The sequence below is a fragment of the Ewingella sp. AOP8-B2-18 genome, assembly GCF_052376015.1.
Classification (GTDB): Bacteria; Pseudomonadota; Gammaproteobacteria; order Enterobacterales; family Enterobacteriaceae; genus Ewingella; species Ewingella allii.
In genome coordinates, this window is record NZ_JBQSVB010000001.1 from 574,310 (window position 1) to 631,980 (window position 57,671).

The window sequence follows — 57,671 nt, forward strand, 5'->3', positions numbered from 1 at the left end:
CTGAGATTGAAGTGGATGAGCTGAAGAGCCAGCTGGCGGATTACCAGCAAGCGCTCGACGTGCAGCAAACCCGCGCCATTCAGTACCAGCAGGCGCTGCACGCCCTTGAGCGCGCGCGCGAGCTGTGCCAAATCCCTGACCTGTCGAGCCAGAACAGCGAAGAGTGGCTGGAAACCTTCCAAAGCAAAGAGCAGGAAGCCACAGATATCCTGCTGATGCTCGAGCAGAAGATGAGCGTGGCCGACGCGGCGCACAGCCAGTTCGAAAACGCCTATCAGCTGGTGGTGAAAATCGCCGGTGAAGTGAGCCGCAGCGAAGCCTGGCAAACCGCGCGTGAACTGTTGCGCGACTGGTCTTCTCAACAGCACCAGGCCGAGCGCGTAGAGCCACTGCGCATGCGCCTGTCCGAGTTGGAAGGCCGCCTGCGCGAGCAGCAAGACGCCGAGCGCCAATTGCAGGAGTTCTGCAAACGTTCGGGTCAGGATGTTCATCCTGAAGATTTAGACGAGCTTCAGCGCGAGCTGGAAGTACAGATTGAAGAGCTGTCTGGCGTGGTTTCCCAAGCCGGCGAGCGCCGCATGGAGATGCGCCAAGAGCTTGAGCGCGTTCAGGCCCGTATTCGTGAGCTGACCGCCCGTGCACCGGTGTGGTTGGCGGCGCAAGAGGCGCTGAGCCAGCTGAGCGAGCAGAGCAAAGAGCCGCTGGAAAGTAGCCAGCAGGTTACTGAGTACATGCAGCAGATGCTGGAAAGCGAGCGCGAAACCACGGTTGAGCGCGACGAAGTGGCTTCGCGCAAAAAACGCATTGAAGGGCAAATAACGCGCCTTAGCCAGCCAAGCGGTGCGGAAGATTCGCGCATGATTGCCCTGGCTGAGCGTTTTGGCGGCGTGTTGCTTTCTGAGATTTATGACGACGTTACCATTGATGACGCGCCTTATTTCTCCGCGCTTTACGGGCCTTCCCGCCATGCCATCGTGGTGCCAGATCTCTCTCTGATCCGCGACCAGCTTGACGGCTTGGACGACTGCCCAGAAGACCTTTATCTGATTGAAGGGGACCCGCAGTCCTTCGATGACAGCGTGTTTGCCGTCGAAGAGATGCAGGGCGCGGTGCTGGTCAAAACCGGCGACCGCCAGTGGCGTTATTCCCACTTCCCGCAGGTGCCTCTGTTCGGCCGCGCGGCGCGTGAGAATCGCCTCGAGACTTTACATAAAGAGCGCGAAACCCTGTCTGAGCGTTATGCGACTCTGTCGTTTGACGTGCAGAAGATTCAGCGTGTGCATCAGGCCTTCAGTCGCTTCATCGGCAGTCACTTGGCGGTGGCGTTCGATGCCGACCCGGAAGCCGAGATCCGCACTCTCAGCGGGCGTCGCGGTGAGCTGGAGCGCGCCCTGAACTCTCATGAAGGGGCCAACCAGCAGCAGCGCCAGCAGTATGAACAGGCAAAAGAATCCGTTGCCATGCTCAACAAGCTGCTACCGCGCGTTGGCCTGCTGTGTGATGAAACCCTGATCGACCGGGTTGAAGAGATCCGTGAAGAGCTGGAAGAAGCGCAGGATTCTGCCCGCTTTATTCAGCAACACGGCGCGTCTCTCACCAAGCTGGAGCCGCTGGTTTCTGTGCTGCAAAGTGACCCTGAGCAGCACGACCAGTTAAAAGAGGATTACGCGCAGGCCCAGCACGCACAGCGATTGGCTAAGCAGCAGGCCTTCTCGCTGACCGAAGTGGTTCAGCGCCGGGCTCACTTCGGCTATACCGATTCAGCGGGCATGCTGACTGAAAACTCTGATTTGAATGACAAGCTGCGTCAGCGCCTTGAACATGCCGAGGCTGAGCGTACCCGTGCCCGTGAGCAGATGCGTCAACATCAGGCACAGTACGCCCAGTACAACCAAGTGTTGGCGTCGCTGAAAAGCTCATTCGATGCCAAGCGCGATATGCTTAAAGAGCTGGGGCAAGAGCTGCAGGATATCGGCGTGCAGGCTGACGCTAACGCCGAAGCCCGCGCCAAGACCCGTCGTGACGAGCTGCATGCCGCGCTGAGCACCAACCGCGCTCGCTGTAACCAGCTGGAAAAACAGATCACCTTCTGCGAAGCCGAAATGGATAACTTGCAGAAGAAACTGCGCAAGCTTGAGCGTGATTATCACCAGAGCCGCGAGCACGTGGTCACCGCGAAGGCGGGTTGGTGTGCGGTGATGCGTTTGGTGAAAGACAATGGCGTCGAGCGTCGTCTGCACCGCCGCGAGCTGGCCTATATGGACGGCGACGAGCTGCGTTCCATGTCGGATAAATCACTGGGCGCGCTGCGCCTGGCGGTGGCTGACAACGAGCATTTGCGCGACGTTCTGCGTCTTTCCGAAGATCCAAAACGCCCTGAGCGCAAAATTCAGTTCTACATCGCGGTTTATCAGCATCTGCGCGAGCGCATTCGTCAGGATATTATTCGCACCGACGACCCGGTTGAAGCTATCGAACAGATGGAAATCGAGCTGGGGCGTCTGACGGAAGAGCTAACCGCGCGTGAGCAGCAGCTGGCGATCAGCTCGAAGAGCGTGGCGAACATTATTCGCAAAACCATTCAGCGTGAGCAGAACCGTATTCGCATGCTCAACCAAGGGCTGCAGGCCGTGGCCTTCGGTCAGGTTAAGAGTGTGCGTCTTAATGTTAACGTTCGTGAAGCGCATGCCGGGCTGCTGGACGTGCTCTCCGAGCAGCAAGATCAGCATCAGGACCTGTTTAGCAGCAACCGTCTAACCTTCTCTGAAGCACTGGCGAAACTCTATCAGCGCCTGAATCCGCAGATCGACATGGGCCAGCGTACGCCACAAACCATCGGCGAGGAGTTACTGGATTATCGTAACTATCTCGAAATGGAAGTGGAGGTTAACCGTGGTTCTGACGGCTGGTTGCGTGCGGAGAGCGGGGCGCTGTCCACCGGTGAGGCTATCGGTACCGGTATGTCGATTCTGGTGATGGTGGTGCAGAGCTGGGAAGAAGAGTCGAGCCGCATGCGCGGTAAAGACATTTCGCCTTGCCGCCTGCTGTTCCTCGATGAAGCGGCGCGTCTAGATGCGAAATCTATCGCCACCTTGTTTGAACTCTGCGACCGTCTTGAGATGCAGCTGATTATCGCCGCACCTGAAAACATCAGTCCAGAGAAGGGCACAACCTATAAGCTGGTACGTAAAGTGTTCAACAACCATGAACACGTGCACGTGGTGGGTCTACGCGGCTTCGCCGCCGAGCTACCAGCCACTGTAGATGCTGAAGTGGAAAACGGCTGATAACTGCTGGATTCTGCGCATAAAAAAAAGCCCCGTTTATGGGGCTTTTTTACGTTTAGGCGATAGCCTAATTTAATGACCCATGGATTATCAGGCCATAGACAACACTTTTTCACGCAATTGAGTGAATTGGCTAAACACATTGTCCACATCAACCAGCCCGACATCTTCTGACGGAGCCTTGATGATGGCGCAAGGGACTTGCCATGGAGCCCAGTATTTGGTGTCACTATTACCGTACAACGCAACAACGGGTTTATGTACGCCCGCGGCAATGTGCAGTGCGCCACCATCACTGGTAATAATTTGATCGCAAAGTGACATTGCTGCCATCAGCTCGCGGATGTTGGTGGTCGGCAACGCTACTAACGGAATATCGGCGCAGGCCTCAATCACCTGTTTGGCTTTGTTGTCATCACCAGGGTGTTCAGGATTATCTTCTGCGCCAGGAGACCAGAAAAGCACCAATTTACAATCTTCACGTGCCGCCAAACGATGGGCCAATTCAATGAATTTCTCTGCCTGCCATCGCTGTTTAGGTTTTCGAGAGCTAATTTGTAAACCGTAAATAGGTTTATCTCTGATAATTTTGAATTTTTCAGCACACTGATTAACTTCATTCTCAGAGACGTATAATTCGAGAGGCCCTGGAACTTCATTAATACCCAGAGGTGTTAATAATGTATTGAGTAATTCAACAATATGTAAGCCTTCTGTATGCGGCAGGCAATCGGTAACCACTTTCTTAGGGGTATTTCCTATAGCGATTATTCTTTTTGCGCCGGAAAGCTTTGCCCATTTGAGAGAGTGTTTGTCAGTGCTAGCAATCAAGACAACATCGTAGCGCGATGAGCGCACGGCGAAAATGGTTTTAATTCTTTGAAAGTAAACGCTTAGTAGGCTTTGCCCGGCTTTTCTATGGTGAGACTTACAATATAGATGAACGTTACTGATGTGAGGGTTGCCTACCAATACATCCTTATTGTAAGTATTTACCAGTAAATCGAGAGTATTTGCCTTGTGTTTAGTAAGGTTCGCAATGAGAGGTGTCGTTAGAATCAGGTCACCAATATTATCGCGTCTAATGAGTAAAATTTTCATATAAATAATTTAGTTAAAATATCAGTGGCTATCCTAGTTTTTGGCCTTTAAATAATCAAGCTTAATTATGAACGTTTTATTGAGCCAAGATAACTAATATTTACTTTGAGTTTATGGGGTTAAGAAAGTTCACACTTGCAATTTTATGGGGAGCCATCGCAAGGGAAAGTTGCCGTTTTCGGTAAGTTGTGGATTTTTCACCCATAAAGACATCTTTTGTAGCAGTTAGCTTAAAGATTATCCTTGGGCGGCACTTTATTTCATCCTCGTGCTAGCTTAGAGTCTTCACTGCACGCGAGGTGCTATTGTGTTGAGATCTCGCGCAAAAAAAGAATTATGTTTATATACTTAAACCATGGGTTTTTTGCTTGAATTTATCGGGTTTGATTTGGGCATATTAAGGGAGGCAAGGGATGATGTTTACGAGTCAAGGGTCTCTCAGATTTCTGGCAGCCAGCTGTCTAATCGCATTGGGATTAGCGCCGCTACAGGCTGCATTCGCGGCAGTGCCGACACTTTCGGTGCGTTCGGCGACGCTTTCTAGCGTCCAAAGCCTTAGCCAACTGCAGGCTGAGTTGCCAAAAGGGGTTAAGCCGCTTTATCTATCCTCTCTTTCATCTCTTTACGCCGCTAATCATATGCAGCCAATGTGGGAAGACAGGGACACCGTCCATCAATTCCAGCAGCAATTAGCAGAGCTGGCCCTCTCGGGCATTCAACCGCAGTTCACTCAGTGGGTAAAGTGGCTAACTGACCCGCAGGTTACCGGAATGGCGCGAGATATTGTGCTGTCTGATGCGATGCTGGGGTATTTGCAATTTGTGAGCGGCGTCGAGGCGAACGGTGATAATTGGCTGTATAGCGCCACGCCTTACAAAATGACCACGCCGCCGCTGACAGTGATCAATCAATGGCAGTTGGCGCTGCGCAAGGGCACCACGGCAGGTTATATGGCGACCTTAACGCCACAGCATCCACTGTATGCCAAAATGCACGCCGCGCTGAGAACCATGCTGGCAGATAACCACCCATGGCCACAGGTCACTAACGCCGCCAGTTTACGGCCAGGGCAAATCAGTGATGATATCCCGGCATTGCGCGAGATCCTCAGTCGCACCGGCATGATGACCGCCAGCCCGGCTGAGGCCAAATCGCCAAAGCCTACGGATGAAACCATCGCCAAAGATGGTCCGGGCGCCGCGGCGAATGATGACCTGTCGGTTGATGAAACTGCCGATAAATCAGTTCAGCAATCCCCGGTAGTCAGTCCGGCAGCAACCTCGGTGACGGATGTATTGCCATCGGTGACGCCAGCGGGGCAGTCCGCAGCGCCGACGCCGGTTGCCGTAGCCGATAACCAGTACTCACCAGAACTGGTCGAGGCGGTAAAACGCTTCCAGAAATGGCAGGGGCTTGAGGCCGATGGCATTATCGGTACCCGAACTCGCGAATGGCTGAACGCCTCGCCACGCCTGCGTGCGACGCTGCTGGCGCTGAATATCCAGCGGCTGCGTATTTTGCCGGGTAATGTGAATACCGGCATTATGGTGAATATTCCTAACTATCAGCTGACTTATTACCTCAACGGCAGCGAGGTTTTGTCTTCACGGGTGATTGTTGGCCGACCAAGTCGCAAAACGCCGTTAATGAGCAGTGCGTTGAACAATGTGGTGGTTAACCCGCCGTGGAACGTGCCGACAACGCTGGTGCGGGAAGATATTGTGCCTAAGGCGATGCGCGATAGCGGCTATTTCCAGAAACATGGCTATACCGTGCTGTCTGGCTGGAATAATGATGCGGAAGTGATCGACCCGACGATGATTGACTGGAGCGTCGTGTCGCCGAATCATTTCCCGTATCGAATTCGTCAGGCACCCGGGGCGACCAACTCGCTGGGACGTTACAAATTTAATATGCCGAGCTCGGATGCCATCTATTTGCATGACACGCCTAACCACGGGTTATTCCAGAAGGATATTCGTGCTCTGAGTTCAGGTTGTGTCCGTGTGAATAAAGCGTCTGAGCTGGCGAATATGCTCTTGCAGGATGCTGGTTGGAATGACACGCGTATCTCGTCCACGCTGCAGGGCGGGAATACGACCTTTGTGCCTATTCGTCACCGTATACCAGTAAAACTGTTTTACTTGACGGCATGGGTTGCAGAGGACGGTAAGCCGCAATTCCGTACAGATATTTACAATTATGATTCCCCAGTGAGATCTGGCGCGCAAATTTTGCCACAGGCAGAAATTTTGTTGCAATAAATGCAGTAAAACTAAAATGATAGCGGTCAGAGTAATTGGCCTGATAGCGGGAATAGTGGCCACACTATTCCCGCTATGCTTTATACAGCGAGTTGACTCACTGAAATAAGGCGGTTAAGGTTCGGAAGGGCTCAATTTTGCGCCTACTTTGACTCTCTTATCGGGTAATAAACTGTTCATGGACCAAATCGACAAACATCGCCGTAAATGGCTGGCACTTGGCGGTGCCGCTGTGGGCATAGCACTTCTTCCTGGACGCGCTTTTGCCACTCTTTCCACTCCTCGTCCGCGTATTTTAGTGGTTAACAACATAAATACCGGTGAGACCCTCAAAACCGAGTTTTTTGATGGAAAGCGTTACAACAAGGATGAGTTGGCAAGATTGAACCACTTGTTCAGAGATTACCGTGCTGAGCAAGTCAAGAGTATCGACCCCGCCTTATTTGACCATCTCTATCGCTTACAAGTGATGTTGGGCACCAATAAACCGGTCCAGCTCATTTCTGGTTATCGCACCTTAGCCACTAATAACAGCATGCGTAAACCCGGCAGCGGCGTGGCGAAACATAGCTATCACACGCTGGGGCAGGCAATGGACTTCCATATTGCCGGCATAGACTTGAGTAATATTCGCAAAGCCGCGTTAAAAATGAAGATGGGTGGTGTAGGATATTATCCACGTAGCAACTTTGTGCATATCGATACGGGTCCGGCGAGAACCTGGTGATATGTGTAATATGCGGCTTATTGGTTCATGACTTCTTATTTCTTATGAATGAAAAGATGAACAAATAAGCCGCCGTGGAGCCTTATGAAATACCATCTCATTCCTGTCACGGCGTTCAGCCAAAACTGTTCGGTTATTTGGTGTACTGAAACCAATCAGGCAGCCATTGTCGACCCCGGTGGGGAAGCCGAAAAAATCATTGCGGAAGTTTCATCTCTTGGCGTCGATGTTAAGCAAATCTTGCTGACTCATGGTCACCTTGACCATGTGGGGGCCGCGGCGGAACTGGCGCAGCACTATTCGGTACCCATCGTTGGACCACAGAAAGAAGACCTATTCCTGCTGGAATCTCTGCCAACCCAAAGCAGAATGTTTGGGTTAGCCGATTGCGCGCCTCTGGAAACCGATCAATGGTTGGAAGAGGGCGATAAGGTCGCCGTCGGCGAAGAACAACTCTCCGTTTTACACTGTCCGGGCCATACGCCGGGGCATATCGTTTTCATCAATGAGAAAAGCCGTTTAGCCGTGTCTGGCGATGTGATTTTCCGTGGTGGCGTGGGGCGCAGTGACTTCCCGCGTGGCGATCATCAGGCATTGATTCACTCAATTAAAACCAAATTGCTGCTACTGGGTGATGATATAAAATTCATTCCGGGGCACGGCCCAATGTCAGATTTAGGGTTCGAGCGCAAAACGAATCCGTTTTTACAGGATGAATTACCGGTCTGGTAAAGGTGGGGTGAAACCACTCAGGCAGTAATAAGAGTTATAAAAAAAGCCCGCCAGTTGCCTGACGGGCTTTTTAGTTTGCCGAATTCAGTGATTATAAAACGGCAACAATGGCTTCACACAGAGGGGACATATTGTCCAGTGTGATACCTGCGACGTTGATACGGCCAGAGTTCACCGCATATACGCCAAACTCTTCGCGCAGGCGCAGAACCTGATCTTTGGTCAGGCCGCTGAAGGAGAACATACCGTTCTGATTAATAATGAAGCTAAAGTCCTGCTGCGCGCCTTTTTCCTGCAAGGTGGTCACGAACAGCTGACGCATACGGTGAATACGCTGACGCATATCACTCAGCTCTTGTTCCCAGATAGCACGCAGCGCTTCATTACCAAGAATGGTCGCTACCACTGCCGCACCGTGTGATGGTGGGTTGGAGTAGTTGGCACGGATCACGGACTTAACCTGACTGAAAGAGCGATCTGCCGTTTCTGCATCGGCGGCGACGAGGGTACAGGCACCTACGCGCTCGTTGTACAGGCCGAAGTTTTTAGAGTAGGAGCTGGCAACCAGCAGTTCCGTATGTTTAGCGGCGAAAATACGCAGACCCTGAGCATCTTCTTCCAGACCCTTAGCGAAACCTTGGTAAGCGAAGTCAAACAGCGGCAGCCAGCCGTTAGCCACGGACAGGTCTGCGAGCTGAGTCCACTGGGCCTCTGTTGGATCGATACCGGTAGGGTTATGGCAGCAGCCGTGGAAGAGTACCACGTCGCCCGCTTTAGCTTCGCTCAGGCTTTTCAGCATGCCGTCAAAATCAAGCGCATGGTTCGCTGCGTCATAATAGTTGTATTCCACCACTTCCAGACCAGAAGCATTGAACACGCCTTTATGGTTTGGCCAGCTTGGATTGCTGACCCAAACGCGTTTAGCCGCAGTCTGCGTGGCGATAAACTCAGCGGCAATACGCAGGCCGCCGGTGCCGCCTGGCGTTTGTGCCGTGCGCGCGCGTTTAGCCGCAATGATGGCGCTGTCTTTGCCAAACAACAGCTCTTGGGTGCAGCGTGCGAAGTCTGGCAGGCCGTCGATGCTCAGATAGGTTTTGGTGGTTTCATTTTCCAGCAGGAATTGTTCGGCTTTCTTTACGCTGGTGAGAACCGGAGTTTTACCCGTTTCATCTTTATAAACACCAATCCCCAGATTAATTTTATCTTGGCGATCGTCAGCACGGAAAAGATCGGTAAGACCCAGAATAGGATCGGCAGGAGCAGCAATGATTTTTTCAAACATGTGAAAGACTTCCATGACCTGATATTTAGCAGAAAGAGGGCTCAGGTTACCGCCTCAAAATCAGTTTGCCAACCGTTTGCGGTAAAAAGAAAGCAGAGTTGTGAGGCGGCTGTCGAGATTAATAATTTTGATGATGGAAAAGGCAGGAGATAAGCTGAAAAGCAAAAGGCAGAGCCGAAGCTCTGACTTTACATTCGCTGGTGAAGCACCCGAAAGTGCTTCGATTAAGCGAGATTAGAACTGGTATTGCAAGCCAACGCCAACAACGTTGTCGGTAGAGATACCGGCAGTTTTGGTGTAGTCGTTGTCGTCCAGCAGGTTGATTTTGTAGTCAACGTAGGTAGACATGTTTTTGTTGAAGTAGTAGTAGGTACCCACTTCAATGTATTTAACCAGGTCAGCATCGCCGCCGCCGAAACCAGTACCCAGAGCGTTCAGGTCCTTACCTTTAGATTGCAGGTAAGCGATGGATGGGCGCAGGCCGAAGTCGAATTGGTACTGTGCAACCACTTCGAAGTTCTGAGTTTTGTTTGCGATGTTGTTGAAGTCACCGCCGTATGGCGTGGTGTTTGTAGATTCGCCGTAGAATGCAGCCAGGTATACGTTGTTAGCATCGTATTTAGTACCCAACGCGTACGCAGAAGCTTTATCACCGTTACCATCACGTTTTTGAGTGTCAGTACGGTTAGAAGAGAAGTAAGCGCCAGTTACGCTAACACCGGAGTTACCGATAGCATAAGCGGTAGATGCGCCCCAGCCGTCGCCGTTCTGGTTTTTAGCAGTGCCTTTATCAACAACGGTGTTGCCGAATGCATCAGTGCTTTCTGCATTACGGTCGTTCTGGTTTTTACCTTGGTACTGAACTGCGAAGCTCAGGCCGTCAACCAGACCGAAGAAGTTGTTGTTACGGTAAGTAGCCAGACCATTAGCACGACCAATCATGAAGTTGTCGTTGTTCTGGTACATGGTGTCATCACCGAACACTGGCAATTGGTCAGTGTAAGACATTACGTCGTAGATCACGCCGTAGTTACGACCGTAATCGAATGAACCCCAGTCGCCGAATTTCAGACCCGCGAAGCCCAGACGAGTTTTGTTGCCTTCGTCGCCAGCGCTTTCAGCGTGGTTAGCTTGAACGTTGTATTCCCACTGGCCGTAACCGGTCAGTTGGTCAGTAATTTGAGTTTCGCCTTTGAAGCCGAAACGAACGTAAGTCTGGTCACCATCATCACCGTTGTTCTTAGAGAACTGGTGACGCGCGTCAACTTTACCGTACAGGTCCAGTTTGTTGCCGTCTTTGTTATAAACTTCAGCTGCGTTTGCTGCACCAGCAGCTAACAAAGCTGGGATCACCACTGCAAGAATATTGCGCTTCATCATTTATTATTACCCTCATTGGTTTTATTTGGACACCTGCCACTGCCGTAAATAATTCTTTAGGGAACTATTCTTGAGAGTTTGGTGTCTCCTGTGTCTGAACGCAGTGTTCCATCCGAAGGGGGGTTAATCCACATCGAAAATGCTACCAAACCCCCAAATATGTTTCAGCAGGAAAAAATGTATTACAAAATGTAATTTTTACGGAACTTTGTGACAGGGATCTATCTTTAAAAATGACTAAGGCCAGCGAAGCTGGCCTTATTTGTGTAACTAAAATGTTAATTGGAAAATATTTTAGTTAATTAGAAGGTTGCATTACGTGGTGTGCGTGGGAACGGGATCACATCACGAACGTTTTGCACGCCAGTGACATAAGCCACCAGACGTTCGAAGCCTAAGCCGAAACCTGAGTGTGGCACGGTGCCGTAGCGACGAAGGTCGCGATACCACCAATAATCTTCTTTATTCAGGCCCATTTCTTCCAAACGAGCATCCAGCATATCTAAACGTTCTTCACGCTGAGAACCGCCGATAATTTCGCCGATGCCTGGTGCTAGCACATCCATAGCTGCAACTGTTTTTCCGTCTTCATTCATTCGCATATAGAATGCTTTGATATCTTTCGGATAGTTTTTAACCACTACAGGCGCTTTAAAGTGTTGCTCTGCAAGATAGCGTTCATGCTCAGAAGAGAGATCGACGCCCCAAGAAACCGGATTTTCGAATTTCTGACCACAATTGATAAGAATTTCTACAGCATCGGTGTAGTCCACTTGGGCGAAATCTGATGTTACAAAACGCTGCAGGCGAGAAACAGCATCTTTGTCTACGCGTTCAGCAAAAAACGCCATATCGTCCGCTCTTTCGTCCAGAACGGCCTGGAAAACATATTTAAGCATGCTTTCAGCCAGTGCGGCGATGTCATCCAGAGTCGCAAAGGCTACTTCTGGCTCCACCATCCAGAATTCGGCGAGGTGACGGCTGGTATTGGAGTTTTCTGCACGGAAGGTCGGGCCGAAGGTGTAAACCTTGGACAGGGCGCTGGCGTAGGTTTCGCCGTTCAACTGGCCAGAAACCGTAAGGAACGCTTCTTTACCAAAGAAGTCTTCGCTGAAATCTACTTCGCCTTTATCAGTGCGCGGCAGGTTTTGGAAGTCCAGCGTGGACACGCGGAACATCTCGCCAGCACCTTCGGTATCGGACGCGGTGATCAGCGGAGTCGACACCCAGAAATAACCATTTTCGTGATAGAAACGGTGAATCGCTTGGGACAGGGTATTACGCACGCGAGCCACGGCGCCAATCAGGTTGGTGCGCGGGCGCAGGTGAGCCACTTCACGCAGATATTCAATGCTGTGGCGTTTAGCCGCCATCGGGTAAGTGTCCGGGTCATCGACCCAGCCAACCACTTTAATAGCCGTTGCTTGCAGCTCAAAACTCTGGCCTTCGCCAGGAGAGGCAACAACGGTGCCGGTCACTTCGACTGAACAACCGGTGGTCAGGCGCAGAACCTCATCCTGATAATTTGGAAGAGAATTATTCACAACGGCCTGTAACGGATTAAAGCAGGAACCGTCATAAACGGCGACGAAGGAGATGCCAGCTTTAGAATCTCTCCGGGTACGTACCCAACCGCGTACGGTGACTTCACTGTCAACCGCAGCACGGCCTTGCAGTACGTCGACTACAGGCACAACGCTCATAGGTTTCTCTCTTTCTTATAAATTCAGATGGTGATTCAGAAATAATGGACACCCTTTAATAAGGGATTTTGCTATGTTACTTAGCCTTTCTCAGGACACAAGCAGAAATCACCTTCGCCAGACAACATTTGTCCGCCAAACCGGTGGCGGGATCAGTTGCATCAAGCTGATGAGTGGCAAGTAAGCAAAAGCAAATAATAGCTATATAAAGGAAGAAAAAGTCTAAAGGGGGCGGAAGGGCAGAACTGGGGGAGGAAATTACGCCGCCGGTGTGGCCGACGGCGTTTTGATCAGGAAGCTTTTTTCACCAGCGGCAAATCAAAAGCTTTGCGTAAGGCTTTAACGAAGGCTTTGTCCTGACAGATGGTTTTGCCCGGGCTATCTGAAAGCTTAGCCACCGGCTTACCGTTGCACTGCACCAGCTTGATGACTATGTTCAGCGGCTTCACCTCAGGAATATTACAGGTGAGGCGCGTACCGATACCAAACACCAAATTCACCCGAGTGTGGAAGTGGCGGTAGAGGTCCAACGCTTTATCCAAGTCGAGATTGTCTGAGAACACCAGCGTCTTGGTCATCGGGTCGATACCCAGCTTTTGATAATGGGCGATCGCTTTCTCACCCCATTCAACCGGGTCCCCTGAATCATGGCGCAAACCTTCATAGGCATTGGCGAACTTCGGACCGAAATCGCGCAAGAAGGCGTCCATAGTGATGCAGTCGGTTAAGGCGATACCCAGCTGATTTGGATACTCATCCAGCCAGGCCTGCAACGCGGCGCGCTGGCTATTAGCCAGCACCGGACTAATTTGCTGATGCGCCTGGAACCACTCGTGGGCTTGGGTGCCGACCGGAGATAATTTCAGCTGGTGCGCCAAATCATAGTTGCTGGTGCCGACTAAGTACGGGAATTCCTCTTTCAGCGTGCTGACAATGGCGCGCTGCACTTCGCCGGTAAAACGACGGCGGGTGCCGAAGTCCATCAGGCGGAAGCGAGAAATATCGACGTCGGCGGCTTCTTCTTTGAAGCGTGCCAGATTCTTACGTAGCTGGTCGATGGCCATTTGGGCCGTGACCTGCGGCGAACGCTGGCGATGTACCACTTCGCTTATCACGGCGAGCAGCGGCACTTCCCACATGATCACTTCGCGCCATGGACCGGCGATGCGCACGTGCAAATGCCCGTCGCGGTCTGAAACCGTGACATGCTCTGGGTTATAGCGGAAAGTTTTCAGCCAGTTAAGGTAATCGTTGCTGAAGAACGGCAGGCCGGACAGATAAGTAAATTCCTCATCGGTCAGGGCCAGTTGGCTCATCATCTCGATTTGTTGACGGATTTCGCTGGCGTATTCGCCCAGCAGCTCATCACCACGGCAGCGGAATTCTGCGACCACGCTAATATTGTGGTAGCGATGGTAGACCGCTTGCTGCATATGAAGCTTGTAGGCATCGGTATCTAGCAGCGAAGTCAAAATCGGGGAGGCGTATGGAGTCATAGCGCGTTTACAGCATCCTCGTCAGAAAGGGTCGTCGGCAATCACCGTTACATTACATAGGTAGGCAGTTTGCCTGTACACAACCATTCCAGATAAAAAAGCGTTCTGGATAAAACAGCAAAGTCTGTGAAGTATACCGTAATATCCTGCGAAAGAACCCACATCACATCATAATTGTCCGCGATGGGTCGAGGATTAAATGTGCGCTTCCGCCCACAAAGGCTCTTTCTGTTAACTATTTTGCAAGGCGAAATGCCGGATCTGATCACATTTTAATAACAAAATTGCCGGGCAGCGGGCGTCACCCGGCGTGTTTGGCTAAATGTTTTCCAAATGAATGCCGCGAGTTTTCGGCCCGAACAGGCCAATCACTAGCATAACAATTAACATGCTGATCACGATAAACGCGATCACCCCGCCGGTTCCTGCGTATTGCAAAATCAAACCGATCATAATGCTGCTGAAGGCGGTAGAAAGCCGACTAAAGGAGTAGCAGAAGCCCACCGCGCGGGCGCGAATGTGGGTCGGGAACACCTCTGTCTGATAAGCGTGATAGCTGTAGGTTAGCCACGCATTGGAATAGGTGATCAGGAAGCCGCAAATAATTAGCATCAGGGCATTGCTCTGGAAAGCGAACAGCGTGCCGAAAATCACCGTCATTAATGAGGAGAGAACAATCTGCCATTTGTTTTCAATTTTATCGGCGTAGCGGCTGCAAATCAGCGAACCCAGCGGATAGGCCAGAGTAATAAAGAAGGCGTACAGCAGGCTATGGGTCAGCGTCGTGCCCTGGCCGGAGAGCAGGGCGGGCAGCCAGTTACCAAAGCCAAAGAAGCCGATGGCCTGAAAGAAGTTCATCACCATCAGCATAAGAGTGCGCGAACGATACTCAGGTGCCCAAATCTCTTTAAAGGTGCTTTTTCGTGGCGGTTCTGCGCGCGCCGCCGTCGGCACATAGGCCGGGCTGTGGCTGACGCCGCAACGCTTTTCCATCTCCGTGACGACTTTATGAGCCTCTTCGTGCCGCCCCTGCTGCGCCAGCCAGCGGGCCGACTCCGGCAGATTCTTCCTCACCAGCCAGATAACAATCGAGCACACCGCTCCCGCAATCACCACGAAACGCCAGCCGCTGAGGCCAAAGAAGGTCTGCGGCACCAGCCACCATGACATTAATGCCACCGCCGGAACCGAGAGGAACTGAATGAAGAAGGCGAAGGCGAAGGCCCGGCTGCGCAGGCGCGTCGGCACCCATTCGCTCAGATAGGTATCAATGGTTACTAGCTCCAGACCCAGCCCAATGCCCACTAAGAAGCGGCAAAGAATTACTCCTTCGGCGCTGTGTTGAAAAGCCATTAATAAGGAGAAAAAGCCGTACCAGACCAGCGCGAACATAAAGGTCATGCGGCGGCCAAAACGGTCGGCGTTGGGCGCCAGCAGGCTGGCGCCGACAAACAGTCCTAAAAAGGTGCTGGAGGCAAACGCCGCCTGATCGGCAATGCCGAAAATCCCGGCCGCGCCGACGTGGAAGATATTCTCAGCCACCAGGCCCGAGCTGATATAGCCCGTCTGGAACAGGTCATACAGTTCGAAAAAACCGCCAAGCGAGAGCAAAACGATAAAGCGCCATAGTCCGGCCGTAGGTGGGAGTGCGTCGATGCGAGCCGACAGCGTAGGGTTATGATTATTTTTAGAGTAAGTCGAATCCACTCCGGGCGCAGCTATACCGCTCATTTTTTATTAACCTCTTGGATACATGGTATTAACAACCATGCTAATGATTAGCGTGCGGTTTTAAATTTTGAATTCATGGGTTAAACACGATAATTAAGCATAAAAGACTGGCTTGTTAATTAATCAACCCGCCATCGGAGGCCGGAGAGGGCAGAGCCAGATTGCCCGTGCTGAACAAAACGTGTCCTAACAGACTCACAAGCCTGTAACAATCTGGGAATTTCAGGTGCCTGTGGTAAAGTTTAGGAAAGCTTTTCAAGCTATAGGATCGCCGTTAAGGGATGCTCTGGTGTCTAACCCAACAACAAACGTCGTCAAGATTGACGAAAACGTTAAAAGGTTTTTTATGACTCAACTGCCACAAGCCAAATATCGCCACGACTACCGTGCGCCGGATTACACCATCACCGACATCGATCTCAACTTTGAACTTGATGCAGAAACCACGGTAGTGACCGCGGTCAGCCAGATTAAACGCCAGGGTGCGGAAGGCGCTTCGCTGGTGCTGGATGGTGAAGGACTGACGCTGATTAGCCTGAAAGTGAATGGTCAGGATTGGCCAAGCTACCAGTTGACTGAAAACACGCTGACGATCGACCGTCTGCCGGATGCCTTTGAACTGAGCATCGTCAACGAAATTCACCCGTCCAAAAACACCGCGCTGCAAGGGCTTTACCTGTCTGGCGTGGCGCTCTGTACTCAGTGTGAAGCCGAAGGCTTCCGCAACATCACCTATTATCTGGACCGCCCGGACGTTCTGGCGCGCTTCACCACCCGCATCGTGGCTGACAAAGCGCGCTATCCGTACCTGTTGTCCAACGGCAACCGTATTGATCAGGGCGAGCTGGAAGGCGGCAAACACTGGATTAAATGGGAAGACCCGTTCCCAAAACCTTGCTACCTGTTTGCGCTGGTGGCGGGGGATTTCGACGTGCTGCGCGACACCTTTAAGACCCGTTCAGGCCGCGACGTGGCGCTGGAGCTGTTCGTTGACCGTGGCAATCTGGACCGCGCCGACTGGGCTATGGAGTCTCTGAAGCAGTCCATGAAGTGGGATGAAACCCGTTTCAACCTCGAATATGACCTCGACATCTTCATGATCGTTGCCGTTGATTTCTTCAACATGGGCGCGATGGAGAACAAAGGTCTGAACGTCTTCAACTCCAAATACGTGCTGGCGAAAGCAGAAACCGCCACCGACAAAGACTACTTGGGCATTGAAGCGGTGATCGGCCACGAATACTTCCACAACTGGACCGGCAACCGCGTGACCTGCCGCGACTGGTTCCAACTGAGCCTGAAAGAGGGCCTGACCGTCTTCCGTGACCAAGAGTTCAGCTCTGATCTGGGTTCACGCTCTGTTAACCGTATCGACAACGTGCGCGTGATGCGCGCCGCGCAGTTTGCAGAAGACGCCAGCCCAATGGCGCACCCAATTCGCCCGGAAAAAGTCATCGAAATGAACAACTTCTATACGCTGACCGTGTATGAGAAGGGTTCAGAAGTCATTCGTATGCTGCACACCTTGCTGGGCGAAGAGAAGTTCCAGGCCGGTATTCAGCTCTATTTCGAACGCCATGACGGCAGCGCGGCGACCTGCGACGACTTCGTACAGGCGATGGAAGATGCGTCCAACGTTGATCTCTCCCTGTTCCGCCGCTGGTACAGCCAGTCGGGTACGCCGGTGCTGACCGTGCGCGACGACTATGACGTGGAAAAACAGCAGTACACCTTGACCGTCAGCCAGAGAACCCCAGCGACGCCGGACCAGTCTGAGAAGCTGCCTCTGCACATTCCTTTGGATATCGAACTCTATGATCCACAAGGCAATGTGATTGCGCTGAAACAGAACGGCGGCGTGGTCAGCAATGTGCTGAACGTGACCGAAGCTGAGCAGACTTTCATCTTTGAAGATGTGGAATACCAGCCGGTGCCGTCGCTGCTGCGCGAGTTCTCCGCGCCGGTGAAACTGGATTACAAATATGGCGATCACCAGCTGACCTTCCTGATGAAACACGCGCGTAACGACTTCTCGCGTTGGGATTCAGCCCAGAGCCTGCTGGCGATTTACATCAAACTGAACGTGGCGCGCCATCAGCAGAAACAGCCGTTGTCTCTGCCGCTGCACGTGGCCGACGCTTTCCGCGCGGTGCTGTTGGATGAGAATATCGATCCGGGCCTGGCGGCGCAGATCCTGACTCTGCCGTCGGAAAACGAAATCGCGGAACTGTTCGACGTTATCGATCCAGAAGCCATCAGCGCGGTTCATGAAGCCATTACTCGCTGCCTGGCGACGGAAATGAGCGACGAATTCCTCGCCGTTTACCATGCCAACAGCCTGCCGGCTTACCGCGTGACCCATGCCGATATCAGCAAACGCGCACTGCGCAACATCTGTCTGCACTATCTGGCCTTTGGCGACGTGGCTCAGGCTGACAAGATTGTGAAAGCCCAGTACGAACAAGCTGACAACATGACAGACTCACTGGCGGCGCTGTCTGCGGCGGTTTCTGCCCAGCTGCCTTGCCGCGAAGCCTTGCTGGCGGCGTACGACGAGCGCTGGCATCAGGATGGTCTGGTAATGGACAAATGGTTCATTCAGCAGGCCACCAGCCCGGCGGCGGATGTCTTGCAGAAAGTGCGTTCGCTGCTGACTCACCGCTCCTTCACCATGAGCAACCCGAACCGCGTTCGCTCGCTGGTGGGGGCCTTTGCTTCAGCTAACCCTTCTGCGTTCCACGCGGTCGATGGCAGTGGCTATCAGTTCCTGGTGGAGATGCTAACCGACCTGAACAGCCGTAACCCGCAGGTTGCCGCGCGCATGGTTGAGCCGCTGATCCGCCTGAAACGCTATGACAGCCAGCGTCAGGCGCTGATGCGTAACGCACTGGAGCAGTTGAAAGGGCTGGAAAACCTCTCCGGCGACCTGTTCGAGAAGGTATCTAAAGCGCTGGATGCTTAATTGCTGCATCAGGTGAATTAAGTATCAATAGGCATAAAAAAGGGCGATGGAAACATCGCCCTTTCTCTTTGCTGAAGTGAAGTAAAGTGAGAAACTTAAACCTGAGCGCGACGCGCCTCGCTCGCTGGCGCAGAAGGCGTTAATACTCTCTCCAGCACTTCGGCTTCCAGCTCTGCCAGCCGTACCGAGCCTTTGCGGCGCGGGCGCGGCAGGTCTACTTGCAAATCTAAGCCTATCTCGCCTTGCTCAATCAAAATCACTCTATCGGCGACGGTCACTGCCTCGCTGACGTCATGGGTTACCAGCAAAACGGTGAAGTCGTGCTGTTGCCACAGGCGTTCGATCAGTCCCTGCATCTCAATACGCGTCAGGGCGTCGAGTGCACCCAAAGGCTCGTCGAGCAGTAGCAAGCGAGGGCGGTGGATCAGCGCCCGGGCCAAGGCCACCCGCTGTTTTTGCCCGCCAGACAGTGCCGAAGGCCAGTCGTTAGCGCGATCGGCTAAACCGACCTCTTCCAGCGCGGCCTGAGCCGCTTCGCGCCATGCGCCTTTCAGCCCCAGACCCACATTGTCGATCACCTTCTTCCACGGCAGCAGTCGATCATCTTGGAACATCAGTCGAGTGTCATCGCGCACGTGGCTTAGGGGCGCACTGCCGCTGAGTAGCTCGCCCTGAGTGGTTTTCTCCAGACCGGCCAGCAGGCGCAGCAGGGTGCTTTTACCACAGCCGCTGCGGCCGACCACGGCGACAAACTGACCGGGCGCAATGCGCAGGTTAATGTCTTTGAGCACCGTGCGGTTGCCATACTTTTTGCTGATGCCGGACAAGGTCACTGGCGTGCCCTGAGGAATACGAGTGGTGTTGCTCATACGGCATCTCCTTGTTTTTTCTGATAAGCGGGGTGCCAGCGCAGCCAAACGCTCTCAAGCGAACGGGCCAGAATATCCGCCAGCTTGCCGAGAATGGCGTAGAGCACGATAGCCACCACCACCACGTCAGTTTGCAGGAATTCGCGGGCGTTCATCGCCAGATAACCAATCCCCGAATTGGCAGAAATGGTTTCGGCGACAATTAGCGTCAGCCACATAAAGCCCAGCGCAAAGCGCACGCCGACCATGATTGACGGCAGCGCGCCCGGCAGGACTACCTGCATAAACAGCGGCAAACCGGACAGGCCGTAGCTGCGCGCCATCTCCAGCAAACCGCGATCGATATTGCGGATGCCGTGGTAGGTGTTGAGGTAAATAGGGAACAGGGTGCCGAGCGCCACCAGGAAAATCTTGGCGGTTTCGTCGATGCCGAACCATAAGATCACCAGTGGGATCAGCGCCAGATGCGGAATGTTACGCAGCATCTGCAAGGAGCTGTCGAGCAGGCGTTCACCCCAGCGCGACAGGCCGGTGATAAAGCCCAGCAGCAGCCCCAGACTGCCACCAATCACAAAGCCAATCAGGGCGCGATAAGTACTGATTTTCAGGTTTTGCCACAGGTCGCCGCTTTTGGCTAATGTCCAGAATGCTTCGATAACCGCGCTCGGGGCAGGCAAAATGCGGTCTGACAGCCATCCGGCTTCAACCGCCAGTTGCCACCCGCCAATCAGCGCTACCGGAACAATCCACGGCAAAATCCGGTCCAGCCAGCGATGTGAGGTTTTGCTATGCATGCTGATCTTCCTTACTGCTCGGCTGAAGCGTGTTTTGGCGCGAAGTCATGGGCCACCAGTTCGCCGCGGGCCTCAATGGCGCGTTTTACCGTGCTGTCCTGATCCTGTTTCGCCAGATCCAGATGCGGGAACAGCAACTCGCTGACGCGATAGGCTTCTTCGAGATGCGGGTAGCCGGAGAAGATAAAGGTGTCGATGCCTAAATCGGCGTACTCCTGCATGCGGGCGGCGACGGTTGGGCCATCGCCCACCAGCGCCGTGCCCGCGCCGGAGCGTACCAGCCCCACGCCGGCCCACAGATTCGGGCTGATTTCCAGTTTGTTGCGGTCACCGCCGTGCAGCGCCGCCATGCGATGCTGGCCCACGGAGTCAGTGCGCGCGAAGGCGGCCTGCGCTTTCTTGATGGTTTCATCGTCAAGATTGGCAATCAGGCGATCCGCCGCCTGCCACGCCTCTTCGGTGGTTTCGCGCACGATGACGTGCAGGCGAATGCCGAAGCGAATGGTACGCCCTTGAGCGGCGGCCTTGGCGCGTACTTGCTCGATTTTCTCTTTCACTAAGTGCGGGGGTTCGCCCCAGGTGAGGTACAGCTCAATCTGCTCGGCGGCCAGGTCCTGCGCTTCATCCGAAGAGCCACCGAAATAGAGCGGCGGGCGCGGGAACTGCACCGGCGGCTGCATCAGGCTGGCCCCTTTAACGTGAATGTGCTTGCCTTGGTAATCGACGGTTTCACCTTCCAGCACGCGTCGCCAGATGCGAGTGAACTCGGCCGCTGATTCATAACGCTCTTTATGGCTGAGGTGTAAACCTTCGGCTGCTAACTCGGCCGGGTCGCCACCGGTAACCAGATTAAACAGCGCGCGGCCGCCGGACAGCCTGTCGAGCGTCGCCGCCTGACGCGCCGCAAGGGTCGGGGAGATAATCCCCGGGCGCAGCGCCACCAGAAACTTTAGCTTTTGCGTCACGGTGATAAGCGAGGCGGCTACCAGCCAAGAGTCTTCACATGAGCGGCCGGTTGGCAGCAACACGCCGCCGAAGCCCAGACGGTCAGCCGCCTGCGCCACTTGTTGCAGATAGCCGTGGTCAACGGTGCGGGCATCTTTGTCGGTGCCCAAATAACGACCGTCTCCGTGGGTCGGTAAAAACCAGAAAACGTTCAGACTCATGTGATTTACTCCTCTCTGATCGCCGCCCTTGCTTGGGAGGGCGGCTGTTTTATTCTGCTAATTTAGTGAGTGGCGGCGTCGCGCCAGATTCGGTCTTTGATCTCGACGTGCTTAGGTAAAATCTTGTTTTGATAGAACAGGTCAGCCGTGGCCTGCTGGGCTTTCTCGGTACGCGCATCCACCGGGGTGATGGGGGAATCAGGTAAGTGATCCAGATAGCTGGCAATCACGTTTTCCGGTAATCCCATGGCCTTGGAAAGCAGCTGAATGCTCTGCGCCCTGTCGGTTTTCACCAGCGCGTTGGCCTGCGTTAACACGGCTAACACTTGATGAATAAACTGCGGGTTAGCCTCGGTATATTGCTTCGGTGCCAGATAGAAGGAGCCGGTTTGGTTGAGCGTACTGCCGTCGATCAGCACGCGAACGTTGCCTTGCAGCTTGGCCGCGGAGTAGTACGGATCCCAAATCGCCCAGGCATCGACGTCGTGTTGCTGGAAGGCGGCGCGGGCATCGGCCGGCGTGAGATACACCGGTTTGATGTCAGTGAACTTCAGCCCCGCCTGTTGCAGCGCGCGCAGCAGCAGATTGTGCGAGCTGGAACCTTTTTGGAAGGCGACTTTGCGTCCTTTCAGCTCGGCAACGCTTTTAATCGGGCTGTTGCTGTCGACCAGAATCACCTCAGCCTGCGGCTTTGGCGGCTCTTGCCCGACATACAGCAAATCGGCCCCGGCGGCTTGAGCAAACAGCGGCGGCAGGTCGCCGGTTCCACCCAAATCAATGCTGCCGACGTTCAGTGCTTCCAGAATTTGCGGACCTGCGGGGAATTCAATCCAGCTGATTTTGGTATGCGGAAAACGCTTCTCTAATAACTGATGCGATTTCGCCAGAACCAGCCCGACAGAGCCTTTTTGGTAGGCGATGCGGAAGGTCGCCGGATCTTTCTCTGGCGAGTTGGCGGCCTGCGCGCCGAAGGCCATGGCGGCCATTAGCCCGGCAATCAACGGCAGGCGTCGCAATAAAGAAGAGGGGGATGGCATCAGCAAACTCCTGTTAGTGCAGTCAGACGCCAATACTCGCCGCAGAGGTCTGAGTGGCAGAGTGCGGGATTGGGCGGCGGCGACTGAGCGCCAGATAGAAGTTTTCCAGCGACTCTTCGAGGCGCTCATTCAGCGCGGGTTGCAGCGTAGCCGGGAAGGTCTGGTAGTCAGTGATCAGGCTGTCGTCGGCGAACACGCCTTGCAGCACTTCCTGCGCTTTTAGCGAAGCCAAAACCGGTTTCAGGGCGTAATCCACCGCCAGCATGTGGCCGATCGAGCCTGCCGTGGCCAGAGGCAGCACCACTTTATGGTCCAGCGCGCGCTCCGGCAGCAGGTCCAGCAGGGTTTTCAAGGCTCCGGAGAAAGAGGCTTTATAGACCGGCGTGGCGACAATCAGGCCATCCGCGTCGGCGAGTTGTGCGATGAGCTTTTTCAACTGCGGGCTGCCGAAGTTGGCGAACAGCAGATCGTCTGCATTGAAGTCCTGCAAACTGTAGGAAATCACTTCAACGCCGCGAGAGGCCAACCAGCGGTGGCTCAGGGCCAGTAACGCCGATGAACGTGAAGGTTGTCTCGGGCTGCCTGCAAGGGATATAACGCGCATCACTACTCCTTATAACCAAAAATTATAGATTCATCATTTTCTTTAACTTAGTGGTTTAAAGCTAACAGGCGCGGGCGGGGGACTGGAAATCTAAATTTTGACTATATATAGCCAAAAACCGGTTTAAGAGATGCTGCAAAGGTGACGTGAAGGTAACGAAGAGGTAAATAAAAGGGTATCGATTGCGCGGATAGGGAATTTTAGTAGTGAATTGTTTCCCTTTGCTCGGATGTTAGTCGATAATACCGCCCCGTCTAGCCACGGGACCCCAGGAGTCTGCATGTATTACCCACTTGTCAGGAAAGCACTGTTTAAGCTCGACCCAGAGCACGCGCATGAATTAACTTTCCGCCAACTGAGCCGCCTTTCAGGTTCACCTTTTGAATTCCTTATTCGCCAATCTGTGCCAACCAAACCGGTTAGCTGCATGGGGCTTTCATTTAAAAACCCGTTAGGCCTTGCCGCCGGGCTGGATAAAAACGGCGAATGCATTGATGCCTTCGGCGCGATGGGCTTTGGTTTTGTCGAAGTGGGGACGGTGACGCCACGTGCGCAGGCAGGTAATGACAAGCCGCGCTTATTCCGCGTCGTTGAAGCCGAGGGGCTTATCAACCGCATGGGCTTTAATAATCTGGGCGTGGATAATCTGGTCAATAATGTAAAGCGTTCACACTTTGGTGGAATTCTCGGCATCAATATTGGCAAGAATAAAGACACGCCGGTGGAAAATGGTAAAGACGATTATCTGACCTGTATGGAGAAGGTGTATCCATATGCGGGCTATATCGCGGTCAATATTTCCTCGCCAAATACCCCCGGATTGCGTTCACTTCAGTATGGCGAAGCGTTGGATGATTTACTGGCAGCGATTAAAAATAAGCAGCTGGAACTTCAGCAGCGCCATCAAAAATATGTTCCCGTGGCGGTTAAGATCGCGCCGGATCTTTCAGAAGAAGAATTGATCCAAATAGCCGACAGTTTGCTTCGCCATAATATGGATGGGGTGATCGCCACAAATACGACCCTCGATCGTAAATTGATCCAGGGGCTTAATTATTGCGAGCAGGCGGGTGGATTAAGTGGCCGCCCGGTACAGTTCCGCAGCACCGAAATCATCCGTATGCTGGCGAATGAACTTAAAGGCCAGATGCCTATTATTGGCGTAGGGGGAATAGATTCCTTAACCTCGGCCCGTGAAAAAATGGTAGCGGGTGCTTCATTAATACAAATATATTCCGGGTTTATCTATCACGGACCGCGTTTGATTAAAGATATTGTTACCCATATCTAATATTTTTTCATATCTCAGGCAGCCGGGGGTTTATTTATTAACCCGGCTCATCTATATTTTGTCCACTGGCCTGAATTAAGGTCAGCGATAGCTCAAGATTTGTCTGATTTAACCTCTCTACTAAAAAGCCTAATCTGCTTAACTGTCTTTCTTAATAGCGAGTGATCGGATTGTGGGTTCGGAGCAAACAGGATAACGAAATGAAAATCAAACCAGATGATAATTGGCGTTGGTATTTTGATGCTGAGCATGACCGGCTCATGTTGGATTTAGCTAATGGCATGATTTTCCGTTCGCGCTTTCCGGCAAAAATGTTAACGCCAGATGCATTTGGTGACGCCTCATTTTGTGTCGATGATGCCGCCTTATATTTCGATTATGAAGAGCACTGCAAGGCGATTAAATTAGCCAATGAGCAGCGCGCTGAATTAGTGTTAAACGCACTAGTAGCCTTCCGCTTCCTCAAACCTTTAATGCCGAAAAGCTGGCACTTCACCCAACAGTCCCGTCCTTTCCAGCCCGATAACGGCCAGATAGCGCAAGTGCAGGTGATGGAGAGCGGCGAGCAGGCAACGCTGCTGGTGGTGGAGTCTGGAGATAACGCCAGCCTGTGCCTGTTGGCGCAAGAGCGTTTGACCTTGGCAGGGCGCGGCATGGTGCTTGGTGACGCGATTAAGATTATGCATGACCGCCTGATGCCCGCGCCGGTGCGCGCTGATAATCGCCAGCTTTACGATCAGGCGGTGTGATTTCCGCCTGATTGTTTGTTCGATTGATTGTCTTAATTAGCCCAAAACGATATTCGAACTCGGTATACAGCTACAGGCTAACACCGTCCCATCTTTACCAATTGCGCTGGCTTTCAACGGGGAAACGTCGCCCGACTCTAGCGTCATTCTGCAAGCGCCACAAATCCCCGCACGGCATGAATAGGGAATACGCAACCCCTGCATCTCTAATTGCTCGAGCAAAATCTGCTGGTTGTTGCCAGTAAACGTCGTGCCCTGATAATTAATTTCCAACGTTTTACTTTCATTCTTAGGCGCAGCCACGCTTTCAATCACTTCACCCGCAGAATAGGGGCGCGGCGGCTTAGTCGCCAGCACCTGAATGCTGTCGCCCACGCGGATCATGCCGGTGTTACGGGCGATCATGTTTTGGCCGAAGTCGACGTCGCCGTTCTCTGCCGTGCGATAGCCCTGCAAGGTCTTCAGCGGCTCGCCGCGCGGATGCTTACGCCCGCGCTCGGTGCTCACTGTGGTTAAAACGCAGCGACTGCATGGCTTCACCAAGTCAAAGATCACTTCGCCTATGCGAATAGTCTGCCAGGTGTCTTCGGCATAGGCCTCAGCGCCGCTGACCACTAAGTTGGGGCGGAACTGCTCTAGCTTGACGCCGCTCGGACAGCGATTTTGCAGATCGCGCATCGAGGCTTCATTCATTAATAGATAAGGGAAGCCGTCGGCGAAGGAGAGGGGGACTTCGGCGTGTTTTTTCACCCGGCGGGTCAGTTCTTCGCCCACCCAGCGCAGCTGCACGTCGCGTTTTAAATAGCCGCTCAGCCACTGATTGACAGCTTCGGGGGCAATAACGGCGGTGAAATGGTTGCCCCACACCTCGGTGGGGTGGCCCTGGCCGCTGAAATCACGAAAACGTACGCAGAGGGTATCGCCATCCGGGCTGGTGATCATCAGACCGTCGGGTAATAAAGAAGGGGTGAACTGAACCAGCTGAGGATATTGTCGGGCAGTAATAAAAGTGCCTTGTGGGTCAGTCAACATGAAAAGCCGGTCAAATGCCAGACCACTGGCCGTCACCTGCGCGTGCGACAGCTGTAACCCACGCATTGATTTAACAGGGTGTATAAAAAGGCGAGAAAGGGTAGCCACGGGATCGTGCCTCCTTTGATTTCGGTTATATTTTTTATGATGACCAGAGACTTTATGACAAGCTGGCTGGATTAGCTATAATGCGCAACTATTTTCTTTTTGGTGATATGTCGATATGAACTCTTTGTTTGCCAGCACGGCGCGTGGACTGGAAGAACTTTTAAAAAGCGAACTGGAAACGCTGGGTGCGCAAGCCTGCAAAGTTGTGCAGGGAGGGGTGCATTTTGAAGGTGACGATCGCCTGCTGTACCAAAGTTTGCTTTGGAGCCGTCTGGCTTCGCGTATTCTTTTGCCTCTGAATGAATTTAAAGTCCACAGTGACTTAGACCTTTATCTAGGTGTGATGGCAATCGACTGGCCGGAGATTTTCGGCGTCGATAAAACCTTCGCAGTGCATTTTAGCGGGCTGAACGATGAGATCCGTAACAGCCAATACGGCGCGTTGAAAGTGAAAGACGCCATCGTTGACAGCTTCACCCGCAAAATTGACCAGCGTCCGAACGTGGCGAAGCAGCAGCCAGACATCCGCGTTAACGTATTTTTGCAGCGCGACACTGCCAGCGTTGCTCTGGATTTGAGCGGCGAAGGCTTGCACCAGCGCGGCTACCGCGATCTGGCGGGACAGGCTCCGCTGAAAGAGAGCCTGGCGGCGGCCATTGTGATGCGTTCTGGCTGGCAAGCCGGCACGCCGATGGTCGATCCAATGTGTGGTTCAGGCACTTTGCTGATTGAAGCGGCGATGATCGCCGCCGATCGCGCGCCGGGCCTGCATCGCCAACACTGGGGCTTTACCGCCTGGAACAAGTTTGATGCCGAGCTGTGGCGTGAACTGATCGCCGAGGCGCAGGTGCGTACGCGCCGCGCTGTACAGGAAACCACTTCTCGCTTCTTCGGCTCTGATATTGACCGCCGCGTGATTGAAATGGCCCGTGCCAACGCCCGTCGTGCCGGAGTTTCTGAGCTGATTAGCTTTGATGCCAAAGAAGTCGGCAAGTTGACTAACCCACTGCCAGAAGGCCCGACCGGCACGGTTATCAGCAACCCGCCGTACGGCGAGCGTCTGGAAAGCGAACCCGCGCTGATTGCCTTGCACAACCTGCTGGGCCGCATCATGAAGACGCAGTTCGGCGGCTGGCAGCTGTCGCTGTTCAGCGCCTCGCCGGAGCTTCTGAGCTGCCTGCAACTGCGCGCCGATCGTCAATTCAAGGCGAAAAACGGCCCGTTGGAATGCGTGCAGAAAAACTACCAACTGGCTGAGAACCCGGCCGGGGCTGCTGGCGCGCAAATTGCGGAAGACTTTGCCAACCGCCTGCGCAAAAACGTGAAAAAGCTGGAGAAGTGGGCCAAGCAGCAGGGCATCGAATGCTATCGTCTGTATGACGCCGACCTGCCAGATTACAACGTGGCGGTTGACCGCTACGGCAGCAAAATCGTGGTGCAGGAGTATGCGCCGCCGAAAACCGTGGATGCGCAAAAGGCCCGCCAGCGTCTGTTCGACGTGATTAACGCCACGCTCTCGGTGCTGGATATCTCCTCCAGCCAGCTGATCCTGAAGACGCGTGAGCGCCAGAAGGGCAAAAATCAGTATGAGAAACTGGCCCAAAAAGGCGAATTCCTGCTGGTGGAAGAGTATAACGCCAAGCTGTGGGTGAACCTGACCGACTATCTGGACACCGGCCTGTTCCTTGATCACCGCATTGCGCGTAAAATGCTGGGTGAAATGAGCAAGGGTAAAGACTTCCTCAACCTGTTTGCTTATACCGGCACGGCGAGCGTGCACGCGGGTCTGGGCGGCGCGCGCAGCACCACCACGGTAGATATGTCGCGTACTTATCTCGAATGGGCAGAGAAGAACCTGCGGGCTAACGGCTTAACCGGGCGCCAGCATCGCCTGATTCAGGCTGACTGCCTCTCTTATTTGGGCATGTGTGATGAGCAGTTCGACGTGATCTTCATTGATCCGCCGACTTTCTCAAACTCCAAACGCATGGCCGACAGTTTCGACGTTCAGCGCGATCATCTGGCATTAATGAAAGATTTGAAGCGTATTTTACGTCGCAACGGTACCATCATGTTCTCCAACAACAAGCGCGGTTTCCAGATGGATCTCGACGGGCTGAGCAAACTCGGTCTGAGCGCAAAAGAGATCACCAGCCAAACCCTGTCGCAGGATTTCGCCCGTAATCGTCAAATTCATAACTGCTGGCTGCTGTCCCACGCCGGCGAGGAAAAATAAAGTTTATGTCGTTAATTAGTATGTCAGGTGCCTGGCTGTCATTCAGTGACTCGCCGCTGTTGGATAACACCGAATTACACATCGAGCCAAACGAGCGCGTGTGTCTGGTAGGCCGTAACGGTGCCGGTAAATCGACACTGATGAAAATCATCAACCGCGAAGTGCCGCTGGACGATGGCCGCATTGTTTACGAGCAAGATTTGATCGTGGCGCGTCTGCAACAGGACCCGCCGCGTAACGTGGAAGGTACGGTTTTCGACTTCGTATCAGAAGGCGTTTCCGAGCAGGCTGAACACCTGAAAGCCTACCACGCGATTTCTCATCTGGTGGAGTCCGACCCGAGCGAGAAAAACATGAACAAACTGTCCCAGGTGATGGAAATTCTTGACCATCAGGGCCTGTGGCAGCTCGATAGCCGTATCAACGAAGTCCTGTTGCAACTGGGTTTAGACGCCGACACCGAGCTGAAATCGCTCTCCGGCGGCTGGCTGCGTAAAGCCGCTTTGGGCCGCGCGCTGGTGAGTTCTCCGCAGGTCTTACTGCTGGACGAACCGACCAACCACTTGGACATTGAAAGTATTAGCTGGCTGGAAGATTTCCTGAAGGAGTTCCAGGGCAGCATTATCTTCATCTCCCACGACCGTTCATTTATCCGCAATATGGCTACCCGTATTGTCGATTTGGACCGTGGCAAGCTGGTTTCTTACCCGGGCAATTACGAAGCTTACCTGCTGGCGAAAGAAGAAGCGCTGCGCGTGGAAGAGCTGCAAAACGCCGAGTTCGACAAAAAACTGGCGCAGGAAGAAGTGTGGATCCGCCAAGGTATCAAGGCGCGCCGCACCCGTAACGAAGGCCGCGTTCGCGCACTGAAAGCCTTGCGTCGCGAGCGCTCCGAGCGCCGCGAAGTGATGGGCACGGCGAAAATGCAGGTGGAAGAGGCGACTCGCTCCGGCAAAATCGTCTTCGAAATGGAAGATGTCAGCTACGCCATCTCCGGCAAACAGCTGGTCAGCCATTTCTCCGCGCAGGTGCAGCGTGGCGACAAAATCGCGCTGGTTGGCCCGAACGGCTGTGGTAAAACCACCTTGCTGAAACTGATGTTGAGCCAGCTGCAGGCCGACAGCGGCCGCGTTCACTGCGGCACCAAGCTGGAAGTGGCTTACTTCGACCAGCACCGCGCCGAGTTAGATCCAGAGCGCACCGTGATGGACAACCTTGCTGAAGGTAAGCAAGAGGTAATGGTCAATGGCCGTTCTCGTCACGTGTTGGGTTATTTGCAGGACTTCCTGTTCCACCCGAAACGCGCGATGACGCCAGTCAAAGCCCTGTCCGGTGGTGAGCGTAACCGCCTACTGTTGGCGAAACTGTTCCTGCGTCCAAGCAACCTGTTGATTCTCGATGAACCGACCAACGACCTGGATGTGGAAACCCTCGAGCTACTGGAAGAGATGATCGACAACTATCAGGGCACCGTGATGCTAGTAAGCCACGACCGTGAATTTGTTGATAACTCAGCCACTGAATGCTGGATTTATGAAGGCGACGGCGTGATCAACAGCTATGTTGGCGGCTACCATGACGCACAGCATCAGCGCCGCAACCAGAAGCCTATTCGTCAGGTTGCAGCCACTGAAACGAAAGCTGCACCGCAGCCGAAGACAGAACCTGCTAAACGCACGGCGAATAAGCTCAGCTATAATCAGCAGCGCGAACTCGAACTTTTGCCGCAACAAATCAGCGACTTTGAAGTTCGCATTGCTGGTTTACAAGAGCAGATGAGTGATGCCAACTTCTTCACTCGTCCGCATGACGAAACGCAGCAGGTGCTGAACGCACTGGCTGCGGCAGAACAGGAATTAGAGCAGGCTTTTGAACGTTGGGAAGCGCTGGAAGCGCAGAAAAACGGCTAAGTTTGCCCTCAGCTGTGCAGACGAGCAGGGAGCGCGTCGTCTGCACAGTTTTTGCCCTTAGCGCACTTGAGGAGTTAACTGTGTGTTCTCATGTTCATGACCCGCACATTTTGTGTCCACAATGCGACCTGTTGGTGGAACTCCCGGTTATCGCCATCGGGCAAAAGGCGAAGTGTCCGCGTTGCCACACCACGCTGACCTCACGCTGGAAAGAACCTCGCAAACGTCCTATTGGTTTCGCCATCAGCGCGCTGTTTATGCTGGTGCTCGCCAACCTATTCCCCTTTGTTAATATGAATGTCGCCGGACTGAGCAGCGAAGTGACGCTGGTGCAGATCCCTCGGGTATTAGTGTCTGATAACTATGCCAGTATGGCGTCGCTGTTCATGATCGTCGTCCAGCTCCTGCCGGCGATTTGCATGCTTTCTATTATTGTCCTCTGCCTCAAGACGCGGCTCTCCACCCAGTGGAAAGTCAGCATTGCGCGCACGCTTTTCCGCCTTAAAACCTGGTGTATGGTGGAAATTTTCCTCGCGGGGGTTTTGGTCAGTTTCGTCAAGCTGATGGCCTATGGCGACGTCGGCGTTGGCACCAGCTTCCTGCCTTATGTGCTGTTCTGTCTGCTGCAACTGCGCGCCTTCCAATGTACCGACCGATACTGGCTGTGGCAGCAGGTGGAACCCGCGCCGCGCCTGACACAGCCGTTGAAAATTGGCGAAAGTGGTTTGAGTCAGGGGCTGCGTTCTTGCCACTGCTGCATGGCGATTTTGCCCGTCGATCAGTCGGTATGTAGCCGCTGTGAAACTAAGGGCCACGCGCGGCGCAAAAACAGCCTACAGTGGACCATGGCGCTACTGGTCACCTCGCTGCTGCTCTATATTCCGGCCAATTTATTGCCAATCATGATAACTCAGGCCCTCGGCACCAAAATCACTTCGACCATTATGGCCGGCGTGGTGCTGCTGTGGAGTGAAGGCTCTTATCCGGTGGCGATGGTGATTTTCATCGCCAGTATTATGGTGCCGTCGCTGAAAATGCTGGCGATTGGCTGGTTGTGCTGGGATGCCAACAGTAATAAACAAATCGACAGGGAAAGGTTGCACGTGATTTATGAAGTGGTGGAGTTTGTTGGGCGCTGGTCAATGATTGACGTGTTCGTCATAGCCGTGCTCTCTGCACTGGTCAGAATGGGGCAGCTTATGAGTATTTATCCGGACATTGGCGCACTGCTATTTGCTGGGGTCGTTATTCTTACTATGTTCGCCGCGATGACTTTCGACCCAAGATTAATTTGGGATCGGGCCGGAGTTCAGTCTTTGAAGGAGCAACAAGATGGCGGAAAATAATATCAATGAGAATCACAACGGCACCGCGAAGGTTGAGAAGATCAAACGCTGGTCGCCGGTGTGGATCATTCCGATCGTTACGGCATTAATTGGGGCTTGGATCCTGTTTTACCACTACAGCCATCAGGGGCCGGAAGTGACGCTGATCACCAGCTCCGCTGAAGGCATTGAAGGGGGTAAAACGACCATTAAAAGCCGCAATGTCGATGTCGGCAAAGTCGAAAGCGTCACCCTGAGTGAAAACCTGCAACAGGTTATCATCAAGGCGCGCCTGAACTCCGGCATGGAGAAGATGCTGCGCGACGACTCCATCTTCTGGGTGGTGAAACCTCAGGTGGGCCGTGAGGGTATCTCGGGGCTGGGTACTTTGCTCTCTGGGGCTTACATCCAGCTCCAGCCGGGCAATAAAGGGGAGGAGAAGGCGCAATATGCCCTGAATGACTCGCCGCCTCTGGCCTCGCCGGACGCCCAAGGCATCCGCGTTATTCTGGAAAGCGAGCGCTCCGGCCAGCTCAGTCCGGGCGATCCGGTGCTGTTCCGCGGCTTCCAAGTGGGTACTGTGGAAACCAGCCACTTCGACCCGAAAGCCCGCAATATCAAATATCAGCTATTTATCCGTGCGCCTTATGATGGGCTGGTGACGGATAACGTGCGCTTCTGGAAAGACAGCGGTGTTAACTTCGACATGTCGGCACAGGGTATGCGCGTTGAGATGGGTTCACTCACCACCCTGTTCAGCGGCGGCGTGAGCTTTGACGTGCCGAACGGCTGGGAGCAGGGCACGGCGGCCAAAAATGGCGATAACTATCAGCTCTTTGACGACCAGCGCAGTATTCAAGAGTCGCTGTATACCAAGCATATCGATTACGTGATGTTCTTCTCCGATTCTATTCGCGGCCTGCAACCGGGTGCGCCAGTTGAGTTCCGTGGCATTCGTCTGGGGACCGTGGCACAGGTGCCTTATCCAATGAACGTGCTGAAACAGCAGATGGATAATGATTACCGTATTCCGGTGCTGATTCGTATTGAGCCAGACCGTTTTGCTCAGCTGATTGGTAATGATTTCAATATCACTGACCATATCCGCGACGGCATTGCTCGGGGTCTGCGTGGCTCGATGAAGTCTGCTAACTTGCTGACTGGCTCGATGTATGTCGATCTCGACTTCTATCCCAATGAGAAGCCGTGGAAAGGGCCATACCAGATTGACGGGCAGAAACTGTTGCCGACCGTCAGCGCCGGTTTCGCGCAAATTCAGCAGAAGCTGATGACCACGCTCGACAAGATCAACAACTTGCCGATCGAACCTATGCTGCGCGAGGCGACCACCACGCTGGCGGAAAGCCAGAAGACGATGAAAGCCACGCAGAAAACCCTCGATTCGCTTAATGCCATTGTGGGCAGCAAAGAGATGAAAAATCTGCCACAGGATATGCAGCAGACGCTCATCCAGCTTAATCGCAGCCTGAAGGGATTCCAGCCTGGTTCTCCGGCTTACAGCAATCTGGTGGGAGATATGCAGAGTCTGGATAAAACCCTGCGAGAATTGCAGCCGGTGCTGAAGACCTTAAATGGTAAGAGTAATGCACTGATTTTCGCCGCCCCTGGGCAAGATGATCCTCAGCCGAAGAAGGCCAAATAATGATGAAATGGATACCTGTCGTCTTAGCATTGTTGCTGACTGCCTGTAGCAGTAGCGATCAGAAAACCTATTACCAACTGCCTATTCTGGGCAGCACGCCGGTAGCCACCAGCAGCGGCAGTATGATCCCACAAGGGCAGCCACGGCAAGTTTGGGTGGAGCATGTCAGCGTGGCGGATTATCTGGCGGGCAACGGTCTGGTATTCCAGACCAATGACGTGCAGTACGTTCTGACGCAAAATAACCTGTGGGCCAGCCCGCTCGACCAGCAGCTTCAACAGTCGCTGGTGACTTATCTCGGGCGTGATCTGCCGGGCCGCGTGGTGTCCGCGCAGCCTGCTAACAACGCCGAGCAGGATGTGTTGAACGTCAATGTGACCGGCTTCCACGGCCGCTATGACGGCTCTGCGCTGATTAGCGGCAGCTGGGTGTTAACCCGCGATGGGCAGACCATTCAGCGCAGCTTCAACCTGACCCTTAAGCAAAATGAAGATGGTTACGACGCGCTGGTGCGAACGCTGGCCGCAGGTTGGCAGCAAGAAGCAAGCCAGATTGCTAGCCAGCTAAGATGAACATTTTTTAAGCTTAATTTAATTTAAGATAAAGACGCAAAATCCCGAATTCTGAGTTTTCAGACTTCGGGATTTTTTATTGGCGATCAGCCAGATGGGGATTTTCCGGCGCGATTAGCTTGCGCGCAATCCGATAAGATAGCGCATGAATATGACAGTTGTGTGCAATTTGTGCATTGACCTGACCAAAAATTGCGGCTATTTGTTAAGTGTGGACGCGCAAGCGGGCCACTGTTTTCTTTCCACCTGAACCTGAATAAATGAGGGAAACAAGGCATGAAGAGACAAAAACGCGATCGCCTGGAACGGGCACAATCACGTGGATACCAAGCAGGTATTGTCGGACGCTCAAAAGAGGTTTGTCCGCATCAAGCAGTTGATGCCCGCGCACATTGGCTCGGGGGTTGGCGACAAGCCATGGAGGACAGGGCAGTAACCGCTTAAGCGGCACCCTGTCAGAAAAAGGAACAACCTCCGCCGCGGGCGGAGGTTTTTGTTTCGATTTCCCTCAGATGCAAAAAAGCGAATATGCAGAACATATTCGCTTTTTTTAGCTTTCAACCTGTGGGATAGAGCTTGGCGGGCAAGCTCTGACAGATTTAGAAGGCGCTGGCGTCTTTGAACAGACCCACTTTCAGGTCACTCGCGGTATAGATCACTTCGCCATCTACCAGCACTTCGCCGTCTGCTACGCCCATGATTAGTTTACGGTTGATCACGCGTTTGAAGTTCAGGCGGTAGGTTACCACTTTCGCAGTCGGTAAAACCTGACCGGTGAATTTCACTTCGCCAACACCCAGTGCGCGGCCTTTGCCTTCGCCACCGAGCCAGCCAAGATAGAAACCAACCAGCTGCCACATGGCGTCAAGACCAAGACAACCGGGCATTACCGGGTCGCCAATGAAGTGACAACCGAAGAACCACAAATCAGGATTGATATCTAATTCTGCTTCAACGTAACCCTTGCCATGGCTGCCGCCATCTTCTTGCATCTTCACGATGCGGTCCATCATCAGCATGTTGCCTGATGGCAATGGTGGGCCACCGGCACCGAAGAGTTCACTACGGCCAGAGGCTTCTAGATCTTCTTTAGTATAGGAATCGCGTTTATCTACCATGTTCTATGTAAGCCTTATTTTATTGAAGGACGGAGTTTAGCTAACAGGTGTAAGCCGAACAACTCCGATCAGCTGTGGCTGAACCAACTCAACCAGCGAAGTGGCCAGGGGTAACTGCGGCGTTCCTGAGGTAATGCCTGCGCGATACGTTCCTGAATCAAGCCCAGTAAACTTGGGCGAGCTTCTTCAGCTTGCTCTTCGTGAGAGTAAATTAATCCGGTCAGGATAGGCAGTGCTTCACCTGCGTTATCGACTGCCCATAAATGGAATTGGCCTTCACGCACGGCGTCAATCACCTGCGGGTGTAAACACAGGTTACGCACGTTGCTGGTGGGGATAATCACTCCTTGATTGCCCGTGAGACCGCGGCGCTGGCAAACTTCAAAGAATCCTTCGATCTTCTCATTCACGCCACCAATTGGCTGCACGTTGCCGAACTGGTCGACAGAGCCGGTAACCGCGATTTGCTGGTTAATCGGCTGCATCGATAAGGCGCTGACTAACGCACAAAGCTCGGCCAGAGACGCGCTGTCTCCATCAACTTCGCCATAGGACTGTTCGAAAACAATTGAGGCGGAGAAGGGCAAAGGCTGATCCAGTTCCAGTTCGGAAATCAGGAACGCCTGCATAATCATCATGCCCTTAGCATGCAGATTACCACCCAGCTCGGCTTTACGCTCAACGTCGGTGAATTCACCGTCGCCCGTGTGTACGACACAGCTAATGCGCGAAGGTTCACCAAAAGCGCGCGGATGTCCCGGATATTCCAGCACGGACAGGCCGTTAATCTGGCCAATCACTTCGCCTTCGGTTTCAATACGAATTTGACCCAGTTCAATCTCATCCTGCATGCGTTCCTGCAAGTAGCTTTCACGCCATGCGCGCCCGTTAATTGCGGCTTCGAACGAGGTCAGGGTCAGTAACTCATCCTGATTATACAGTGCCGCCTCGGTGAGTTGCGCGCTGAGCCACGCAGGGCAAAGCGTCAGGCTACCTTGGTCGGTGCTATAGCGAACCGCCAGACGCAGCATCGCAGGCCAAGCGTCGGCAGCCAGACGTGGAATGTCTAGCTCGTCCGCCAGCGTGTTGACATAGCCACACCAGGTCGCCATATCGTCGGCATCGGTTAACGGCAGGTCAGATTCGAACTCGCCATACACCGCAGACTCAAGCAGCTCCGGCTCCATTTCATTGAATTCGCCCAATGAAATGCGATCCCCAACCAGCACCAAGCGAATGTCGATGGGCATTGAAGGAATAGCGACGGGCAGCGGGCGGCTCTCATCAGGTGAGATCCAGTGATAAACACCCTGAGTGATCATCTGCTTCAGGCGGAGCCACATCAGTGGCTGAGCCAGCAGGGTGCGGATGGATAGCACCAGCACGCCGCCGTTAACTTGATGAATTAGGCCCGGCTCAAGCTGAATCTGGTCTTTATAGATGCGCACACAGCCGAAAAGCTGCTCTGGCTCAATCCACTCTTGGTAGTGGCTGGCGAGTTTGGCGGCAAAATTATCTTCAACCGTGCTGGCATCCGCCACCGAGATTTTTCCACCTTCAATAAGATAGCGACAGCCAAATACAGGCCGTTCTTCAGGGAGGATCTGGGTGATGGCGTCATTAATGCGAGAGAGATATTCACGGCTCTCCAGTGCTTTGATGGTCATAAAGCGGGGGCGGGAGAGCGGGTGACAGAACAGCGTTAAACCATTTTCCAGTCGTGGCTGAATAGCAGCGAAATCCACTGGGGCCAACTCAGCAGCCGTTGCGAAAATAGCCTCATAGGGCGTGGTATCGGGCAGTAAGAGCTGCCAATCAAGTCGGTTATTGGTCAATGTGTTAGCTGTGTTCTGTAAAATGGGAAAGGGCGATTATACAAGAATAAACAGTGATGAACACAGGGAGTGTCGTGGTTAAGACGCAGGTCACGGCAGCTAAGGTTTGTTCGTGTAAAAATTGAACAGTTTTGCATGTGCTTTTTGCAGTGAAAATTCGAATAAAGCTGTTATGCTTATCAAAGTTACGGGGTCACAGAAGAGCTCACGATGAAATATCAGCAACTGGAAAATCTTGAGAGCGGTTGGAAGTGGAAGTATCTGGTAAAAAAACACCGTGAAGGTGAACGAATTACCCGCCATTTAGAAAATAGCGCCGCCGAAGATGCTGTTGATGAACTTCTCAAATTAGAAAACGAGCCGGTCAAAGTTCTGGATTGGATCGCTAATAATATGAATCCTGCTTTGGAAAATCGCCTAAAGCAAACTATCCGTGCCCGCAGAAAAAGACATTTTAATTCTGAGCATCAGCACACCCGCAAGAAATCCATCGATCTGGAGTTTTTGGTCTGGCAACGTCTTGCTGGCTTGGCGCAGCGTCGTGGTTCAACCCTTTCGGACACCATCATCCAACTGTTAGAAGACGCGGAACGCAAAGAGAAGTATGCGAGCCAGATGTCATCGCTCAAAGAAGATTTGCAGCAGATCCTGGGCAATAAAGAGTAGGGGAGAAGGCATTAGGCCTTATGAATAGGCCTGCGCAGTCATCATCTCAGTAATTCTATAACCTGGCCATTCTACAAAGTTCGTTATTCTAAAAATCTACATCCATAAAAAAACCCCGCCTAGGCGGGGTTTTTAGTATCTGTCGTTAAACAGTAGAAAGCGGTATGACTTAAGCCTGTGGCTGAGTCACAACGTCTTTGATACCCTTAACTTCGATCTCTACGCGACGATCTGGAGCCAAGCAAGCGATCTGTGCTTTAGTAGCACGGCCAGCTTTGTAGCCACAGGTGTTGCCAGTGATTGAGTTAGTTTCACCCATACCACGTGCAGAGATTTTGTCTTTAGGAATGCCTTTAGATACCAGGTAGTCAACCACGGTTTGAGCGCGTTGCTCAGACAGTTTCTGGTTAGACTGCTCAGAACCTACTGCATCAGTGTAGCCCAGAACAACTACTGAACCGTCTTTCGGATCCAGTGAGCTCAGTTGGGTGTACAGCTGATCCAGAGCCTGCTGGCCTTCTGGTTTCAGGCTAGATTTACCGAAGGTGAACAGAACGTCAGACTTCAGGGTAAATTTCTTGGTTTCTACAACTGGAGCTGGAGCTGGTGCTGGAGCTGGTGCCGGAGCAGCTGCTTCATCTTGACCGAAACGGTAAGAAACACCCACAGACAGCATAGCGTTGTCAGGACGTGCGCCAACGGTAGCAGCATCACCGATGTTGTTAACCCATTGGTAATCCAGACGAGTAGCCCAGTTTTTGGTTACAGCGTATTCGAAACCAACGGCTGCCAGTGGAGAAACACCGGTGTCGTGATCGCTTACGCGAGCGCCAGTATCGCCAAAGTTACCTTTGGAGTCTGCACGCCAAACCATACCACCCAGACGAGTGTAGATGTCCAGATCGTCAGTCAGTGGGTAGCTCAGTTTAGCAGCAAGTTGAACGCCCTGTGCTTTGAAAGCACCGTTGTTCGTGTCGCCTTTGTAAGGCATGCGGCCAAGCCAGTCATATCCCATTTCAAAGCCCAGGTATTGGTTTGCTTGGTAACCCAAGAACGCACCTGCACCCAGTTGGCTTTCGTGGGTAGGGCCGTTGCCGATACCGTTGTAAGCGTTAGCGAAACCAGTGTCATGGTACTGGGACCAGCCCAGCTTACCACCGGTGTACCAGGTGTTATCTTTAGGGGCGGCTTGCGCTACGGTAGCGAAACCTGCCAGTGCCACTGCTAATGCGATAGCTGTCTTTTTCATTTTTGCGCCTCGTTATCATCCAAATAGGCAATTGAGCTTTAAGCTTTTAAGCCCTTGGTTATAAAATCCTTACGCCAAAGTTATTGCTTCCGTTAAGAACTTTGCCACTTTACGTTGGCATTATAGAGCAACCTTGGCGTTGTAAAGTCTACAACGTGGCGAGAAACTTACAAGCTTGATGTGTTAACAGCGTGGAAAAAAAAGGAAAAATGTACACATTTCTTAACATCAAAGGCCATTTGTTGACGAAACTTTGGAGTTAGTTGCACCGTGAAGGCGCAAATTTACCGATAAAAACCCACTTTTCAGCACAAATCACTAAAAAAGGGGGTTATTTCATCAGAACATTCCTAATTTGAACTAATGGTACACAGAGGACTGAATTTTTACTGTTGATTGCTGTCCATGAGCTGAGATTTGAGCATTTGTCGGTCTCATGATGAATCCGTAAGACCCTCCCTGAAGTGCTGCCAAGCGCAATCTTTCACGTTCTGCATCGTTTAAATCAGGTAGCCACCCTAAAACAACGCTGTAGTTCCCTGTCAAAAGTGCTTTTTCCATCGCATCTACCGGCGACATGGAATTCATTTGGCTCACCTGAACGATTTTGCTCACCGGCAATCCAGACTGAGACAACCAATTACGGCTCAGTTTCTGTTGCGGGGTTAACCACAGCAACCAACGTGACTGCAAACCTAAATGTTGCAGCACAGGTAATAATAGTTCCGACAATGCCGGCTGGCTTTCACAGTATACGAACTCTGTGAGCAGGCCACTATTTCTCGATATCGGTGTCGATTGTTTGACGTGCGGTGGAGTTACAGAAACCGCTTGATGCCGTAAATGATGATTTGTCAGAGCTTGAGTTCGCATGATGTATCCTGCCAGTGAGTAACTGTATGGATGTACAGTACTCGTTGGCTGGACAAAGATCAACCCAATTTTTTCCAAGAAATCTCGCAAAAATGGAAGGCAACGGAATGTAATCGCATTTTATGTTTGGTGCTGTGAGGGACTTTGCGTATTTTGCAAATAGCTTTACGAGTAACAACAAAGGGTACGTCTGGATTTATTCATGAAAGGATATCGCAATGATTAATCGTACAAAAATAAGAGTTTCTGAATCTCAAAAGTTATTTACCTGCCTGGGAAATATCCGTTCTCGCTCACAGTTTGGAGGCTATAGCCTGTCGGCTAACGGCGTAATGTTTGCCTTAGTTTCTGACGGGGATCTCTATCTGCGAGCAACGCCAGAAAATGAAATACATTTTCGCCGTATGGGGATGGAATCGCTGATTTATCGCAAACGGGGTATCGCGATAACCCTTCGCTATTTCAAAGTTGATCAGCAGCTTTGGCAAGACACTGCCCAGTTGATCACCCTTGCAAAGTGCTCTTTGCAAGGCATGTTAGACGATATGAAAACTAAAAAAGAGGGTGAGGCCAGACTGAAGGACCTGCCGAATATTTCGCTCAATCTGGAGCGTCTACTGTGGCAAGTCGGTATCTCTACCTCTTCACAACTGCGTGCGCAGGGTGCTTGTGTTACTTATCTGAAATTGAAATCAGTAAAGAAAAATCTGGGACTAAATGTATTGATTGCACTTGAAGCAGCGATACAGGGGTTCCATGAGGCTGCTTTACCTATGGCTTCCCGCGAAGTGTTAATGCAGTGGTTTAAATCTCATCAGCCGATGATCGATAAGACCGCTCGTTAAAAATAGCGCCAGCAAAGTGAGCGACTTTGCTGGCTTATCATTTCAACCCTAGAGGCTTTGGGCAGGTACGATTTTGCTATTTAAATTGGTGAATTCCGGCATATGGGCCAGCAACAGGCCAATCTGTTGTAAGACCAGCTGTTCTTTGCTGTCGGATTCCGTGGTTCTTTGTTCAATACGGGCCATCAGTTGCTCAATGGCACGATGAACTTTCTCGGCATCTGCAGGTTCATGATGCAGCGCGTCATCAATGCAGCAGGCCGCGTCGTCGAGCAGTTTCAGGGTTTCTGCATCATGCAGCTTTTCCCGGTGTGCCCCCAGCGCCGAGATGTAACTCAGCATCGTGTGGTTTAAACACAGTAGGCGGAAAGCGGCTTCAAGGGTTTGCTGATCGTTATTCTTCTCCGACGTCATATTGGAAACGACAGAGGCCAGTTCCGCGTCACAGTTATGTGCGTCGCGACGAGCCAGCCGATAATCAAGACTATTATCTTTGCCCTGATGGTATTGAACCAGAATGGCATCCAGATAGCGGCAGTTGGCGGTAAACGTCTTATCCACCACTACAGGCAATTGCCTGAATCGCCAATCTGGCCAGATAAAACTCACTGCCGCCCAGGCGATAGCACATCCAATTAGCGTATCGATGACGCGCGGAATGGCAATTTCGAAGCCTTCACCCAACAGGTTAAAGCACAGCAAAACCAGCAGCGTAATGAACATCGTGGCATGGGCATACTGCACATTGCGGAAGGCAAAGAACAGCAAGCCGCTGATAACAATGAGCACCATCTGGCCTTCAATGGAGGGCACGAAATAGAGAATTGGGATGCCTATGGCGATACCGGCCAGCGTGCCGATAATCCTCAATGCCAGACGACGACGGGTCGCGCTGTAGTTGGGCTGGCAGACAAAAAGGCTAGTCAGCAAAATCCAATACCCGTGATCTAAGCCGCTGATTTGGATAAAGGCATAGCCCATCGCTAAGACAATCGACATGCGAATGGCATGGCGGAAGAGGGCTGATTTCGGCGTGAGGTGGCGAGATATTCGCAGCCAAATGTCATCGATTCCCGTCAGCTTGTCTTCGGCAAAGGTCTTGGTATTTTCCTGATTCTCCGGCAGCGCCTGCTCGGATTCGATGCTAGCAAGTTGTGCGTCGATAGCCCGTAAGTTGATTAACAGGTGGCGCAGCGCTTGCAGCATTTCGCGGTGCTGGGTCTGGGTATCGAGCCTTTTTAGGGCTTCATCCAGGCGCAAGAAAGCCCGCTCAAACTGAGTGTTATGCTGGTATTTCTGGTGATAAAGAATGCACTGCGAAAGTTGGGCACAGGCTCGCGCCTGCATGCTCATTAAACGTTGGAAGCGGAATAGAATATCGCTGTGGTGGAACTGCTCGCTAAGCTTTTTGTATTGCACATGGGAAGAGCTGGCGCGCTCGTGAATATCCTGCACCACAAAGTAGTAATGCAACGTTCGGCGCGTCCCTTTCTGCCCGCGATCGCCTTTCAGCCGGGTCTGGAGAGTGGTTTTAGTTTGGTTCAGGGTGGCTACTAACTGGCTATTAGCCATCGCCAGCGCCACCAACTCATTTTTATTGTCGCCTTCCTGATCTGGGTCGAACAACGTCGCTTTGGCTTCAAGATAGTGCGCTAACTGAGAATAGCAGCGGGAAATCAAGTCCTGCAGAGGGCGTATCGGGTAGAGAATGTGCCCCGCCAGCGTGAGCAGGTTGTACCACACTGCGCCGCATATCAGCAGCACAGGTTGCTGGTACCAGATGTGATACATGCTGGTGCCGAGCATGGTGTAGATGGCAATAAGCAGTGCGCCGAAGGCGATAGTGGCGTATCTCTGACCGAGCGCGCCGAGCAGGATAAACCCGCAGGTGGAGATCATCAGCCCCAAGGCAAACAGCCATGGATAAGGGAAAAGCAGTTCAATAGAGGCTGATGCGATAAAGAAACAGACTAAGGTGATCAGCAGGTTGCGCAGCCGCCCGGAGAGGCGGTCATCTAAGTCAGCCAGCGCCGCTGCCACCACGCCTAAAGTCAGTGGGATAGTCAGCGTGGGCAGCCCGAGCCACCAAGGCACGGCGGCCGCCCCGGTGAGCGCAATAAAAATGCGGATGTTGTAAAGGACGTTGCTGTTATAGGCATAACGTCTTAAACCCGGGGCGAAAGAGAACAAGGGAACTCCACTTAGCAAAAGGCTAATTAAAAGGCTGAAAACCTCAGCAATGATATAAAAGGTCTATAAATTAATGACTAACTTTATATTAACGAATGCGGCCATTGGACAAGTTGCGAGCCGCTTTGGCTTCCCGGACCTGTTTTGCCATTTCTACTGATACCACGCGACGGCCGACCGGCCAAAGCGCTATCACGGCAATTTTAAAATTGGCTATACCCACTGGAATACCAATAATAGTCAGGCATTGCACGATACCGGCCGTGATGTGGGACAAGCAGAGCCACCAGCCGAAAAAGATAAACCAGAAGATGTTTAGCAGCGTGCCGGTGCCGGTTAAGATGGCATTGCTTTTCTCTGGATACAGATCGTTAACGTGCACGGCTTCATTGCCGAACGGAATCAACGACAGGCGGGTGATTTCCCAGCAAGAACGGGTCAGTGGCAGGGTAAAAATCAGCACGATGCTGATCAATGTGGCAAACAGCCAGGCCAGCGTGGTAAAAAAGCCACCCAGCACAAAGTTCAAAATGTTCAATATTGCGCGCATGTTATCACTCAGTCATGTCAGAAAAGAGGGTAACGCCAGTGCGTTAACGGAAATCCTAAGCTTTTTATTCTACCCTGATGTTGGGGGTAGAGCGCCAGTGCTTATCGCAGGTAAACTGAAGCAAATAATTCCTTAATTAATAACCAGCTACCCGTTAGCGGCTCCTAATACTAAGAAAATGGCGTGATGATATGGAACTGAAATCGACTTCATTTGGAAAACATCTGGCGCAGCACCCCTATAATCGGGTGCGGCTACTCAACGCAGGCGTCGAAGTCAGTGGCGATAAGCATCATTATCTCATCCCTTTCAACCAGTTAATTTCTATTCGCTGTAAACGTGGCATCGTCTGGGGCGAGCTGGAGTTTGAGCTACCGGAAGAAAAGGTTGTGCGCCTGCACGGCACGGAATGGCAGGAGACGCAGCAATTTTATCACCATCTTCTTAAAGTCTGGCGCAGCTGGAGTGAGGAGATGAGTGAGGTCAGCGCTGGCGTCTTGCATCAGCAGGCGGAAAAGATTGCGCGCATTGAACAGCAGGATAAATGGTTCAAAAGCAGCGAGTTGGCCGCCGTGCAAAAAAGTATCGCCGAATCCTTTACCGCCGTGCCGGTGCCGGTTGAGCGTTTGCACGAGTTCAACAATTGTCGCGAAGACTACGAGCTGTGTCTGAGATGGCTGCGTCAGGGCAAAGAGAGCGTGGTGTCCCGCAATCAGGCATGGACTGAAAGAACTATCGAGCAGCATCGCGATTTCTTCGACAACATCGAAACCACTCCCCTTAATGACAGCCAGTGCCGCGCCGTGGTCAACGGCGAAGACGCCGTTTTAGTGCTTGCAGGGGCAGGGAGTGGCAAAACGTCGGTGCTGGTGGCCCGCGCGGGCTGGCTATTGTACCGTCAGGAAGCGATTGCAGAACAGATCCTGCTACTGGCGTTTGGTCGTCAGGCCGCCGACGAGATGAATGAAAGAATTAAAGAACGCCTGCACACCAGTGACATTAAAGCTAAAACCTTCCACGCCCTGGCGCTGCACATTATTCAGGAAGGGAGCAAGAAAACGCCAAAAATCAGCAAGCTGGAAACTGATAGCAAAGCCCGTCGCAGCCTGTTGATCAAAACCTGGCAGCAGCAGTGTGCCGAGAAGAAAGTTCAGGCCAGCGGCTGGCGCGCATGGATGACCGAGGAACTAGAGTGGGAGGTTCCTGAAGGAGATTACTGGAAGAACAAGGCGCTGGCGGAGCGTCTAGGCAGCCGCCTCGAGCGCTGGCTGGGGTTGATGCGCATGCACGGCGGCAGTCAGGCTGAAATGGTGGAGCAGGCGTCCGACGAGGTGCGCGATCTGTTCCAGAAGCGGATTCGCCTGATGGCACCACTGCTCAAAGCCTGGAAGTCAGCGCTGAAAGAAGAGGACGCCGTGGACTTCTCCGGGCTGATTCATCAGGCGGTCAATATTCTGGAGAAGGGGCGTTTTGTCAGCCCGTGGAAACACATCTTAGTTGATGAATTCCAAGATATTTCCCCGCAGCGGGCGCGCCTACTGGCCGCATTGCGCGAGCAAAATAGCTACACCAGCCTGTTTGCCGTTGGCGATGATTGGCAGGCTATCTATCGTTTCAGCGGTGCCGAGCTTTCCCTCACTACCGCCTTTGAAGGCCATTTTGGCGAAGGGGCGCAGTGCGCGCTGGATACCACCTATCGCTTTAACGATCGCATTGGTGAAATCGCCAATAAGTTTGTTCTGCAAAACCCGTTTCAGTTGAAGAAGCCGTTGAATAGCCTGACGAAAGGCAGCAAGAAAAGCGTCACGATTTTGCCCAATGAACAGCTGGATGCCCTGCTGGATAAGCTGAGCGGCTTCGCCAAAGCCGATGAAAAAATCCTCATTCTGGCGCGTTATCACCATCTGCGGCCGGAGATTTTGCAGAAAGCGGCGACGCGCTGGCCTAAGCTCAATATCGAATTTATGACCATTCACGCCAGCAAAGGGCAGCAGGCGGAGTATGTGATTATTGTCGGTTTGCACGAGGGCAATGACGGTTTTCCGGCCCCGGCGCGCGAATCTTTGTTGGAAGAGGTGTTACTGCCCGAGCCAGAGGATTTTGCCGATGCCGAAGAGCGCCGCTTGCTGTATGTGGCGATCACCCGCGCCAAGCATCAGGTGTGGCTAATGCAGGATAAATCGCAGCCTTCAGTGTTTGTTGCCCAGCTTGAAGATTTGGGCGTGCCGGCGCAGAGAAAGCCGTAATCTTGCTCCGTAATACAGTAAAACGCCCCCGCAAATGGGGGCGTTTTACTTAGGCTTTCAGGCGGGAAAGCAGGTAATTTTGGTAGTCGGGAATAGAAATCTCGACTTCCTCTTTAAACAGCGGTGAGGCGATAAGGAAATCGGCGGTAGCAAGATTAGTGGCAACCGGAATGTTCCACACGGTGGCGAGGCGCAGCAGGGCTTTAACGTCGGGGTCGTGCGGCACGGCATTCAGCGGGTCCCAGAGAAAAATCAGCAGATCAATCTTCCCTTCGGCGATCATCGCGCCCACCTGTTGATCCCCACCCATCGGGCCGCTGAGCATGCTTTTCACTTCAATTCCGGTATTGCGCTGCACCAGATTCCCGGTGGTGCCGGTGGCATAAAGGGTGTGCTGCGACAGCTCCGCGACGTTCTTATCAACCCATCTCATCAACATGTTTTTACAGTGATCGTGGGCAACCAGCGCGATATGCTTTTTTTTACCAATGGTGCGGGTGGTGAATTCCATAAATATTCCCTTCGACGCCAAATAGAGTTGCGTCCAGAGTACTGAAACTCATATTTTCTGCATAGCTCTGATGCAACAATTCAGCCGAACGTTGAGGTTTTTCGTGACATCAGGCTGATAATGGAGGGTTTTTCAGGATGAAGGGAAGCTGAACCAAGAGAAAAAACGGCCGACGTGCGGGGAGGCGACCAGCTTCGGCCAGCTCGTTTTACCCGGGCTGCTGTGCTTTTGGCTGGAAACGTTGAGCATCGACAGTGATGTGGTATTGAACAGTGAACTGTCCCGCTGCTGTACGGCAGTGGCGAAGGCCGGCACGGACGCTCGCAGACCAGATAAGTTATAGCGCAGCATCACCTTTTCTAAATCAGTCGCATTGCCATAAACCACCTGACGAAGCACGTCGCGGCGGCTCGGAATGTCTCGACCGTCTTGATCAACAAGGCGATAATTGAGCTTTCTGCTAAAGAATGCGGCATCCATTTCGTTATTCAGCGTTGGCAAAATGAAGGAAGCCGAACGAATTCCTTTGGCGCTAAAGCTGACTATCATGGCGGGGGAGTGGTACATCAGGGCATTCATGGTGGCCGGGTGCAGGTTTTTGCTGACCTGGAATAAAATCTGATGCTGTCCTGCATCGACTTCAAGGCTTTCAGCCCCTTTGAGAATAGCGCCGGATATACGTTTTCCATCCAGCACTAGCAGGTCGATGTCCGATGAAAGTTTCAGACTGGTCGCGCAAACGGGTGCCAGCAGGCAAACCGACATTAAAGCGGCCATTAATCTGACTTTCATACTTCACTCCTTACCTTTCACTGACAGCCTCTATTATTGAGCAATGCGGCGAATGTGTCAAAACTTTACAGGATGTATTTATTGTTACATTTATACCCATTTTCTTGGCAATCAGTGCTTTCAGCCGCAGTTTTAAGCTAAAAACTGCCGAAGTTTTGACACTGAGTTAAACTGGTAATACGTCGCTTAATGAGGGAAATGGCATGCAAGATAATGACATCGTCACCATCTTAAAAGAGGTGAAAACTATTGCGCTGGTGGGGGCGAGTGACAAGCTGAACAGGCCGAGCAACGGCGTCATGGCTTATTTATTGTCTCAGGGATATGAGGTAACCCCTGTCAGCCCGAAACTGGCTGGAAGCACGCTGCACGGACAGAAGGTCTACGCCACGCTGGCGGATATTCCCCATGAGATTGATATGGTTGACGTTTTCCGCAATACCGAGGCGGCTTACGGCGTCGCGCAAGAGGCCATCGATATTGGCGCGAAAGTGCTATGGCTACAGTTGGGGGTGATTAGCGAACAAGCGGCGGTGCTGGCTAAACAGGCTGGTCTGAAAGTGGTCATGGATAAATGCCCGAAAATTGAAATTCTGCGCTTAGGTCTGGAGAAGTAGGTCTGGCCATAAATCTGCTGCATGTAGACATAAAAAAACCGACCCGAAGGAGTCGGTTTTTTATTGCCGCAGGCAGCAGGTTTAGTGACGCAGGCGCGGTAAGGTTAACTGGCTGCGAATAGACTCGGCCAAATCATCTAAAGAGCTTTGTTCCGGGTGGGAACGCGCCGCTTCGTGATCGATTTGGATCTCCGCCAGATAAGTGTGTACCGGCTCGCCTTTTTCGTCTTCCATCACCACGTGATACCAAGGCGCGGTGCGCATAGAGTCATCGGTCTCGAGTTCCTCGACCTTTGGCTTCTCGAGCGAATACTCTGCGTCCACGTCAATCACGACGCCGAGATAACCTAACATTCTGTGGCGTACTTGCTGGCCAATACCGAATTTGCTGGCGATCATAGTCATCTCCTGAAAAAAATTACCTTAACTTCTATATGGAGGTTAGCGGCGCTATTTCAAGTTTTGACCCTGTTTTGCGGTGTTAATTCAGGTTCTGTGCCGTGATAAGGCACAGAACGATAAATTACGACATCACTACGCAAGCGAAGCCTTTCAGGTACAGACCTTCCGGGTAAGAACCGATAACCGGGTGGTCAGCGGCCTGACGGAACTGCTCAACAAACTGAATCTCGCGATTGGCGTCCAGCGCGGCGTCGGCGAGGATTTTCTGGAACAGATCGGTAGGCAGCAGGCCAGAACAGGAGAAGCTCAACAAAATGCCGCCCGGACGCAGTAACTGCAACGCCAGCATGTTGATATCTTTGTAGCCACGGCAGGCGCTGGCCAGCTGGCTCTTGTTTTCAACAAATTTTGGCGGGTCCATGACGATCATGTCGAACTGCACGCCTTCGGTGCGGTACTTGCGCAGCAGTTGGAACACGTCTTCGCGCACGAACTCGGCTTTCGACAGATCCAGATTATTCAGCTCAACGTTTTGACGAGCGATGTCCAGCGCGTCTTGTGAGGTATCAACGTTAGTCACTTTCTCACAGCCGCCCATCAGCGCCGACACGGCAAAAGCGCCGGTGTAAGAGAAGCAGTTTAGGACTTTGCGGCCTTCGGCATATTTACGCGCAGCCAAGCGGCTATCGCGCTGGTCGAGATAGAAACCGGTTTTGTGCCCCTGTTTGATGTCCACCAGCAGGCTCATGCCGTGCTCTTGGATCGGCAGCAGTGCAGGTGGCTCGGCACCAATCACGTGGCCCTGAGTCAGCTTTAAACCCTCTTTCTTACGCACGGCGACGTCGGAGCGATCCCAGATGGCGCATTCCGGGTAACATTTTTGCAGCGCGGCCAGCAGGGGCGCGCGCTGATATTCAGCACCGGCAGAAAGCAGCTGCAGCACGAGGAAATTCTGGAAACGGTCGATGGTGATACCCGGCAAACCGTCGGACTCACCGGCAATTAGGCGATAGCCATCAAGCCCGTCACGCTTGGCAATCCAGTTACGCCAGCTCTGCGCTTGCTGTAAACGACGCACGAAAAATTCGATATCGATATCTTCGTCCTGGCGGAAGGTCCAGACGCGTGCGCGGATTTGCGACGACGGAGAATATGCACCGCGAGCCAGCCATTTCCCGTGACTGTCTACAATATCAATAGTATCGCCAGAGTTTGCTTTACCTTCGACACGGGTTACCGCACCGGAAAATACCCACGGGTGGCGGCGTAAGAGAGATTTTTCGCGGCCTTTGGCCAAGAATAAACGAGCAGTCATAGAATTAGGTTCTGTCAGTTCGGGGCAAAAAAGAGCGTCATTGTCCGAGCAAGCAGCCAAAATTGCAACGAACCATACCGCTTACGGAGAGAATATTATGGCAAAAGTCAGTATAGCCGCCTATGTCTACGGCCGGGTGCAGGGCGTAGGATTTCGTTTCGCCACGCAACAGCAGGCCAACGGCTTGGGCCTGACGGGCTATGCGAGAAACTTGGATGATGGCAGCGTAGAAGTCATTGTTTGCGGCGAGCAGGAGCAGGTGGATCAACTGCTGACGTGGCTTAGACAGGGTGGCCCGAAACACGCCAAGGTAGATAAAGTGTTGAGCGAGCCCGCGCCACCGGGGGATTATGGCGAATTTAAAATCCGCCATTAGCTTTCGCTATCACCTAAAAGCTACAGGCATTTGACCGGTTTTGGCAGGCCAGCAATTTTGGTGGCTTGCTTCGCCGGGCCTTTAGGGAACAGTCGGAACAGGTAGCGGCTGTTGCCTTTCTCTTCGCCATATTTTTGCGCCATGGCTTTGACCAGCATGCGAATGGCGGGGGAGGTATTGAATTCGAGATAGAATTCCCGCACAAAGCGCACCACTTCCCAGTGAGCCTCGGTCAGCACGATCTCTTCTTCTTCGGCCAACATAGTGGCCAGATCTTCGTGCCAATCAGCACTGTTTTTTAGGTAGCCCTGAGCATCGGTTTCAATCTCGCGGCCTGCAAACTCCAACATAACACCTCAATTCTCAATAAAACGCTGCGCGCAGTTTAGCAAAAAGGTCGGAGCCACAAAATAAAAAGCCCCGCTTTCGCGAGGCTTGGCTGGCTGAAAGGCCGAATTAGTTGCTGCGGGACAAACCTAAGATACTCAGCAGGCTGACAAATACGTTATACAGAGAAACGTACAGGCTCACCGTGGCACGAATATAGTTGGTTTCGCCGCCGTGAATGATGTTGCTGGTTTCCCACAGGATTGCGCCGGCGGAGAACAGGATGAACAGGCAGCTAATCGCCAGTGACAGGGCAGGGATTTGCAGGAACAGGTTAGCGATAACCGCCACCAGCAGCACCACGAAGCCCGCCATCATCATGCCAGACAGGAAGGACATGTCCTTACGGGTGGTCAGCACGTAGGCTGAACAGCAGAAGAACACCAGCGCCGTGCCACCAAGGGCCAGCATAATGATGTCACCCGCGCCAACCGAAAGCAGGGAGCTAAGCAGTGGGCCGAGGGTGTAACCCATAAAGCCGGTCAGGGCGAAGGCCGCAAGAATACCCACAGGGCGGTCAGCCGTGCGGTAAGTCAGGAACATCAACCCGTAGAAACCCACCAGCGTCAGCAGCATACCCGGCGAAGGTAAACGCAGTAGGGTGCTAGCGGTAGCAGTAATAGCGGAAACGCCGAGCGTCAGCGCCAGCAGGAAATAGGTATTACGTAGAACTCTGTGGGTGCTTAACAGCGCGCCGGCACGAGAGGAGGAAGAGGCAACAATACGTTCCATTTAAAATCTCACTTATCGACAAAAGTTGGAGTCGGTGAAAATACAATCAGCCATGAATAGTAGATAGTTACCTGCCGTGATTAAAGGCGTTTTACCCTTCTTTACCCATGAGTTACCGTCAACTGGCCGTAGAAATGACGCTTCCCTGTTTTAAAACTGGCCGTAATGTCGATTTAATCATCATTTGAAACGCCAGTGCCTGTTTTTCAGGCAAACGAACATAATCAGGCTTTACAACCTAATGGCCTATGTTTATAGTTCGCTTCGTTGCGGAGGGGTGGCCGAGCGGCTGAAGGCACCGGTCTTGAAAACCGGCGATGGGAAACCATTCAAGAGTTCGAATCTCTTCTCCTCCGCCATATACAACACAAGAAAGCTGCTAAGAAATTAGCGGCTTTTTTTGTCTCTGCGTTTTGGCATTTCCTGTCTCGACTTTCCCATGTTTCTTCCTTTGTTCGATTTCTCAGCAATTAATGAATTTTGCAAGAATGCTTATTAAATCAACAAAATAGAACGAAAATAATGTTTGCATCTTCTTCTGCTTCTTGTATACTACGCCCCGTCTGATGAGCACTGCTCTTGAGACAGATTGTTGTTGCGGAGGGGTGGCCGAGCGGCTGAAGGCACCGGTCTTGAAAACCGGCGATGGGAAACCATTCAAGAGTTCGAATCTCTTCTCCTCCGCCATTAACAACAACGCAAATGAGCTGCTAAGTGATTAGCGGCTTTTTTTGTGCCTAAAATTCACCGAAATCTCTCTTTTCCCTCTTTTTGCATTTTTCCTGAGCTGTTAACCCCCGGTTTTTAACTCTTTCCTGAGGGTTTTTTCGTGGTGTTAATGGTGTTAATTGCCTAAAAAATGCCCCGTCTCACAATTCGCGAACATAACCCGTTAACCTGATTGCGCAGGAAGTGGCACTGCCTATATGTTGATTTTTAGTTTCCCAAATGTAACTAGAGGTTAACAATAATGTCTAAGAAATTACGTATCTCTCTGATTGCTACTGCCGTTTTGATGTCTTCCTCTGCAATCTCTGCATTACCTGAAGGGTACCCGGCTGACTACCAGAATCTGGTCGACGGCGCCAAGAAAGAGGGCAAAGTCGTTATTTATTCCACCACCGACGTTAAGGCCGCAGGGCCGCTGATCCAGGGCTTTGAAGCGACTTATCCGGGTGTGAAAGTCGAATACAACGACATGAACAGCACCGAGCTGTACAACCGTTTTATCAGTGAGCAGGCGGCGGGCGGCAACAGCGGCGACGTGGTGTGGAGCTCCTCCATGGACACTGCGCTGAAGCTGGCGACCGACTACGCGCAGGAATATTCCTCGCCGGAGCATGGGCAACTGCCTAAGTGGGCTGTGTGGAAAGAGAAGGCTTACGGCACCACTTATGAGCCGGTAGTGTTTATCTACAACAAACGCCTGATCCCAGCCGGTGACGTGCCGGACTCTCACGCCGCGTTGGCGAAGCTGATTGCCAGCCAGACTGACAAATTCAAGAAGAAAGTCACCACCTATGACATCGAGAAATCAGGTCTGGGCTTCATGCTTTCAGTTGAAGATTTCAAAGCTGATCCTAACTACTTCAAAACGCTGGCTGACGTCGCCAAGGGCGGCTTAGCAGTACAGTCCTCCACCGGCACCATGATGGAAAGGGTGTCGTCTGGCGAAAACCTGATTGGCTTTAACATCTTAGGCTCCTACGCCGAGGCCCGCGCCAAAACTGACCCGTCGCTCGGGATCTCCTATCCGAAGGATTACACGCTGGTCCTTTCCCGCGTCTCCTTCATCAGCAAAGAAGCCAAAAACAGCAACGCGGCGCGCCTGTGGCTGGACTACGTGCTGTCGGAAAAAGGCCAGAGCATCCTGGCGAATCAGGGCGACATTCCTTCCATCCGTAACGACATCGAAGGCAACAACGATATCGACGGTATGACCAAAATGCTGGGTAACGCCCTCAAACCTATCCCGGTTGATGAAACGCTGCTGGAGTACTTACAGCAGAAAAAACGCCTTGATTACATCAAGCAATGGCGCGAGGCCGCGGCCAAATAAAATACTCGTCATCCTTCGAGCCACAGGGGCGACTCACCCGAATCACTGACTTGAGTAAGCTCATCGGGGGTCATTTGCTTGCCGCCTTCCTATGACTCAAATGATTTAGGGTATTGATTGATTTAAATCGGTAAAACGGGATGCGCGTCGGTGAAAAAGGGCGCGTATCCCCTCGATTTGCTCTGACCGTCTTCATTTGCATGGCTCAGAGCGCATAACCGAAGGGACGTGACATGATTGCATTACGCAGAAAGTGGCAGAGTCTGCCGCGCAGCGTAGTGGTGTTGATAACCGCGCTGGTTATCTACATTCCACTGTCGTTTATCGTTATACAAAGTTTTCTCTCGGCGCCTTTCTTTTCGCCTTCGAAGGAGTTTAGCCTTGAATCCTTTGAATTTATCTTCACCGATCCTGATTTCTATAAGGCGCTGAAAAGCGGCTTTATTCTGGCCTTTGGGCTGATTGTCATTTCTATTCCTCTGGGCGGTATTCTGGCGTTCCTGATGGTGCGCACCGATCTACCGGGAAGACGCCTGATCGAGCCGCTGATCCTGGTGCCGATTTTCGTCTCGCCAATGGTATTGGGCTTTGGTTACGTGGTGGCGGCGGGGCCGGTGGGATTCTTCTCCCTGTGGGCTGAATCGCTGTTCGGTTTCGTGCCGTGGAACATCTATGCCATGTCGAGCATCGTGGTGATCGCGGGCCTGACTCACGTGCCGCACGCCTACCTTTATATCTCCTCAGCGCTGCGCAGCGTTGGGTCAGATGTAGAAGAGGCCGCGCGCACGGCGGGGGCCACGCCGCTACAGGTCATGACCGCCGTCAGCCTGCCGATGGTGCGTCCGTCGATTCTTTACGCCAGCGTGCTGCTGTTCTTCCTCGGGCTGGAAGTGTTCGGCCTGATGCTGGTGTTGGGTGACCCGGAAGGCAACATGGTGCTGGCCACTTACCTTTATAAGCTGACCAACAAGCTCGGCACGCCGTCTTACCACCTGATGGCCGCTGTCGCCGTGGTGCTGATTTGTATCACCGTGCCGTTGGTAATGCTGCAACGCCGCCTGATGCGCACCGCCAACCGTTTTGTCACCGTCAAAGGTAAGGCCTCGCAGGCTCGCGCACTCCCATTGGGCAAGTGGCGCTGGGTGGCTGGCGCGGTGGTGGCCTTCTGGCTGACCGTCACCATCGGCGTGCCGCTGGTGGGCGTGGTGCTGCGCGCCTTTATCTCCAACTGGGGCGTCGGCGTGTCGCTGTGGGACGAGCTTTCGCTCAATACTTTCCGCACCATTTGGGAACAGCCAAACCTGCTGCGGGCGATTGTGAACTCAATGGCAATTGGCGTCTTTGGCGGGGCGCTGGCGGTGGTTTGCTACCTGTTTATCGGCATCGCCATGCACCGCAAGCCGGACGGCGTGACGCGCTTCCTCGACTACAGCGTATTGGTGCCGCGCGCGGTGCCGGGCCTGCTGGCCGGTCTGGCCTTCCTGTGGGTATTCCTGTTCCTGCCAATGTGGCTCGACAACGCGCTGAAATCGGGCTGGCTCTCGGGCCTGCCGGTATCTGAGTGGCTGCGGGAGAATCTGGTGGTGTGGCTGCGTTCGCTGCGTAGCACCATCTTTAGCGTCTGGCTGGCCTACACCGTGGTGTGGATGGCTTACGGCCTGCGCCTTATCTCGTCGACCCTGCTTCAGGTCGGGCCGGAGCTGGAAGAGGCGGCACGCAGCACGGGCGCGACCCGTGGGCAAATCACCCGCCACGTCACCATTCCGCTGTCGCGCTATGGCCTGATTGGCTCTTGGTTGCTGATGTTCCTGATTTTTGAGCGCGAATATTCCACCGGCGTCTATCTGCTGTCGCCGGGCACGGAAACCATCGGCTCAATGCTGGTTTCCCTGTGGGCGGCGGGGGCGATTGATATCGTTGCCGCGCTCTCCTTTATTAACATCCTGCTAGTGGTGTTAGGTCTGGGTATTGCCTTACGTTTCGGAGTCAAATTACATGATTGAGTTAAGCGTCGATAATCTGCATTTAACCTATGGCGACAACCCGGTGCTGAAAGGCGTATCCATGGATTTAAAACGTGGAGAAGTGGTGTCACTCCTTGGGCCATCCGGCAGTGGCAAAACCACGCTGTTGCGCGCCGTGGCGGGGCTGGAGAAGCCGACGCAGGGGCGCATTGTGATCGGGAAAAACACCGTTTACGATGGCAGCCCGCGCAGCGAAATCCCGGCCGAAGAGCGCAATTTGGGGCTGGTGTTCCAGTCCTACGCCCTGTGGCCGCACAAAACCGTGTTCGAAAACGTGGCTTACCCGCTGAAACTGCGCAAAGTGGCCTCGGGCGAAATGAACCAGCGGGTGCAATCGGTGCTGGATCAGCTCGGGCTGGGGCATCTCGGCAAGCGCCACCCGCACCAGCTGTCTGGTGGACAGCAGCAGCGCGTGGCCATTGGCCGTGCCCTGGTTTATAACCCGCCGGTGATTTTGCTGGATGAGCCACTCTCCAACCTTGATGCCAAACTGCGCGAGGAAGCACGCGTCTTCCTGCGCGAACTGATCATTAAGCTAGGCCTGTCGGCGCTGATGGTCACCCACGACCAGAACGAGGCGATGGCGATTTCCGACCGCATTTTGCTGCTCAACAATGGCAAAATTGAACAGCAGGGCACGCCGCAGGAGATGTACGGTTCGCCGAAAACCCTATTTACCGCCGAGTTTATGGGCAGCAATAACCGTCTGCACGGCAAAATCACTGAGCTGAGCAACGGCAGGGCGCGCATTGAAGGTAAGGATTGGGCGCTGTGGGGACTAGCGGGCGAGGGCGTGCAGGTCGGGCAGCAAGCCACGGCGGTGATCCGCGTCGAGCAGGTGAAACTGGGCGATAGCGCCGAGGGCAACCAAATCGAGCTGCCGCTCCTAACCAGCATGTATCTTGGCGATCGCTGGGAATACCTGTTCCGCACGGTCGCCGAAGATTTTGTGGTTCGCGCTTATGGCAGTGAAGTGCGCGGTCAGGAGATGTTCCGCCTGTCGCTACCCGCTGAACACCTGTGGATCTTCCCGAAAATCTGATGTGATGACTGACTTTCAGGGGCTGCGGCCCCTGAAATATTTCTGTCATTTCCCACGAGTAAAATTCTGCCTACGCTAAAAATTATGCAGAATAATCATGAAATTAACTTCCCCTTTCTTTAAAGCTCATGGCCTTTTCAGCACAGTATTCCGCACAGCTTTCACATCTCGCCCAAGAGGTATTCTTTTTGGGGTAATTTGCGTTATCACGCTATTTTCCGCCTTGCAGATCTTCTCGACCCTTATCCTCACCAACATCCTGCAAGATGCCCGCCAAAACGTCATTGCCACCGAAAGCCTGCGCCAGCAGCAGGCGGTGATGGACAAGGCGCGCATGGAGCTGCTGATCGCCAGCGATAAGCTCAACCGCGCGGGGATTTATTTCATGCAGGACAAAGAGACGGGTTCAGACGGCAGTTGGCACAGTCTGATGGAGGAGTCGCAGGCCGCGCTGGCCGCGTCTGATAAGGCTTTCAAGCAGTTTGCCACCATCACCGGCGGCTTGCAGGGCGACGCGCAAAAGGCGGCGACCGACCTTCAGGCCAGCTACCAGATGTTCTATGACGGGCTGCGCGAGCAGTCTGACGGCCTGCAAAAAACTAATACCATTGATTCCTTCTTTAATGTGCCTATTCAGGCGTTTCAGGATGATTTCAGCGACAAATATTATCGCTACCTGAGTGTCAATGAGCAGACGGCAGTCTCGCTCAGCGACCATCTGCTGGCGGCGCTGTCACAGGCGAAATCTCTGTTCCTCGGCGCATTGGTGCTGCTGGCGGTGATTGCCTTTATGGTCTGGCGCGGCATTACTCGCTGGGTTATCAGACCTTTACAGCAGCTGATCGCCCACATTCGCGTGCTGGCGGCTGGGGATCTCTCCGAGCAGATTGGCGGCAAAACCCTGCGGGTGACCGAGGTTTACCAGCTCAATCAAAGCCTGAGCGAGATGCAGTCCGGGTTGCGCAGGCTGATTAGCGAAGTGCGCGACGCGTCGTCGCATATCATGGTGAACATTAATGAAATCGCGTTAGGTAATGAGGAGCTTTCAGCCCAAGCTTTGAAGCAGCGCGATGAGCTAAACGCCGCCAACCAGCACATTAGTTCACTGACCGAGCGCGTGAAGGACAACGCGCAGCACGCCCATCAGGCCAGCCAGCGCGCCGAGCAGGCCCAGCAGGTGGCAACCAGCGGCGGCGACGTGATGCACAAAGTGGACACGGCGATGAAAGAGATTGTCAGCCAGTCCGCCGAGATGAGTAACATCGTGGCGATGATCGACAGCGTGGCGTTTCAAACCAATATCTTGGCGCTGAATGCCGCGATTGAAGCCGCTCACGCCGGGCAGCACGGTCGCGGTTTTGCCGTGGTGGCGAAAGAAATTGGGCTGTTGGCGCAAAAAAGTAGCCATTCGACGCGCGGCATTCATCAACTTATTGAAGATTCGATGGCGCAGATTGGCCGAGGGTCGACGTCGGTGACTCACTTGGGTAAGAGCTTAAATGAGATCATCACCCTTTTTAGCGGGCTTAATACGCTGGTGGGCGAAATTTCTGACGCCACCCAACACCAGCGCGAAAGCATTCACGAAGTCTCCGAACGTATTGTCACTTTGACCCAGGTTACGCAGCAAAACAGCCAGTTGGCGCAGCAGGCGGCCAGTTCGTCGCAGGAGTTATTGGCGCAATCGCAACGTTTGGAGAGGGCGGTGTCTAGATTTGGTTTGGGCGAAATTCAGGCTGCGGCTTGACAGTCAACGGGGGAATCGACAAATTAGTTGCCCTGATTGCTTAAAACGGTTTTCCCATGACTGAGACTTCATCT

General features: G+C 52.9%; 47 protein-coding genes and 2 tRNA genes (2 of these 49 running past the window's edge). 25 read left to right on the top strand and 24 right to left on the bottom strand.

Going from position 1 to position 57,671, the window contains the following annotated elements; all coding sequences use genetic code 11:
* Positions 1 to 3,287, top strand: the 3' portion of a protein-coding gene (mukB, locus tag ACT3RR_RS02680; RefSeq protein ID WP_353501557.1) for a chromosome partition protein MukB. It extends 1,162 nt beyond the left edge of the window; 3,287 of the gene's 4,449 nt are visible here — the last part of the coding sequence; the start codon falls outside the window, past its left edge; it ends in the stop codon at positions 3,285 to 3,287.
* A 90-nt stretch (positions 3,288 to 3,377) separates the two neighbouring features.
* Here mukB and ACT3RR_RS02685 read toward each other — a convergent pair whose 3' ends face one another.
* A complete protein-coding gene (locus ACT3RR_RS02685) occupies positions 3,378 to 4,388 on the bottom strand; it encodes a glycosyltransferase family 9 protein (protein WP_353501558.1) in 1,011 nt (336 codons plus the stop codon).
* Positions 4,389 to 4,801: 413 nt separating this feature from the next.
* Between ACT3RR_RS02685 and ldtD the strand changes: the two genes are divergently transcribed.
* From ldtD to ACT3RR_RS02700, 3 genes are all read left to right on the top strand, one after another.
* Entirely contained in the window at positions 4,802 to 6,652 is a 1,851-nt protein-coding gene (gene ldtD / locus ACT3RR_RS02690; protein WP_496199681.1) for a L,D-transpeptidase, read from the top strand.
* A gap of 178 nt (positions 6,653 to 6,830) precedes the next feature.
* Positions 6,831 to 7,379 carry a peptidoglycan L,D-endopeptidase MepK gene (locus ACT3RR_RS02695; RefSeq protein WP_353501560.1) on the top strand — a complete coding sequence of 183 codons (549 nt, stop codon included), beginning with the start codon at positions 6,831 to 6,833 and terminating at the stop codon, positions 7,377 to 7,379.
* Between the two features lie 84 nt (positions 7,380 to 7,463).
* Positions 7,464 to 8,111 carry an MBL fold metallo-hydrolase gene (locus ACT3RR_RS02700; protein ID WP_496199682.1) on the top strand — a complete coding sequence of 216 codons (648 nt, stop codon included), beginning with the start codon at positions 7,464 to 7,466 and terminating at the stop codon, positions 8,109 to 8,111.
* Positions 8,112 to 8,202: 91 nt separating this feature from the next.
* On the opposite strand, the gene ACT3RR_RS02705 is transcribed toward ACT3RR_RS02700, so the two are convergent.
* From ACT3RR_RS02705 to ACT3RR_RS02725, 5 genes are all read right to left on the bottom strand, one after another.
* Entirely contained in the window at positions 8,203 to 9,393 is a 1,191-nt protein-coding gene (locus ACT3RR_RS02705; protein WP_496199683.1) for an amino acid aminotransferase, read from the bottom strand.
* Between the two features lie 234 nt (positions 9,394 to 9,627).
* Positions 9,628 to 10,773: a porin OmpC gene (gene ompC / locus ACT3RR_RS02710; protein WP_353501563.1), complete on the bottom strand. Its 1,146-nt coding sequence runs from the start codon at positions 10,771 to 10,773 to the stop codon at positions 9,628 to 9,630.
* A gap of 302 nt (positions 10,774 to 11,075) precedes the next feature.
* On the bottom strand, positions 11,076 to 12,476 hold the full coding sequence (gene asnS / locus ACT3RR_RS02715; protein WP_185688136.1) for an asparagine--tRNA ligase: 1,401 nt from the start codon (positions 12,474 to 12,476) through the stop codon (positions 11,076 to 11,078).
* Between the two features lie 290 nt (positions 12,477 to 12,766).
* The gene (pncB, locus tag ACT3RR_RS02720) at positions 12,767 to 13,972 is read right to left on the bottom strand and encodes a nicotinate phosphoribosyltransferase (RefSeq protein ID WP_353501564.1); all 1,206 of its coding nucleotides are present in this window, start codon (positions 13,970 to 13,972) and stop codon (positions 12,767 to 12,769) included.
* 318 nt (positions 13,973 to 14,290) lie between these two features.
* Complete coding sequence (locus tag ACT3RR_RS02725) at positions 14,291 to 15,703, bottom strand: MFS transporter (protein WP_486030117.1); 1,413 nt, start codon at positions 15,701 to 15,703, stop codon at positions 14,291 to 14,293.
* 346 nt (positions 15,704 to 16,049) lie between these two features.
* Between ACT3RR_RS02725 and pepN the strand changes: the two genes are divergently transcribed.
* Positions 16,050 to 18,665: an aminopeptidase N gene (gene pepN / locus ACT3RR_RS02730; RefSeq protein ID WP_496199684.1), complete on the top strand. Its 2,616-nt coding sequence runs from the start codon at positions 16,050 to 16,052 to the stop codon at positions 18,663 to 18,665.
* Between the two features lie 95 nt (positions 18,666 to 18,760).
* On the opposite strand, the gene ssuB is transcribed toward pepN, so the two are convergent.
* The 5 genes from ssuB to ssuE form a co-directional block, all read right to left on the bottom strand.
* Positions 18,761 to 19,534 carry an aliphatic sulfonates ABC transporter ATP-binding protein gene (gene ssuB / locus ACT3RR_RS02735; RefSeq protein WP_353501567.1) on the bottom strand — a complete coding sequence of 258 codons (774 nt, stop codon included), beginning with the start codon at positions 19,532 to 19,534 and terminating at the stop codon, positions 18,761 to 18,763.
* The gene (gene ssuC / locus ACT3RR_RS02740; RefSeq protein ID WP_353501568.1) at positions 19,531 to 20,328 is read right to left on the bottom strand and encodes an aliphatic sulfonate ABC transporter permease SsuC; all 798 of its coding nucleotides are present in this window, start codon (positions 20,326 to 20,328) and stop codon (positions 19,531 to 19,533) included. The genes ssuB and ssuC overlap by 4 nt, the downstream gene beginning before the upstream one ends.
* 11 nt (positions 20,329 to 20,339) lie before the next feature.
* Positions 20,340 to 21,494: an FMNH2-dependent alkanesulfonate monooxygenase gene (gene ssuD, locus ACT3RR_RS02745; RefSeq protein WP_496199685.1), complete on the bottom strand. Its 1,155-nt coding sequence runs from the start codon at positions 21,492 to 21,494 to the stop codon at positions 20,340 to 20,342.
* Between the two features lie 62 nt (positions 21,495 to 21,556).
* Entirely contained in the window at positions 21,557 to 22,531 is a 975-nt protein-coding gene (locus ACT3RR_RS02750; protein ID WP_496199686.1) for a sulfonate ABC transporter substrate-binding protein, read from the bottom strand.
* 22 nt (positions 22,532 to 22,553) lie between these two features.
* Positions 22,554 to 23,135, bottom strand: coding sequence for an NADPH-dependent FMN reductase (gene ssuE / locus ACT3RR_RS02755; RefSeq protein ID WP_353501570.1), 582 nt, complete (start codon positions 23,133 to 23,135; stop codon positions 22,554 to 22,556).
* Between the two features lie 280 nt (positions 23,136 to 23,415).
* Here ssuE and pyrD point away from each other — a divergent pair, with 280 nt between their 5' ends.
* Together pyrD and ACT3RR_RS02765 are read left to right on the top strand one after the other, a co-directional pair.
* Positions 23,416 to 24,426: a quinone-dependent dihydroorotate dehydrogenase gene (gene pyrD / locus ACT3RR_RS02760; RefSeq protein ID WP_396132082.1), complete on the top strand. Its 1,011-nt coding sequence runs from the start codon at positions 23,416 to 23,418 to the stop codon at positions 24,424 to 24,426.
* A gap of 200 nt (positions 24,427 to 24,626) precedes the next feature.
* A complete protein-coding gene (locus tag ACT3RR_RS02765) occupies positions 24,627 to 25,175 on the top strand; it encodes a cell division protein ZapC (protein WP_353501571.1) in 549 nt (182 codons plus the stop codon).
* Between the two features lie 36 nt (positions 25,176 to 25,211).
* Here the strand turns inward: ACT3RR_RS02765 and ACT3RR_RS02770 are convergent, their stop codons facing one another.
* Entirely contained in the window at positions 25,212 to 26,315 is a 1,104-nt protein-coding gene (locus tag ACT3RR_RS02770) for a YcbX family protein (RefSeq protein WP_441656176.1), read from the bottom strand.
* 115 nt (positions 26,316 to 26,430) lie between these two features.
* On the opposite strand from ACT3RR_RS02770, the gene rlmKL reads away from it, so the two are divergent.
* The 6 genes from rlmKL (at position 26,431) to rmf (ending at position 34,465) form a co-directional block, all read left to right on the top strand.
* Positions 26,431 to 28,551, top strand: a complete 2,121-nt coding sequence (gene rlmKL / locus ACT3RR_RS02775; RefSeq protein WP_496199687.1) for a bifunctional 23S rRNA (guanine(2069)-N(7))-methyltransferase RlmK/23S rRNA (guanine(2445)-N(2))-methyltransferase RlmL — start codon at positions 26,431 to 26,433, stop codon at positions 28,549 to 28,551.
* A 5-nt stretch (positions 28,552 to 28,556) separates the two neighbouring features.
* Positions 28,557 to 30,461 carry an ABC transporter ATP-binding protein gene (locus ACT3RR_RS02780; protein WP_353501574.1) on the top strand — a complete coding sequence of 635 codons (1,905 nt, stop codon included), beginning with the start codon at positions 28,557 to 28,559 and terminating at the stop codon, positions 30,459 to 30,461.
* Between the two features lie 80 nt (positions 30,462 to 30,541).
* Positions 30,542 to 31,807 carry a membrane integrity-associated transporter subunit PqiA gene (gene pqiA / locus ACT3RR_RS02785; protein WP_496199688.1) on the top strand — a complete coding sequence of 422 codons (1,266 nt, stop codon included), beginning with the start codon at positions 30,542 to 30,544 and terminating at the stop codon, positions 31,805 to 31,807.
* Positions 31,794 to 33,449 carry an intermembrane transport protein PqiB gene (pqiB, locus tag ACT3RR_RS02790; RefSeq protein WP_496199689.1) on the top strand — a complete coding sequence of 552 codons (1,656 nt, stop codon included), beginning with the start codon at positions 31,794 to 31,796 and terminating at the stop codon, positions 33,447 to 33,449. Before pqiA ends, pqiB begins: the two co-directional genes overlap by 14 nt.
* Positions 33,449 to 34,021 carry a membrane integrity-associated transporter subunit PqiC gene (gene pqiC, locus ACT3RR_RS02795; RefSeq protein ID WP_496199690.1) on the top strand — a complete coding sequence of 191 codons (573 nt, stop codon included), beginning with the start codon at positions 33,449 to 33,451 and terminating at the stop codon, positions 34,019 to 34,021. Before pqiB ends, pqiC begins: the two co-directional genes overlap by 1 nt.
* Before the next feature lie 276 nt (positions 34,022 to 34,297).
* The gene (gene rmf / locus ACT3RR_RS02800) at positions 34,298 to 34,465 is read left to right on the top strand and encodes a ribosome modulation factor (protein ID WP_072009867.1); all 168 of its coding nucleotides are present in this window, start codon (positions 34,298 to 34,300) and stop codon (positions 34,463 to 34,465) included.
* A 155-nt stretch (positions 34,466 to 34,620) separates the two neighbouring features.
* Here the strand turns inward: rmf and fabA are convergent, their stop codons facing one another.
* A complete protein-coding gene (fabA, locus tag ACT3RR_RS02805; RefSeq protein WP_353501577.1) occupies positions 34,621 to 35,139 on the bottom strand; it encodes a bifunctional 3-hydroxydecanoyl-ACP dehydratase/trans-2-decenoyl-ACP isomerase in 519 nt (172 codons plus the stop codon).
* Between the two features lie 68 nt (positions 35,140 to 35,207).
* The gene (locus tag ACT3RR_RS02810; RefSeq protein WP_496199691.1) at positions 35,208 to 36,974 is read right to left on the bottom strand and encodes an AAA family ATPase; all 1,767 of its coding nucleotides are present in this window, start codon (positions 36,972 to 36,974) and stop codon (positions 35,208 to 35,210) included.
* A gap of 210 nt (positions 36,975 to 37,184) precedes the next feature.
* On the opposite strand from ACT3RR_RS02810, the gene matP reads away from it, so the two are divergent.
* Entirely contained in the window at positions 37,185 to 37,640 is a 456-nt protein-coding gene (gene matP / locus ACT3RR_RS02815) for a macrodomain Ter protein MatP (RefSeq protein ID WP_353501579.1), read from the top strand.
* Positions 37,641 to 37,809: 169 nt separating this feature from the next.
* Here matP and ompA read toward each other — a convergent pair whose 3' ends face one another.
* Together ompA and sulA are read right to left on the bottom strand one after the other, a co-directional pair.
* Positions 37,810 to 38,889, bottom strand: coding sequence for a porin OmpA (gene ompA, locus ACT3RR_RS02820; RefSeq protein WP_353501580.1), 1,080 nt, complete (start codon positions 38,887 to 38,889; stop codon positions 37,810 to 37,812).
* A 360-nt stretch (positions 38,890 to 39,249) separates the two neighbouring features.
* On the bottom strand, positions 39,250 to 39,762 hold the full coding sequence (gene sulA / locus ACT3RR_RS02825; protein ID WP_185688126.1) for an SOS-induced cell division inhibitor SulA: 513 nt from the start codon (positions 39,760 to 39,762) through the stop codon (positions 39,250 to 39,252).
* Positions 39,763 to 39,980: 218 nt separating this feature from the next.
* Between sulA and ACT3RR_RS02830 the strand changes: the two genes are divergently transcribed.
* Positions 39,981 to 40,607: a TfoX/Sxy family DNA transformation protein gene (locus ACT3RR_RS02830; RefSeq protein WP_353501582.1), complete on the top strand. Its 627-nt coding sequence runs from the start codon at positions 39,981 to 39,983 to the stop codon at positions 40,605 to 40,607.
* A gap of 48 nt (positions 40,608 to 40,655) precedes the next feature.
* On the opposite strand, the gene yccS is transcribed toward ACT3RR_RS02830, so the two are convergent.
* Entirely contained in the window at positions 40,656 to 42,797 is a 2,142-nt protein-coding gene (yccS, locus tag ACT3RR_RS02835; protein WP_486030093.1) for a YccS family putative transporter, read from the bottom strand.
* A gap of 88 nt (positions 42,798 to 42,885) precedes the next feature.
* Entirely contained in the window at positions 42,886 to 43,347 is a 462-nt protein-coding gene (locus ACT3RR_RS02840; RefSeq protein WP_353501584.1) for a YccF domain-containing protein, read from the bottom strand.
* 191 nt (positions 43,348 to 43,538) lie between these two features.
* Here ACT3RR_RS02840 and helD point away from each other — a divergent pair, with 191 nt between their 5' ends.
* Positions 43,539 to 45,593 carry a DNA helicase IV gene (helD, locus tag ACT3RR_RS02845; RefSeq protein ID WP_496199692.1) on the top strand — a complete coding sequence of 685 codons (2,055 nt, stop codon included), beginning with the start codon at positions 43,539 to 43,541 and terminating at the stop codon, positions 45,591 to 45,593.
* 49 nt (positions 45,594 to 45,642) lie between these two features.
* Here helD and ACT3RR_RS02850 read toward each other — a convergent pair whose 3' ends face one another.
* Complete coding sequence (locus ACT3RR_RS02850; RefSeq protein WP_486030087.1) at positions 45,643 to 46,104, bottom strand: methylglyoxal synthase; 462 nt, start codon at positions 46,102 to 46,104, stop codon at positions 45,643 to 45,645.
* A gap of 132 nt (positions 46,105 to 46,236) precedes the next feature.
* Positions 46,237 to 46,896 (bottom strand): DUF2057 family protein, encoded by a 660-nt coding sequence (locus ACT3RR_RS02855; RefSeq protein WP_353501587.1) that lies wholly within the window; start codon positions 46,894 to 46,896, stop codon positions 46,237 to 46,239.
* Between the two features lie 203 nt (positions 46,897 to 47,099).
* Between ACT3RR_RS02855 and ACT3RR_RS02860 the strand changes: the two genes are divergently transcribed.
* Positions 47,100 to 47,513, top strand: coding sequence for a CoA-binding protein (locus ACT3RR_RS02860; RefSeq protein WP_353501588.1), 414 nt, complete (start codon positions 47,100 to 47,102; stop codon positions 47,511 to 47,513).
* 81 nt (positions 47,514 to 47,594) lie between these two features.
* Here the strand turns inward: ACT3RR_RS02860 and hspQ are convergent, their stop codons facing one another.
* Positions 47,595 to 47,912, bottom strand: a complete 318-nt coding sequence (hspQ, locus tag ACT3RR_RS02865) for a heat shock protein HspQ (protein WP_034789304.1) — start codon at positions 47,910 to 47,912, stop codon at positions 47,595 to 47,597.
* Between the two features lie 124 nt (positions 47,913 to 48,036).
* Positions 48,037 to 49,230, bottom strand: coding sequence for a 23S rRNA (cytosine(1962)-C(5))-methyltransferase RlmI (gene rlmI, locus ACT3RR_RS02870; RefSeq protein WP_496199693.1), 1,194 nt, complete (start codon positions 49,228 to 49,230; stop codon positions 48,037 to 48,039).
* A gap of 97 nt (positions 49,231 to 49,327) precedes the next feature.
* Here rlmI and yccX point away from each other — a divergent pair, with 97 nt between their 5' ends.
* Positions 49,328 to 49,606, top strand: coding sequence for an acylphosphatase (gene yccX, locus ACT3RR_RS02875; RefSeq protein WP_496199694.1), 279 nt, complete (start codon positions 49,328 to 49,330; stop codon positions 49,604 to 49,606).
* A gap of 20 nt (positions 49,607 to 49,626) precedes the next feature.
* Here yccX and tusE read toward each other — a convergent pair whose 3' ends face one another.
* Positions 49,627 to 49,956, bottom strand: coding sequence for a sulfurtransferase TusE (gene tusE, locus ACT3RR_RS02880; RefSeq protein ID WP_496199695.1), 330 nt, complete (start codon positions 49,954 to 49,956; stop codon positions 49,627 to 49,629).
* Positions 49,957 to 50,062: 106 nt separating this feature from the next.
* Entirely contained in the window at positions 50,063 to 50,725 is a 663-nt protein-coding gene (gene yccA / locus ACT3RR_RS02885) for an FtsH protease modulator YccA (protein WP_034789313.1), read from the bottom strand.
* Positions 50,726 to 50,996: 271 nt separating this feature from the next.
* Here yccA and ACT3RR_RS02890 point away from each other — a divergent pair.
* From ACT3RR_RS02890 to ACT3RR_RS02920, 7 genes are all read left to right on the top strand, one after another.
* Positions 50,997 to 51,084: transfer RNA gene (locus ACT3RR_RS02890), tRNA-Ser, on the top strand.
* A 240-nt stretch (positions 51,085 to 51,324) separates the two neighbouring features.
* Positions 51,325 to 51,412: transfer RNA gene (locus ACT3RR_RS02895), tRNA-Ser, on the top strand.
* A gap of 283 nt (positions 51,413 to 51,695) precedes the next feature.
* Positions 51,696 to 52,784, top strand: a complete 1,089-nt coding sequence (locus ACT3RR_RS02900) for an ABC transporter substrate-binding protein (protein WP_496199696.1) — start codon at positions 51,696 to 51,698, stop codon at positions 52,782 to 52,784.
* A 233-nt stretch (positions 52,785 to 53,017) separates the two neighbouring features.
* Positions 53,018 to 54,787, top strand: a complete 1,770-nt coding sequence (locus tag ACT3RR_RS02905; protein ID WP_034789316.1) for an ABC transporter permease — start codon at positions 53,018 to 53,020, stop codon at positions 54,785 to 54,787.
* Entirely contained in the window at positions 54,780 to 55,850 is a 1,071-nt protein-coding gene (locus ACT3RR_RS02910; RefSeq protein ID WP_353501594.1) for an ABC transporter ATP-binding protein, read from the top strand. The genes ACT3RR_RS02905 and ACT3RR_RS02910 overlap by 8 nt, the downstream gene beginning before the upstream one ends.
* A gap of 97 nt (positions 55,851 to 55,947) precedes the next feature.
* Positions 55,948 to 57,597, top strand: a complete 1,650-nt coding sequence (locus ACT3RR_RS02915; protein WP_496199697.1) for a methyl-accepting chemotaxis protein — start codon at positions 55,948 to 55,950, stop codon at positions 57,595 to 57,597.
* 56 nt (positions 57,598 to 57,653) lie between these two features.
* Positions 57,654 to 57,671 carry the 5' end (the start) of a GNAT family N-acetyltransferase gene (locus ACT3RR_RS02920; RefSeq protein ID WP_084674052.1) on the top strand. It continues 483 nt past the right edge of the window, so 18 of the gene's 501 nt are visible here — the first part of the coding sequence; it begins with the start codon at positions 57,654 to 57,656; its stop codon lies beyond the right edge, outside the window.

Bases quoted from the DNA above. Each gene is read 5' to 3' on its own strand.
- ACT3RR_RS02685 (WP_353501558.1), bottom strand. From the start codon at position 4,388: ATGAAAATTTTACTCATTAGACGCGATAATATTGGTGACCTGATTCTA.
- ldtD (WP_496199681.1), top strand. From the start codon at position 4,802: ATGATGTTTACGAGTCAAGGGTCTCTCAGATTTCTGGCAGCCAGCTGT.
- ACT3RR_RS02695 (WP_353501560.1), top strand. From the start codon at position 6,831: ATGGACCAAATCGACAAACATCGCCGTAAATGGCTGGCACTTGGCGGT.
- ACT3RR_RS02700 (WP_496199682.1), top strand. From the start codon at position 7,464: ATGAAATACCATCTCATTCCTGTCACGGCGTTCAGCCAAAACTGTTCG.
- ACT3RR_RS02705 (WP_496199683.1), bottom strand. From the start codon at position 9,393: ATGTTTGAAAAAATCATTGCTGCTCCTGCCGATCCTATTCTGGGTCTT.
- ompC (WP_353501563.1), bottom strand. From the start codon at position 10,773: ATGATGAAGCGCAATATTCTTGCAGTGGTGATCCCAGCTTTGTTAGCT.
- asnS (WP_185688136.1), bottom strand. From the start codon at position 12,476: ATGAGCGTTGTGCCTGTAGTCGACGTACTGCAAGGCCGTGCTGCGGTT.
- pncB (WP_353501564.1), bottom strand. From the start codon at position 13,972: ATGACTCCATACGCCTCCCCGATTTTGACTTCGCTGCTAGATACCGAT.
- ACT3RR_RS02725 (WP_486030117.1), bottom strand. From the start codon at position 15,703: ATGAGCGGTATAGCTGCGCCCGGAGTGGATTCGACTTACTCTAAAAAT.
- pepN (WP_496199684.1), top strand. From the start codon at position 16,050: ATGACTCAACTGCCACAAGCCAAATATCGCCACGACTACCGTGCGCCG.
- ssuB (WP_353501567.1), bottom strand. From the start codon at position 19,534: ATGAGCAACACCACTCGTATTCCTCAGGGCACGCCAGTGACCTTGTCC.
- ssuC (WP_353501568.1), bottom strand. From the start codon at position 20,328: ATGCATAGCAAAACCTCACATCGCTGGCTGGACCGGATTTTGCCGTGG.
- ssuD (WP_496199685.1), bottom strand. From the start codon at position 21,494: ATGAGTCTGAACGTTTTCTGGTTTTTACCGACCCACGGAGACGGTCGT.
- ACT3RR_RS02750 (WP_496199686.1), bottom strand. From the start codon at position 22,531: ATGCCATCCCCCTCTTCTTTATTGCGACGCCTGCCGTTGATTGCCGGG.
- ssuE (WP_353501570.1), bottom strand. From the start codon at position 23,135: ATGCGCGTTATATCCCTTGCAGGCAGCCCGAGACAACCTTCACGTTCA.
- pyrD (WP_396132082.1), top strand. From the start codon at position 23,416: ATGTATTACCCACTTGTCAGGAAAGCACTGTTTAAGCTCGACCCAGAG.
- ACT3RR_RS02765 (WP_353501571.1), top strand. From the start codon at position 24,627: ATGAAAATCAAACCAGATGATAATTGGCGTTGGTATTTTGATGCTGAG.
- rlmKL (WP_496199687.1), top strand. From the start codon at position 26,431: ATGAACTCTTTGTTTGCCAGCACGGCGCGTGGACTGGAAGAACTTTTA.
- ACT3RR_RS02780 (WP_353501574.1), top strand. From the start codon at position 28,557: ATGTCGTTAATTAGTATGTCAGGTGCCTGGCTGTCATTCAGTGACTCG.
- pqiB (WP_496199689.1), top strand. From the start codon at position 31,794: ATGGCGGAAAATAATATCAATGAGAATCACAACGGCACCGCGAAGGTT.
- pqiC (WP_496199690.1), top strand. From the start codon at position 33,449: ATGATGAAATGGATACCTGTCGTCTTAGCATTGTTGCTGACTGCCTGT.
- rmf (WP_072009867.1), top strand. From the start codon at position 34,298: ATGAAGAGACAAAAACGCGATCGCCTGGAACGGGCACAATCACGTGGA.
- fabA (WP_353501577.1), bottom strand. From the start codon at position 35,139: ATGGTAGATAAACGCGATTCCTATACTAAAGAAGATCTAGAAGCCTCT.
- matP (WP_353501579.1), top strand. From the start codon at position 37,185: ATGAAATATCAGCAACTGGAAAATCTTGAGAGCGGTTGGAAGTGGAAG.
- ompA (WP_353501580.1), bottom strand. From the start codon at position 38,889: ATGAAAAAGACAGCTATCGCATTAGCAGTGGCACTGGCAGGTTTCGCT.
- sulA (WP_185688126.1), bottom strand. From the start codon at position 39,762: ATGCGAACTCAAGCTCTGACAAATCATCATTTACGGCATCAAGCGGTT.
- ACT3RR_RS02830 (WP_353501582.1), top strand. From the start codon at position 39,981: ATGATTAATCGTACAAAAATAAGAGTTTCTGAATCTCAAAAGTTATTT.
- ACT3RR_RS02840 (WP_353501584.1), bottom strand. From the start codon at position 43,347: ATGCGCGCAATATTGAACATTTTGAACTTTGTGCTGGGTGGCTTTTTT.
- helD (WP_496199692.1), top strand. From the start codon at position 43,539: ATGGAACTGAAATCGACTTCATTTGGAAAACATCTGGCGCAGCACCCC.
- ACT3RR_RS02850 (WP_486030087.1), bottom strand. From the start codon at position 46,104: ATGGAATTCACCACCCGCACCATTGGTAAAAAAAAGCATATCGCGCTG.
- ACT3RR_RS02855 (WP_353501587.1), bottom strand. From the start codon at position 46,896: ATGAAAGTCAGATTAATGGCCGCTTTAATGTCGGTTTGCCTGCTGGCA.
- ACT3RR_RS02860 (WP_353501588.1), top strand. From the start codon at position 47,100: ATGCAAGATAATGACATCGTCACCATCTTAAAAGAGGTGAAAACTATT.
- hspQ (WP_034789304.1), bottom strand. From the start codon at position 47,912: ATGATCGCCAGCAAATTCGGTATTGGCCAGCAAGTACGCCACAGAATG.
- rlmI (WP_496199693.1), bottom strand. From the start codon at position 49,230: ATGACTGCTCGTTTATTCTTGGCCAAAGGCCGCGAAAAATCTCTCTTA.
- yccX (WP_496199694.1), top strand. From the start codon at position 49,328: ATGGCAAAAGTCAGTATAGCCGCCTATGTCTACGGCCGGGTGCAGGGC.
- tusE (WP_496199695.1), bottom strand. From the start codon at position 49,956: ATGTTGGAGTTTGCAGGCCGCGAGATTGAAACCGATGCTCAGGGCTAC.
- yccA (WP_034789313.1), bottom strand. From the start codon at position 50,725: ATGGAACGTATTGTTGCCTCTTCCTCCTCTCGTGCCGGCGCGCTGTTA.
- ACT3RR_RS02900 (WP_496199696.1), top strand. From the start codon at position 51,696: ATGTCTAAGAAATTACGTATCTCTCTGATTGCTACTGCCGTTTTGATG.
- ACT3RR_RS02905 (WP_034789316.1), top strand. From the start codon at position 53,018: ATGATTGCATTACGCAGAAAGTGGCAGAGTCTGCCGCGCAGCGTAGTG.
- ACT3RR_RS02910 (WP_353501594.1), top strand. From the start codon at position 54,780: ATGATTGAGTTAAGCGTCGATAATCTGCATTTAACCTATGGCGACAAC.
- ACT3RR_RS02915 (WP_496199697.1), top strand. From the start codon at position 55,948: ATGAAATTAACTTCCCCTTTCTTTAAAGCTCATGGCCTTTTCAGCACA.